Below are 57,671 nucleotides of genomic sequence, written 5' to 3' on the forward strand. Positions count from 1 at the left end.
CCCTCGCGACCGAGTGGGCCTACCGGCAACCCTTCACCAGCAACCAACACCGCGCCGACGCGCTTGACCCCTTCATCGAGCACTACAACACTGAACGGATCCACTCGAGCCACGGGCTCACGCCCGCGGCCCGAGTGTCACCAACGTCATGACCCAGTACAGCTAGGCGGCCGGGCCGGGCGCACCCGTCGCGCCCGGCCCGCCCTCTCTCCCACCGCACCGCACCGCCCGACGCCCACCGAAGGAGCCCGCGTTGACCACCACGGACATCGTGACGATCGCCACGAGGCCGCGCCTCGAGGACAGGCCGATCCGCAAGATCCTCGCCCGGCCGGAGATCGGCGCCCTCGTGGCCGCCCTCGCCGTGCTGGTGTTCTTCTCCCTCTACACGCCGCAGTTCCTCACCCTCGCCGGCGCGGGCGTGTGGCTCGAGTCGGCATCGACCTTCGGGATCATGGCGGTCGCCGTCGCGATGCTCATGATCGGCGGCGAGTTCGACCTCTCCGCCGGCGTCATGACGGGCTTCTCCGCCCTCGTGGTCGGCATCCTCACGTCGCACTACGGGCTCAGCATCTGGGTCGCGGTGCTCGTCTCGCTCGCGGCGGCCCTCGCGATCGGCGCGCTCAACGGCTTCCTGGTGATGAAGACGGGCCTGCCGAGCTTCATCGTGACGCTCGGCACGTTCTTCGCGCTCGCGGGCGTCGACCTCGCGGTCACGAAGCTCATCACGGGCCAGGTCGCCATCCAGGGCATGACGAAGGTGCCGTCGTACGACGCGATCCAACCGATCTTCGGCTCGTCGCTCGGGATCGGCGGCGGGAACTTCTACGTCTCGGTGCTCTGGTGGTTCCTCGTCGCGGCGGTCGCCACCTGGATCCTGCTGCGCACCCGCGCCGGCAACTGGATCTTCGCGGTCGGCGGCGCCAAGGAGTCCGCCCGCCAGGTGGGCGTGCCGGTGCTCAAGACCAAGATCGGGCTCTTCATGGGCACCGCGGGCGCCGCGTGGCTCGTCGGCATGATCTCGCTGTTCCGCACCTCCACCGTGCAGGCGAACACGGGCGTCGGGCAGGAGTTCATCTACATCATCTGCGCGGTCGTCGGCGGGTGCCTGCTCACGGGCGGCTTCGGCTCGGCCATCGGCGCGGCGCTCGGCGCGCTCATCTACGGCATGGTCTTCCAGGGCATCACCTTCGCCCAGTGGGACACGAACTGGCTGCGCACGATCCTCGGCGTCATGCTGCTGGCCGCCGTGCTGCTGAACAACCTGGTGCGGACGCGGGCGGGAGGCGGACGATGACCGCCGAGACCAGCCCCAGCGCGAGCGCCGCGTCCGAGCCCCTCGCCGGCGCGATCCCCGGAGCGGCCGAGGAGGCCGGCGGGCGCCCCACTCCCCCGCTGCCGCCCGTCGGGACGACCATCCTCGAGGTCCGCGACATCGGGAAGAGCTACGGGGCCGTCAACGCGCTCACGGGCGTCTCGACCGTGGTCGCGGCCGGCCAGGTCACGTGCGTGCTGGGCGACAACGGCGCAGGCAAGTCGACCTTCATCAAGATGCTCGCGGGCGTGCACGCCCCGAGCGAGGGCACGATGCTCCTCGACGGCGAGCCGGTGACGCTCGGATCCCCGCGCGCCGCGCTGCAGGCGGGCATCGCGACCGTCTACCAGGACCTCGCGGTCGTGCCGCTCATGCCGGTGTGGCGGAACTTCTTCCTCGGCTCCGAGATCACGAAGGGCAAGGGCCCGTTCCGCCGGCTCGACGTGAAGGCCATGAAGGCCGTCACGCACGAGCAGCTCGCGCAGATGGGCATCGACCTCCGCGACGTCGACCAGCCCATCGGCACCCTGTCCGGCGGCGAGCGCCAGTGCGTCGCGATCGCCCGCGCGGTGCACTTCGGCGCCCGCGTGCTGATCCTCGACGAGCCGACCGCGGCCCTCGGCGTCAAGCAGTCCGGCGTCGTGCTGCGGTACATCGCGCGCTCGCGCGACCGCGGCCTCGGCGTGGTCTTCATCACGCACAACCCGCACCACGCGTTCCCGGTGGGCGACCGGTTCCTGCTGCTCAACCGCGGATCCAGCCTCGGCACCTTCGAGAAGGACGAGATCACGCTCGGCGAGCTGACGAGCCTCATGGCCGGCGGCGCCGAGCTCGACTCGCTGGCGCACGAGCTCGCGCGCGACCCGGGCCCGGACGGGGGCCGGGCGGCGGCGGACCGCTGAACCGCCGCATGCCAGGATGAGGCGTTGACCTGACCTACGAGGGAGCGATCGACGTGACGCAACCGGAGCAGATCCTGCCCCCCGACCTGTTCCTCGCGCTCGACCGCTCGGGCCCGGTGCCCCTCTACTACCAGGTGGCCAACCTGCTGGAGACGGCGATCCACGACGGCACGCTGCCAGCGGGCGCGCGGCTCGAGAACGAGATCGCGCTCGGCAACCGGCTCGGCCTCTCGCGCCCGACCATCCGCCGGGCCATCCAGGACCTCGTCGACAAGGGTCTGCTCGTGCGCCGCCGCGGCATCGGCACGCAGGTCGTGCACGGCCGGGTCACGCGCAACGTCGAGCTCACGAGCCTCTACGAGGACCTCGAGCGGCAGGGCCAGGCACCCGCCACCACGATGCTGTCGTCGTCGCGCGGCGAGGCCGACGAGAAGGTCGCGGAGGCGCTCGGCGTCGCGGTCGGCAGCCCCGTGCTCCACCTCACCCGGCTCCGCACGGCCGACGGCGTGCCGCTCGCGATCCTCGACAACGTGCTGCCCGAGCCGTTCGTCGACCTGGATCCGGACGAGCTCGCCACCCACGGGCTCTACCAGCTGCTGCGCGGACGCGGCGTGATCATGCGGGTCGCCAAGCAGCGCATCGGCGCCCGCGCGGCCACCGCATCCGAGGCGCGACTGCTCGACCTGCCGCGCGGAGGCGCCGTGCTCACCATGTCGCGCACGGCGTTCGACAGCTCGGGCCGCGCCGTGGAGTACGGCCAGCACTGCTACCGCCCGGACCTCTACTCGTTCGAGATCACGCTCGTCGACCGGTAGCACCTAGCCGTTCGGGCACGGAGAGGTCAAGGGGTCGGGCCGGATCCGGCACGATGGCGTGATCCTCAATACCGTCATCACGAGGATCGTGTACCCGCACATACCCGAAGCGATCCGTCGCCACCCCATCCCCCGTGGGTCGTGGCGACGGTGACGCACCCGAAGCGGGCCCGAAAGCCGCCGCGGGAGGAGCCCGGGACGACGCGCGACCCCCGCGTCGGCCCGGGCTCCGTCGTGTCCGGGCGACCTCTGACCATGGTGGGAGGATCCAATATCCTATAGGATCTCCTCACGTGCTCGATGAGGAGGACACCACGGATGACCCGGCTCTGGAACGACCCCGCGGACTTCGCCGACGACATGACGGCGGGCTTCGTCCGCGCCAACGGCCGGTGGGTCCGGCGCGTGCACGGCGGGGTCTCCCGCTCCACCCGCTCGGCTGAGCCCGAGGTCGCGGTCGTCATCGGCGGCGGCTCCGGCCACTACCCCGCATTCGGCGGGCTCGTCGGCCCCGGGCTCGCGCACGGCGCGGCGATGGGCAACCTCTTCGCGTCGCCGTCGGCGCACCAGGTCGAGTCGGTGATCCGCTCGAGCGAGCAGGGCCGGGGCGCCCTCCTCCTCTACGGCAACTACGCCGGCGACGTGCTGCACTTCGACGACGCGCAGGAGCGTGTGCGCGGCGACGGGATCGACTGCCGCACGGTCGTCGTGACGGACGACATCTTCAGCGCGTCGCCCGACGAGCAGGCGAAGCGCCGCGGCATCGCGGGCGATCTCACCGTGTTCAAGGCAGCCGGCGCCGCATCCGCCGCGGGCTACGACCTCGACGACACCGAGCGCGTGGCCCGCCTCGCGAACGCGCGCACCCGCTCGATGGGCGTCGCCTTCACGGGCTGCACGCTGCCGGGCGCGGACGAGCCGCTGTTCTCGGTGCCGGAGGGGCGCATGGCGATCGGGCTCGGGATCCACGGCGAGCCCGGCATCGACGAGACCGACATCCCGACCGCCGACGGCCTGGCCGAGCTGTTCGTGACGCAGCTGCTCGCCGACGCCGAGGTGCCCGACGGGGTCGAGGTGCGCGGCGCGCGCGTCGTGCCCGTGCTCAACGGCCTCGGATCCGTGAAGGCCGAGGAGCTCTTCGTCGTGTTCACGCGCGTCGCGGACCTGCTCGAGGAGGCGGGCGTCACCCTCGTGGATCCGCAGGTCGGCGAGTTCTGCACCAGCTTCGACATGGCGGGCGCATCCCTCACGCTGTTCTGGCTCGACGAGGAGCTGGAGCGGCTGTGGACGGCGCCCGCCGACACCCCGGCCTTCCGCAGCGGCGCGTTCGACGGATCCGCGCTCCAGCCGGTCGACGCGCGCGAGGACGACGAGGTCGACGCCGCCATCCCCGACGCGACCGACGCGTCCCGGCAGGCCGCCGCGCGCATCGCCGCGGCGCTGGACGCCGTGCACGCGGTCGTCGCGGAGCACGCTGACGAGCTGGGCCGCCTCGACGCGGTCGCGGGCGACGGGGACCACGGCATCGGGATGCTGCGCGGATCCCGCGCCGCCTCGGAGCGCGCGACCGCGGCCGTCGCGCAGGGCGCCGGCGCCCGCACCGTCCTCCGGCTCGCGGGCGACGCCTGGTCCGACAAGGGCGGCGGCACGTCGGGCGCGCTGTGGGGGCTCATCCTGCAGGCGGTCGGCGACGCGCTCGACGACGCAGACGCGGATCCCGTCACCGCCGACGCGGTCGCCCGGGGCGTCGGCGACGCCCGTGATGCCGTCATCGGCCACGGCAAAGCCGCGCTCGCCGACAAGACGATGGTGGACGCGCTCGTGCCGTTCGCCGAGGCGCTCGCCGAGCGGGTCGGATCCGGCAGCCCGCTCGACGACGCCTGGGCCTCCGCCAGCGACGCCGCGCAGGAGGCCGCCGACGCGACCGCCGCCATGAAGCCCGGCATCGGGCGCGCCCGGTCGCATGGCGAGCGCTCGGTCGGCACGGCGGACCCGGGAGCCGTGTCGCTCGCGCTCATCGCCGCGGCCGTCGGCCGCACCATCGCCGACCGGTGAGATCCACCGGCACCCATCAGCACGACCACCAGCACCCACAGGAGGACCGGATGACCAGGACATGGCGCATCGTCGTCGGCGCGGACGACGCGGGCTACGACCACAAGGAGGCGATCAAGGCCGACCTCGAGGCGAGCGGCCTGGTCGCCTCGGTGGTGGACGTGGGCGTCGACGCCGACGGCCACACCGCCTACCCCACCGTCGCGACCACGGCGGCCGAGATGGTCGCGCGCGGCGAGGCTGACCGGGCCGTGCTGATCTGCGGCACGGGCCTCGGCATGGCGATCGCGGCGAACAAGGTCGCCGGCGTCCGCGCCGTCACCGCGCACGACGGCTTCTCGGTGGAGCGGAGCGTGCTCTCCAACGACGCGCAGGTGCTCTGCATGGGGCAGCGCGTCGTCGGGCTCGAGCTCGCGCGGCGGAACGTGCGCGAGTGGCTGACGTACGAGTTCGACACGTCGAGCCCGTCGAACGACAAGGTCGACGAGATCCGCGCGTACGAGGCGAAGTAGGGCCGTGCCCGCGCAGCCGGCCGTGATCGGCGTCAGCCTGAAGATGTACCTCGGGCACGCCGAGACGCTCGCGTGGTGCGAGGCCGTCGCGGCCATCGCGCGCACGCACCCGGCGACGACGCGCGGCGAGGCCGAGCTCGTGGTGCTGCCGTCGTACCTGTCGGTGCCGGCCGCTGTCGGCATCCTCGACGGGGTCGCCGCCGTGGGCGCGCAGGATCTCGCGGCCGACGACGCCGGCGCATCCACGGGCGAGGTGTCCGGCGGGCAGATCCGGGAGCTCGGCGCGACGTTCGTCGAGGTCGGCCACGCCGAGCGGCGACGGCTCTTCGGCGAGACGGACGAGGTCGTGCGGCGGAAGGCCGACCGGGCCCTGGCGTCCGGTCTGGTGCCCCTCCTCTGCGTCGGCGAGGAGGACCGGCGGGCTCCCGCCGACGCGGCCCGGGAGTGCATCCGCCAGCTCGACGACGCGCTCGCCCTGGCCGCTGGTCGCGGGCACGGCGGCCGGATCGTGGTCGCCTACGAGCCGCAGTGGGCGATCGGCGCCGCCGAGCCCGCCTCCGACGCGCACATCCGCGCGGTCGGCCGGGAGCTGCGCGCGCACGTACGGTCCCACTCCGCGCACCCAGGATCCGCGGTCGTCTACGGCGGCAGCGCCGGCCCCGGCCTCCTCACCCGCATCGGCGACGACGTGGACGGCCTCTTCCTCGGCCGCTTCGCGCACGACCCCCGCGCGGTCGCGGCGATCCTCGACGAGGTGCACGCGCGCGCGGCGGCCGGTCCGGCGGCCGGCGCCTCCCGCTGACGGCAGACTGTCCTGGTGACCACCGGCCTCCCGCTCGACGCGACCTCGATGCCCGCGCGGCAGGGCCTGCGCGACCGCGTCTACGACCTCGTGCTCGACATGCTCATGGGATCCCAGATGGAGCCGGGCTCCCGCCTCGCCATCGACCAGATCGCGCGCGACCTGCACGTGTCCCCCACTCCCGTCCGCGAGGCGCTGGTGCAGCTGGAGCGCACGGGGCTCGTCGCGCGCGAGGCACACAAGGGCTACCGGGTCGCGCCGCCCATCGCGGGCGAGCAGCTCGAGGCGCTGTTCGACGCGCGCATCGTGCTGGAGGGCGGGGCGACGGCGCTGGCCGCCGCGGATCCGACGCGCCTGGTGCCCGCGCTCGAGGACGCCCTCGCGGCGCACGAGGAGACGACCCGACGGGTGCGCGCGGCGACGGGCGACGGCGAGATGCCCGTCGGCCTCATCCGCGAGTACTTCGTCGTCGACTGGGACTTCCACCACCGGATCTTCGAGGCCACGGGCAATCCCTTCCTCCTCGACATGTCGGAGGCGATCTCCACCCGCGTGCACCGCATGCGCCAGACGATGCGCACGGGCGTCCACGACGCGGACGACGCCGTGCACGAGCACCGGGCGGTCATCGACGCGGTCGCCGAGGGCCCCGAGGCCGCGGCGGCGGCGATGCGGGAGCACATCGAGCGCGTGCGGGAGCGGTCGCGGCGCGACGCGGACGACGCCGCCGTCCGCGAGTAGGGTCGCACCTCCGTCGGCCATCCGGGCCGACGCGCCATCGATCGGAGCACCATGAGCGGCACGCCCTCCCCCACGCCCGAGCACGACGAGACGACGGATCCCGCGGAGGTGGACCCGGAGACCGGGACCGACGCGGAGGACAAGCCGGTCGAGAACCCCTCCGGCTGACGCCCCGCTCCGGCGGACGGCCGCCGGGCATGACGAAGGCCCCCCGCGATGGCGGATTCTCGTGGTCCCCGCAACACCCTGAGTTCAGGGGGTTGCGGGGATCGTGGTTTCGGGTGAGTTGCGGCGGGAGTTCTTCGAGGTACTGGACCGGGTCGATGGCAGCATCACGGCTGCTGCGGCTGTGGTCGGGGTGAGTCGGAACACCGCGTACGGGTGGGCGCGCACGGCTGGTGTGCGTGGGCGCGGGAAGTCCGGTACAGCGGGGCATCCAGGGCGTGGCGAGTACGAGCGGCTCCGCGTGGAGGGGATGTCCCGGCGGGTAGCCGCGTCGCGGGTCGGTGTGCATGAGCGCACTGCGCAGGACTGGGACCGCGGCTGGATGAAGCGGGGCAGTGTTCGGATTCATGCTGATGGTCGGCGGATCGAGTACAACACCGGGATGGCTACCATCACGGGACCGCGTCTGCCCGCTGTCGACGCTGTTCTGCATCCGCGGTTCCTGACCGTGATCGAGCGGGAGACGATCGCGGATCTGCGCCGTCAGGACCTGTCGCTGCGCGCGATCGGGCGGGTTCTGGGTCGGCCGGCATCGACGATCAAACGCGAGCTCGATGCCCGCACGGTCGCGGGGACCTACCAGCCCCACGCGGCGCACCGGGCCTGGGCAGCGAGCCGCTCTCGTCCGAAGCGGGCGAAGCTCGCTCAGGACGGGCCGCTGCGGGACTACGTCGCACGCAAGCTGATGCTGCGCTGGTCACCGGAGCAGATCTCCCGCCTGCTGGTTCGGGAGTTCCCGGGCGAGGAGAGTATGCGGGTGAGCACGGAGACGATCTACCAAGCGATCTACGTCCAGGCCCGCGGCGGACTGCGCCGCGAAGTCGCCGACGCGTTACGCACCGGCCGCACCCGCCGCAGACCCCGCACCCGCCCAGAGCATCGCACTCAACGGTTCGTGGACCCGATGGTCATGATCGCTGACCGGCCCGCGGAGATCGAGGACCGGGCAGTCCCTGGGCATTGGGAGGGTGATCTGATCGTCGGCACGAGCTCACAGTCCGCGATCGTGACTCTGGTCGAACGCACCACCCGCTACGTCATGCTCGGCCATCTCCCCGGCGGGCATACCGCCGAGGAAGTCCGTGACGTGCTCGTGCCCTTGATCAGCACCCTGCCTGCACACCTACGTGGATCGTTGACCTGGGACCAGGGCGCTGAGATGGCGAGCCACCGCCAGATCAGCATCCAGGCCGGAATCCCGGTCTATTTCTGCGATCCGCACTCACCCTGGCAACGCGGCAGCAACGAGAACACCAACGGACTCCTGCGCCAGTACTTCCCTAAGGGCACCGATCTCGCCGCCCATACCTCCGCCGACCTCGAACATGTCGCTCAGCAGCTCAACGGCCGACCACGCAAAACGCTCGACTGGGACACCCCAGCCGAGCGAATGCGTGCTCTACTGACAACCATCTAAATCATCAGGTGTTGCGACGACCACGAGAATCCGCCTGCTGGTCGCGGGGGCGTCGTGCGTGCTCGGTTTCGGCTTACTGCTACCTTCCTCGGCCGAGGAGACGAGGGATCTTCAGGAGCACTAGGTAGCTGAATGCGAAGAGGGGCACACCGAACACGCCCGCTGGAAACGTGCGAGTCATCGCATTCTCGCCCGCGGCTAGGGGAGCCACTACGAGCGTGGCGAAGAGGTAAAAAGCGGTGATGACAGCGGTGAGCACGACAGCGCGCGTCCTGCGATTACGAATCGTCGGTTCAGTCATTTCGGCACTGCCCTTCCAAGCTGAGGATGTAGATGCGGTAGTTCTGATTGTTGGGGCAGACCCCATGGGCCGCGACGATGGCCACGATCGTAACGCCGAGGCCCCCAGCGGCGATGCATCCGACACCACCAGTCTCGGGTCCGAGTGCAGCACAGATCGTGGCGGCGAGACCCCCGGCCGCGGCGGTGGCACCGGTGGCTTAGGCAGCGGAGGGAGCGGAGGCGAAGGCGGGTGCAGCAGCGGCGAGCGGCACCAGCGTGAGCGCTACCAGGAGCGAGAGTCGTTTGAGCGATAGCGATCTCATCGCTTCCTTCTGTACGGGATTGAAGGAACGGTCCTCTTTCAGTGCCTCCTGAGCGCGAGTTCTCCACAGTGTTCGAATGCCGGGACGGAAGTGTGCTCGCTCGCTCTGTCGCGCGTCGGGCTGACGCTGCGGGCGTCGTCGCAAGGTGTTCGCCGAACTCGTCACCTCCCGGGGTCCCGCTTGCAGTCCTGCCGGCGCCGCAGCTGCTCGGGGTGCATGACGCCATGATTGGCGATCCGCGGGCGCGCGGGCCGACGCTCCCCAGGGCGGATCAGCCGCGTTCAGTCCTCCGACGCTGGCGCTCCGCCTTGCGGGCCGCGCGGCGTTCGCGGGCGACGGCGTCCTGCGCGTCCTGCGTCGGGTTCGAGCGTCTGGTGCCGATGACGGCGAAGGCGATGAGGATCGCCACGATGGCCATGACGGGGTAGAGGACGAAGTTCAGGATCACGTCTGCTCCTCGCGGTCGGGACTCCGAGCGTATCGAGCGGATCCGCGCACTCAGTCCTCGAGCGTCGCGCCGCGGAGATCCGGCAGCGTGAGCGCGGCGGCCGCGGCCAGCGCGAAGACGCCCGCGAAGACGCCGAACGGCAGCGCGACGCCGCCGAGCGCCAGCAGCGGCGGCACGCACAGCGGTGCGGCGATGGAGGCGAGCCGGCCGAAGCCCGCCGCGCTGCCGGCGCCCGTCGCGCGCACGCGGGTCGGGTACAGCTCGGGCGTCACGGCGTAGAGCGCGCCCCACGCGCCGAGGTTCGAGAACGACATGAGGGCGCCGAACACGAGGATCGCGGTCACGGAGTCCGCGGTGCCGAAGAGGCCGGCCGAGACCGCGGATCCCGCGAGGAAGACCGCGAGAGTCACACGGCGCCCCCACTTCTCGACGATCCAGGCGGAGACCGCGTAGCCCGGCAGCTGCGCGAGCGTGATGAGCAGCGTGTACTCGAACGACCGCACGAGCGAGAAGCCCTGCGCGACGAGCAGCGTCGGCAGCCAGATGAAGGCGCCGTAGTAGGCGAAGTTGACGCAGAACCACACGATCCAGAGGGAGAGCGTGCGGCGGCGCAGGCGCACGCCGAACAGGCGCTCGCGGGGCGTGGCGTCTGCCGGCGCGGCATCCGTGCCGGTGGCCGCGTCCGCCGCCCGGGCCTCGGCCGTCGACGCCGCGGCGGCATCCGTCGCGGGATCCGCCCCCGCCGCGACCTCGAGGTCGCGCACGACCCGCTCGGCCTCCCGGTGCCGCCCCTTGGCCTCGAGGAACCGCACCGACTCCGGTAGGCGCAGCCGCACGACGATCGCCCACACCGCGGGCACGGCGCCGAGCGCGAGCGCCCACCGCCAGCCGTCGTCGCTCGCGGTGATCACGAGGTAGCCGATGAGCGCCGCGGCCGTCCAGCCGACAGCCCAGGACGACTCGAGGATCACGATGACGCGTCCCCGGATCCGGGCGGGCGAGAACTCGCTCACGAGCGTCGAGGCGACGGGCAGCTCCGCGCCGAGACCGAGCCCCACGACGAAGCGGAGCGCGATGAGCGCGCCCACCGACATGGCGAGCGCCGAGACGCCCGTCGCCACCCCGTAGACGAGCAGCGTGAGCGCGAACACCTGGCGGCGGCCGATGCGGTCCGCGACGAGGCCCCCGACGCTCGCGCCGATCGCCATGCCGAGGAAGCCCGCGGACGCGACGAGGCCGAGCTGCCCGGCGTCCGCCTCCCACACCACCGCGAGCTGGGCGATGACGAACGAGATGAGGCCGACGTCCATCGCGTCGAGCGCCCAGCCGACGCCGCTCCCGCCGAGGATGCGCGAGTGCGCGCGGGTCCAGGGGAGGGCGTCGAGGCGCTGGCCGCGGGTGCGCGGCGAGGTGGTGGTGGTCATGGTCCTGGCTTCCGGGAGGCGCTCGGCTCGGGTCGCGTGCCTCACCAGCAGAGGAGGAGGCGCTCGGGTGGATCGAGTGTAGCGCCGGGGCGGGCCGCGGACCGCCCCGTCACGTCAGAGCTGCCGCACGCGCTCCGCGAGGCGCTCGAACGAGGCCGCGTGCGTGACCCGCAGCGTGTCCCACGACGCCGTCATGTCGACGCGCTCGGGATCCGCGACCACCTCCGCGAAGCCGTGCTGCGCGCGCGGCACCGCGTCGCCGGGCAGCACGAGCGACTGGATGAAGGCGCCCGTGTCGTCGGAGAACGTGAGCGTGTGGCTGGCGACGTTGCGGTGCCAGTCGTCCGACGGCCACGACAGGAACGCGACGTGCCGCGGCGCGACGCCCGTCTCCGACGCCGACACGTAGCTGCCGTAGTGCTCCTCGCCGGGGGAGAGGATCTTGTACGAGCCGTTGTCGAGGTACACGAGCAGCGCCTCGTCGAACGGCTTCTCGCCGTACATCGCCGTGTAGCGCAGCGCGTGCACGAGCACGGGCGCTCCGAGCGGGACGGGGAGCGCGGCGGCCGGGGTGGCGGTCGGCGTCGCCACGGATGCGGGGGCGGCCGGCCGGAGGAACTCCTCGTCCGTCACGTGCGGGCCCCAGGTGGTCGCGTCGACCGGGTCGTCGCCGTCCTCGAGCACCGCGATGTGCTCCATCGGCGCGTGGGCCGTTGCGCCGTGCCAGTGCTCCTCGCCCGCCTCGATGTAGACGGATCCGCCGGGCCCGACCTCGACCACCTCGCCGCCGCGCGTGCCCACGCGGGCGATGCCCGAGGTCACGTGCAGCGTCTGGCCGAGGACGTGGGAGTGCCACACGGTGCGGGCGCCCGGCGGGAAGGTGACGGCCGCGACGACCGCGCGCTGCTCGGGGGTCTGCGGGGTGGAGAGCCAGCGCAGGCGGACCTCGCCCGTGAACTGGTGGTCGGGCATCGTGATCGCGGGGGTCTCGGCCTGGACGCGCATGCGGTGTCCTCTCCGTCGGGCACGCGGGTGCCCGGGTCGTGGAACGGGGAGCCCCGGCGCGGTGTCGCGTCGGGGCACGAGGATCCTCCCGCGGGGACGGCTGGAAGCGGGCCGGGGCATCCCCAGGGTGCACGCCGGCGGCGGAGGGCGCATCCCGGGGAGCGCGCCCCGTGTCAGCCGAGCGCCTCCGGGGCGTGGAAGAAGTCGCGCTCGTACGCGGACGACAGGAGCGACGCCTCGAGCATCGCCGCGCGCCGGGTCGGACCCGCGAGCACCGCCGCCTCGTCGACCAGCTCGGACGCGCGCCGGGTCGCCTCCGCGAACGCCGGATCCGCGTAGGTCGCCAGCCACGCCGCGTATGGGTGCGCGACGCCCGCGGCCGCCGCCTCGGATCCCGCCGCCCGGAGCCGGGTCCCCACGTCGGCGTAGATGGTGAAGCAGGGCAGCAGCGCCGCGACGAGCACCGCGTAGTCGCTCGTGGCCGCGTGCGCGAGCAGGTGGTCGACGTAGGCGCGCGTCACCGGGCCGGCGACCGCGGGCGCGGGATGCCGGGACAGCCACTCCTCGTGCAGCGCCGACTCCGCGGCGATCGCGTCCGCCGCCGAGCGCGCCCAGACCACCTGCGCGTCGGGCGCGGGCGCGAGCTGGCTCGCCCGCGCGAGCACCCGCGAGTACGCGCGGAGGTAGATGGCGTCCTGCGCGAGGTAGTGCGAGAACCACGCCTCGGGGAGGGTGCCGTCGCCCAGGCGGCGGACGAAGGGGAGGTCGTCGATCTCGCGGCGGAGGCCGGCGGATCCCGCCCACATCTCCGCCGAGATCGGCCCGGCATGCGTGCCCGCGGCGTCCCACAGCGCGCGCAGGTGGTCGAGCGGGCCGGCGCCGGATCCGACCCCGAGGTCCTCCGCGTGCGCGAGCGATCCGGTGAGCCAGGCCTTCGCCTCCGTGAGCGCCGCCCGCCAGTCGTCGCGACGCGGCTGCAGGGTCGCGAGCGCGCTCGAAAGGGAGCAGCCGGTGCCGTGGGTGCTGGTGGTCGCGATGCGCGGCCCGTCGACGACGTGCGCCGTCGGACCCGCGCCGCCCGCGCCCGGCGTGACGAGCGCGTCCGGGCAGTCGTCGACGCGCAGGTGCCCGCCCTTGACGACCACGCGGACGCCGTGCCGGGTCGCGAGGGTCCGCCCCTGCGCGAGGGCCGCCTCCCAGCCGTCGGCCTCGCGCTCGCCGAGGAGCGCGGCGAGCTCGGGCAGGTTCGGGGTGACGACGTCGGCGAGCGGCAGCAGGCGGCGGAGCGCCTCGGTCGCGTCGGCGTCGAGGAGCGCGTCGCCGGATTGCGCGACCATCACCGGATCCAGCACCACGACCGGCGGGCGCACCGCACCGAGCCAGGCGGCGACCTCGTCGACCACGGCGGCGGATCCGAGCATGCCGATCTTCACGGCGTCGATCGCGACGTCGTCGGAGACCGCGTCGAGCTGCGCGCGCAGGAACGCGACGGGCGGCACGTGGATCTCGCGGACGCCCGTCGTGTTCTGCGCGACGAGCGCCGTGACGACGGCCATGCCGTAGCCGCCGTTCGCCGCGATGGACTTAAGGTCGGCCTGGATGCCCGCTCCGCCGGTCGGATCCGTGCCGGCGATGCTGAGGACGCGGGGGACCGGGCGGAGCGGGGGCGCGTGGTCCTCGGACGATGCGACGACCTCGGCCGGGTCGTCCGTCGCATCGCCCGTCGTCGCGGGACGCGCCCGCGCCCGCGCCCGCGCCTCCGCGAGCTCGCGCGCCGCCGCCTCGGGATCCTCCGCCGCGCAGATGGCGGAGACGACGGCCGTCCCCGCGCCGCCCGCCGCCGCGATCGCGTCCACGTCGCGCACATCCACCCCGCCGATCGCGACGCACGGCACGGGGGAGAGCCCGGCGATGATCCCGAACCCGTCGTGCCCGAGCGGCGCCGGGTGGTCCGGCTTGGTGCTCGTGGGCCGGATCACGCCGACGCCGAGGTAGTCGACCGTGCCCGCGGGGAGCGCGCGCAACGCCTCCACGTGCGCGGGCGTGTTCGCCGTGAGGCCGACGACGAGGCGGCGGTCGGGGCTCGCGGCGTCGAGCATCCGCCGCACGAGGTCGGCCGGCACGTCCGACTGGCCGACGTGCACGCCGTCCACGCGGGCACCGCGGGCGAGGGCCGCGAGCACGACGTCGACGCGGTCGTCCACGAGGAGCAGCGGCCGCGGGGCCGTCGGATGCGCGGAGGCATGCGCGTCGATGGCATCCGCCGCCGCGACGACCGTCGCCAGCAGCTCCGCCGCGCTCGCGTGCTTGTCGCGGATCTGCACCGCCGTCGCCCCGCCCGCCACCGCCGCGGCGACGACCGCGGGCACGCCGCGCGCGCCGCAGAGCGCGGGGTCGGTGACGAGGTAGACGGAGAGGTCGAGCCCGATCACGACAGGCGCTCACTTTGGGCGACGAGCTCGGGCGTGACGGCGTCGAGCGCGTCGAGCAGCCCGACCGCGAAGGATCCCGGCCCGCGCGCCCCCTCGGCGGCGATGTCGGCCGCGATCGTGTAGCCGCTGGTCGCGGCGACGGCGGCCCGCAGCGGATCCGGATCCGTCGACGCGAACGCCGTCATCACGGCCCCAAGCGCGCAGCCGCCGCCCGTCACCTTCGTGAGCCACGCGTCACCCGTGTGCACGCGCACGAGCCGGTGGCCGTCCGTGATGTGGTCGACCGCGCCGGAGACCGCGACGACCGTGCCGTAGGTGCGCGCCAGCAGGCTCGCGGCGTCGAGCGCGGCCTCGACCTCGTCGGTGGCGTCGACCCCGCGGCCGCCCGCGCCGCCCGTCGCGAGCGCGATGATCTCCGACGCGTTGCCGCGCACGATGGTCGGCGACAGCGCCACGAGCTCGTGCGCGAGCCGCGTGCGCACCGGCAGGGCGCCGACCGCGACGGGATCCAGCACCCACGGCGTCCCCGCGTCGCGCGCCGCGTGCGCGGCCTCGACCGCGGCCTCCCGCTGCTCGGCGTGCGGCGTGCCGAGGTTGATGAGCACGCCTGACGCGATGCGCGCGAACGGCCCGGACTCGGTCGGCACGTCCGTCATCGCGGGCGCGGCACCCAGCGCGAGCAGGACGTTCGCGGTGAAGCCGGTGACGACCGCGTTGGTGATGCACTGCACGAGCGGCTGGCGCTCCCGCAGCTGGAGGAGGAGATCCGCCGAGGTCGGCGTCCCCCGCGTGATCGTTCCCGTGGATGGGCGCAGAGCGCTCATGATGACATCCCTCCGCCGGTGCGAACCGGATCAGGTGCGACGGGTCTCATCTCAGCCCTCGTGGGCACCCCGTGTCAGGGACCCACCCTAGGGCGAGGGCTGCTCTGTTTTGGCAGAGCTAGTCGCCAAGGTGGCGTACGGTGCCACACGACCTGTCCCAAACGTCACCAGCGCGTATTTCTCTGAAGCTTTTCTTCCATAGCACTTAGTGTCACGGCCAGAGAAGGAGCCTGGCTGGAAGTGTAAGCAGTCATCATGCTGGGATTAAGGGCGTCTACTAGAAGGCGTCTGGTGACTGTCCTCGTACCATCGCTGTCATAACTGCCTTCGCTTAAATATTCCCCTGACTGAGGATTACGACTACCAGAAAGCCATTGCAGTACAGCGATGCGATACTCGAGATCATCAAACAAGTTTGGCAAGCTAATGTCGTCGAGCAATTTCGACAAAGGCGCATCGATGAGTTCTCGGGCAAGATGGCTTTGCGGGTAAAGCCAGTTCCCTCCGCGACCGTTATTCCATCGTGGTAACGATTGAACTAGGTCAAAGTTGAGTAAACTGTTTAGCCCCAATGTTTTGCAGGCTTTTTTCGCTGGCGACGCATTGTACGGCTCTTGCCAAGTGGGTTCGAAGGCAAGTCGGGTTAGTAAAGCGTCTCGATGTTCGTTTACTAAAACCGCGCCCATGGTGAAGAATGCCAATTGTGCAGGGAGATGCTGCAGGGCTAAAGCGTACGCACTGTATGAGCCGGAAGGAGGCGTGCGTAGGTTTAAAAGAGTTTGAAGAGTGCGCACCCAGAGGGCCTCATGGGTGCCGTCGTCGTGGAAAACGCCCGCGGAAAGCATTTGCAGGAGGTCGCTGCAATGCTCGAAGGACTCCGCAACAACCTTGTCGTAGCCCGTGGAACCGAGCTGTGTTCTAGTGGCGACTGTCTCCGTATGGGTTCGAATGGACTTTATTTCGGAATTGATCAAATCATAAAGTTCGATTCGACGAGACGGCGCCGGCAAGCATCTCTTCAATTTAGCGATCTTCAAATCCACGCTCAATGATTCTTGCTGCATGTCAGTCAATGCTTCTATGTTCGCGAGCAGGCCCGCGAACATGCCGTCGGCACTGGAACATGGAACTATTGACGCTTGCAGAATGTTGGCGAATTTTTGTGCTGCGGGGCCCGTCCCGGAGTGCGAGTCCCAGAAAATAGGATAGCGCCGGCTTGAGGCAGCTTCTAGTTCGCGCACGAGGGCAACGTCCCACTCGGCGGACCAGCCAGATATCACAAGACCATATTGTTCAAAAATTTGGCCGAGTACCGATTTCCATGGTTCGGCATATTCCGACAGCTCCTCGCTTGTGTTCAACGATTCAATATCACGATAGTCGCCGTGGATCTTGATTATCGTCGCGGGAGCATGGGCAAGCGGCTGTAAGCCCGCGACGGCCTCTGGTCTTGCGGCTACTTGCGCGCCAATCCCAACTTCTGACAATGCGACTTCTAGTAGGCGATCAAAGTTGGTGGTAATTATGACTTTGATGTATCCACGCTTGACTAATTGCGCGATTGCCCTATGTGCTCTGGTCGGTTGTTTATCGATATCCGTGTCATCGGTTGACGGGGGTTCGAAATAGGGGGCAAGGAGTCCTTGTCGAGCTGCCGGCGTAGTGGCTAGGGTCGCGAGAAGAGTCGAGTATCCCAGCTTCTCCCCATGGTGCTCAAGCCACCATGCCTCGGGGTCTTGAGTCGCCCCGGCGACCGCGTCCCGATCCGCTCCATGCTCAAGCGTCGCGACTTTTCGGATCAGGTCCTGTATGACGCCCCATCCGGTGGGAATTCCGGAGGCCTGTGACACGCCTGAGCCGAGGAGTAACGCGTAAACGCCAGGCTGAGCGTGCACAGACGTCGCGAGTGTGATTGTCGGACTTAGAGGTGTGGCCATGGCACAAGTGTGCCTTGGGAGGGCTCATTTGTCAGCAGGTCGAGTTCGCGTCAAAGCAGAAGCAGGCTTTAGCTCGTCGAAAACCGCCTGAGCCCCGCTTGCGCAGAACGCGACCTGTGTCTGTTGACCCCTAGGCCAGCCCCGCCACGTCGAGCACCCACGCGTAGTCGGAGGCGCGCTCGCGCCACGCGTCGTAGCGGCCCGACTTGCCGCCGTGGCCGGCCTGCATCTCGGTGCGCAGCAGCACGGGCGCGCCGACCTCGCGGAGGCGGGTCGTCCACTTGGCGGGCTCGACGTAGAGCACGCGCGTGTCGTTGAGGCTCGTGACCGCGAGGATCCGCGGGTACTCCACGCCCTCCCGCACGTTCTCGTACGGCGTGTACGACTTCATGTACGCGTACACCTCGGGGTCGTGCAGCGGGTCGCCCCACTCGTCCCACTCGATCACGGTGAGCGGCAGCGACGGGTCGAGGATGCTCGTCAGCGCGTCCACGAACGGCACGCCCGCGAGGATCCCGGCGAACCGGTCGGGCGCGATATTCGCGACCGCGCCCATCAGGAGCCCGCCGGCGCTGCGGCCCTCGGCGACGAGCTTCTCCGGGCTGGTCCACCCGCGCGCGATGAGGTGGTCGGCCGCCGCCACGAAGTCGGTGAAGGTGTTCTTCTTGGTGAGCGTCTTGCCCTCGTCGTACCAGCGCCGGCCCATCTCGCCGCCGCCGCGCACGTGCGCGATGACGAACGCCATGCCCCGGTCGAGCAGCGACAGCCGCGCGATGGAGAACGATGGGTCGATGCTCGCCTCGTAGGAGCCGTAGCCGTAGAGCAGGAGCGGCGCCGGCGTGCCCGGGTGCACGAGGCCGCGCTTGTAGATCACCGAGAGCGGGATCTCCGTGCCGTCCTCCGCGGTCGCCCACTCGCGGGTCTGCACGTAGTCGTCCGGGTCGTAGCCGCCGCGCACGGGCTGCTGCTTGAGGAGGCGCAGCTCGCGCGTCGCGAGCACGTAGTCATAGGTGGTGGCCGGCGTCGCGAGGCTCGTGTAGCCGAGGCGGACGGTGGGCTGCGCGAACTCGGGGTTGCCCGCTGTTCCGACCGTGTAGATCGGCTCGTCGAACGCGATCTCGTGCAGCTGCTCGCCGTCGAGGACGCGGTCGAAGGGGATCACCCCGACGCGCGTGAGGCCCTCGCGGCGGTAGGAGATCACGAGGTGGTCGGCGAACGCGCTGGCGTCCTCGAGGCGGACCTCGTCGTCGTGGGGGATGACGACCTGCCGGTCGGTCGTGGACGTCGGGTCGTCGGCCGGCACGTCGATCAGCTCGAAGTTGGTGGCGCCGTCGTTGTGCAGGATGAGGAGCCGGTCGGATCCGTCGATGACCGCGTGGTCGACGTCGTACTCGACCCCGTGCCGGCGCGGCCACACCGAGCGGAACGCGCCCGTGGGATCCCCGGCGTCGAGCAGGAGCACCTCGGTCGTGATCTTCGAGCCGACCTCGATGACGAGGTACTGGCGGCTGCGCGTCATGCCGAAGCCGACGAAGTAGCTCTCGTCGGGCTCGGTGAACACCTTCACGTCCTGCGACGCGGGGCTGCCGACGCGGTGGCGCCACACGGTGTCGGGGCGCCACGCGTCATCCACCGTGACGTAGAAGAGGTGGTCGCCGTGGGCCGAGAAGGTGGCGCCGTGGCTGGTGCCGGGGATCTCGTCGGCGAGGTCCTCGCCCGTCGTGAGGTCCCGGATCTTGAGCAGGAAGCGCTCGTCGCCCTCGACGTCGACGGAGTAGGCGAGGAGCGATCCGTCGGGGCTGACCTCGAACGCGCCGAGCGAGAAGAACTCGTGGCCGTCGGCCTCGGCGTTGGAGTCGAGCAGCACCTGCTCGCCGGGGGTGGCCGTGCCGTCGGCGGCGGGCTCGATGACGGGCGGGGTCCAGTCGTCCGGGCCGGCGACGGGGCGGCGGCAGCGGATCGCGTACTGCGACCCCTCGACCGTGCGCGCGTAGTACCACCAGTCGCCCTCGCGGACGGGGACGGAGAGGTCGGTCTCCTGCGTGCGGTCCTTGATCTCCGTGAACAGCTGCTCGCGCAACGGCTCCAGATGCGCGGTGGCCTGATCCGTGTACGCGTTCTCGGCCTCGAGGTGCGCGATGACGTCGGCGTCGTCCTTGTCGCGCAGCCACTCGTAGCGGTCCACGAACGTGTCGCCGTGGAAGGTGCGCTCGATGGGGCGCTGCTCCGCGACGGGAGGGGTGGCGGAGGAGTCGGATGCGGGGGAGGAGACGGCCGGGACGGCGGGGTCGGTCATCCGGCCAGCCTACCGACGGGCGCCCGAGGCGGATCCGCGTCGGCGACGGCCGCGGACCACCGCAGCGATGGCCCCGACCACGATGAGCGCCCCTCCCACCACGCCCCACCAGGCGGATGGCGCATCGCCCGTCGCGTCGGGCAATGACAGTGCGAGGATCCCGAGGCCCACCAGGGCGAGCAACACCTGACCGAGCATGGGGGCCTCCGGGGACCGGCACCCCGAGCGGGTGCGCATCCGCCGACCCTAGGGGCGCAGGCACCCCACTCGTCGGGCGCTCGCACAACGCACACTCGAGGACGGCCTCGGGTCAGGAGGTGAGCGGCCCCGCCTCGCGCGGCCCGGTCGCGCCGGGCGTCGTGACGGCGCCGAGCGTGCTCGAGCGGGTCGCGAGGCGCGCGACGGCCTGCAGCGGGATGGAGAGCCAGCCGGGCCGGTTACGGACCTCGTAGATCGCCTCGTACACGGCCTTGTCGATCTCGAACGCGTCGAGCAGGGCCCGGTTCGCGCGGAGGTCGGTGCCGGAGCGGGCGATGTAGCCGTCGACGAACGCGCGGCGCGAGGCGCTTGCCCACGCGGCCGCGGACTTGCCGGGGTGCGCGAGCGCGTACGAGCCGGCCACGTAGTCGAACGACCGGAGCATGCCGGCGACGTCGCGGAGCGTGACGTCGGCGAGCGACCGCTCGTGCATGGGCCGCATCGGCTCGCCCTCGAAGTCGAGGAGGACCCAGCCGCGGTTCGGCACCGAGAGCACCTGGCCGAGGTGGTAGTCGCCGTGGATGCGCTGCAGCTTCGGCCACTCGCCCTTCTCGGCGGCGTCGTACACGCTCGAGATGGCGTCGTGGAAGGCGGCGATCTCGGGCACCTCGCGCTCGGCCGTCGCGTGGCGGCGGCGGAAGCTGACCATGATCCCCTCGATGACGTCGGGCGTGGCCTCGACGGTGGGGAGCGCGGCCGCGAGCGTGGCGTGCACGTCTGCGGTGGCCTCGCCGAGCGCGCGGGCCTCGGCCTGGAAGTCAGCGTCGGCCTCGGCGGCGCGGAGTGCGACCCGCCACGCGTCGGTCACGCCGGGCAGGAACTCCTGCGCGAAGGCGACGTGCCCGATGGCGCGCCCCTCCTCGCGGCCGGAGTCGCTCCACTCGGCGAGCACGCTGCCCATGGTCTGCGGCACGAGCCGGGATCCGGCGCCCGCGATGGCGGACTGGAGCACGACGTCGGGATTCTCGCCGTGGTGCAGCGCGCGGAAGACCTTGACGATCATCGGGTTCACGGCGTGGCCGTCGGCCGAGACCATGTCGTAGATGATCGACGTGTTCGACTGCTCGCCCGAGAGCACGTGGGATCCGACGACGGTCGCGATCTCCACGCCCGGCTGGCGCTGGCCGCGCGCGGTCGCGCCGAGCGAGGTCTCGTCGACGTCGGCGTCGCGGTCGTCGAGGATCGTGCGGATGAGCGCCCACGCGTACGCGGGGTCGTGCGGGCCGTCGTAGACGTGCAGCTCGACGCCGTCGTCCTCGACCGTGGTGCCGATGTGGAAGGGCTTCAGCTCCTCCAGCGGCGCCTGCCGGTAGGTGAGCGGCACCTGGTACAGCACGGGCTTGGCGCTGCCGTGGTCGATGATCAGGTGCGTCTCGATGCGGGCGAACCAGCCCTCGTCGCTGAAGCTCCAGCCGCCGATGCGCTCGAGGCGGGGCTCGGTGCCCTTCGAGGCGAACCAGCGCTGCTCGCGCATCCACGCGGCGAGGAAGTCGGGGATCACGCTGAGGTCGTGGTGCTGCATGGCTCAGGCCACCTTCGCGGTCACGTCGGCGAGCGACGGGTTGGTGGCGGACGATCCGTCGGGGAAGAGGACGGTCGGGACGGTCTGGTTGCCGCCGTTGATGGCCTCCACGAGCTCCGCGGTGCCGGGCACCTGCTCGATGTCCACCTCGTCGTAGCCGATGCCGGCTCGATCGAGCTGGGCCTTCAGCCGGCGGCAGTAGCCGCACCAGGTGGTGGAGAACATCGTGATCCGCCCGGGGGCAGGTACGTAGGAGGAGGTCTCGGGCGCCATGGTGCTCACCCTACGCGCCGTTCTCGCCGCCGACCCGGGATCCGCGGCGCGCGAGGAGGTGCTCGGCGCGTCGCGCATCCCGGGTGCGGTCCCGGTCAGGGGCGGATGCGGATCAGCCGAGCAGCGAGCGCTCGTACCACGCGTTGCGGAACTTGTGCGTCGGATCCAGGCGCTCGGCGAGGGCGAGGAAGTCGCCGGATCGCGGGTACAGCGGCACGATGTCGGCCGCCTCAGCGGTGAAGACCTTGCCCCAGTGCGGGCGCGCGCCGAACGGCCGGATGGCCGCCTCCAGCTCGACGAGGAGCGCCTCGACGGCCTCCTGGTCGCGCTTCCAGGTGAAGTGCAGGCCGATGGTCGTCTGCCCGTACTGGGGGCTCAGCCACAGCCGGTCCTCGGCCACGGCGCGCAGCTCGCAGACGAGGAGGATCGGCCGGATCCGGTCGCCCATGGCCCGCAGCGCCTGCACGGCCTCGACCGCCCGGTCGAGCGGCACGTGGAACTCCGACTGGATCTCCTCGCCGTCGCTCGGCGTGAATCCCATCTTGAAGTGCGACAGGCGGTCGGACCAGAGGCCGACGACGCCGAGCTGCGAGGTGCTGTGGACGGGGTCGATCCCGAGGATGGGGTGGCGCTCCTCGGTGGCGGCGGGCGCCCCGAAGTAGTCGGCCACGACGACCTCGTCCTCGGGCTGGCCGTCGACGCCGAGCTGCACGCGGCTCTTCAGCCACACCTGGTCGGTGGTCTCGCCGAAGCGCGTGAAGACGCTGACGCTGTACGCGCCGCCGAAGACGTCCTCGAGGTTCTCGTCGAACGCGTCCCACGACAGGCCCTCGAACACGCGCTGGCGCACGAGGTAGGACGGCTCGACGTCGAGGGTCACGCGGGTGACGACGCCGAGCGCGCCGAGGCCCACCACGACGCCGTCGAAGTCGTCGTCCCCGCGGCGGTACGTGACGGTCTCGCCGTCGGCGGTGATCATCTCGAGGGCCGCGACCGCGGTGCCGAGGTTGCCGTTGCCGATGCCGGATCCGTGGGTCGCCGTCGCGATGGCGCCGCCGACCGAGATGTGGGGCAGCGACGCGAGGTTGTGGATCGCGAGGCCCTCCGCGCCGAGGAGCTCCGCGAGCTTGCCGTAGGGGAGGCCCGCGGAGAAGGTGGCGGTGCTGGCGTCGCGGTCGATCACGAGGTCGGCCGGCAGCTCGGCGAGCGAGACCAGCACCTCCGAGTCGGCGATGTCGTTGAACGAGTGGCGGGATCCCAGCACGCGGATCGTCGGCGCGTCACGGACGATGGCCCGCAGCTCCTCGACGCTCGTCGGCGTGCGGACTTCGCGGGCCGTGTACGCGTAGTTGCCGGCCCAGTTGGTGCCCGCGGTGCCCTGCTCGATGGTGTCGGTCATGCGTCCTCCTCGCGCCCGCCATCGGACGCCGTCGTCTCCAGCTTGCTCGCCCTCCGGCCGGAGGGCGAGCGTGTCGTGCGGTCGTGCCGTGCGCGATGCGGCGGCGGGCCCGGCGCGGGCCCGCCGCCGGTCCGTCAGCGGCTGCGGATCGTCAGCTCCAGCGTGCGCGCCGACGGCCAGAGCTGGTGCTCGGGCAGCACGTCGAGGCCGCACGCGCGCGAGCCGAGCCCGTGCTGCGCGGCGTCGATGTACAGGTGCACCGCCTCGCTCGCGGGCAGCTCGTGCGGGTGCGCGGCCCGGTCGAGCTCCTGCGGCGTGTGCCGGGAGGCCGTGAAGCCGGGGCGGCGACCCGCGGTGTCGGGCCGGGCCTGGATCACGATGCCGTGCTCGCCGTCGAACGTGCCGAGCTCGAGCTCGCGCAGGTCGCTGCGGTGGCCGGTCTCCTGCGGTATCGAGTACACGGCGCCCAGGTCGTCGACGAGCGACGAGAACCGGCCGACGAGCGCGGCCCGGCGCGAGTCGGGGTACGACTCGAACGGCCCGGTGCCGAACCACTCCGCGTTGGTGACGCTCGCGGGCAGGTCGAACAGGATCCCGACGCGCGGCCAGCTGATGGCCCAGCCGGCGCTCGGCACGATGTCAACGCGGAGGCCCAGGTCGCCGTCGGCGCCCTCGGTCCAGCAGTACGTCGTGTCGACCGAGTCGAAGGACTGCGCCGCGCTCGTGCGCACGACGACCGTCAGCGAACCGGAGCCGACCTTCACCGAGCGGACCCTGTGCGTGAGCCGGTCGAGGCCCGCCTGGCGCCAGCGCGCCTCGCTCGACGGCCCGGGCACGCCCTTGCCGAATGTGAGGCGCGGATCCGCCAGCTCGTAGGACCCGCTGCTGTCGCTGCGGTCGTTGTCGGTCGGGGCGCGCCACAGCTCCAGACGCGGCCCGTCGACCTCGAGCGCGCCGAGGCGCACGAGGCGGCCGGTGGCGAGGTCGAACTCGCCGTCGCCGAGGGTGAGGCGCGTGGCCCCCGCGTCGGGGATGACGTCCTCGTCGGCGTCGACCCAGCGGGCGAGCACGGCGGGACGGGGTGCGGGCGTGAGGTCGAACTGCTGCACGGCGACCACGTGGCCGGCCTCGGCCCACGGCTCGTCGTCGCGGAGGATCGCCTGCACCGTCAGCCACACCTCGGCGCCGTCGGCGCGCAGGTCGCCCGCGTCGAGGGCGTCGGCGGGCAGCGGGATGCGGACGGTCTCCCCGGCGGCGACGGGCTCGGCGTCGAGGACGCCGGTCGCGATGTCGTCGCCGTCGACCGCGAGCACCCAGACGAGGCTCGCGAGCGCGGTGGAGACGGAGTGGTACCGGTTCTCGACGACGAGGGACGCGGATCCGCCCTCCCGCTCGAGCCCGAACGCGATGGGCTGCACGACGGCCTTGTACTCGGCTAGGCCGGGCGTGGGGGTGTCGTCGGGCAGGACCATGCCGTCCATCACGAAGTTGCCGTCGTGGACGACCTCGCCGAAGTCGCCGCCGTAGGCGTAGAACGCCTCGCCGTCCGCGGTCTCGGTGAGGATGCCGTGGTCGCGCCACTCCCACACGAAGCCGCCGTGGAGGCGCGGGTAGCGGAGCACGAGGTCCTCGTACTCGGCGATCTGGCCGGGGCCGTTGCCCATGGCGTGGACGTACTCGCACAGGATGAAGGGCTTGGTGCGCTGGCGCATGCCCTCGCCGGGCGTGCAACCGAGCAGGTCGCCCGGGATGACGTCGCTGCCGATGGACTCGGTCTCCTGCAGGTTCGAGTACATGCGCGAGTAGACGTCCGTGTACTCGCCCGTGTAGTCGCCCTCGTAGTGCACGGGCCGGCCCGGGTCGCGGCGGTGGACCCACGCCGACATGGCGGCGAGGTTGCGGCCGGTGCCCGCCTCGTTGCCGAGCGACCACATCACGATGGAGGGGTGGTTCTTGTCGCGCTCGACGGTGCGCTCGATCCGGTCGAGGTACGCCTCCGCGAAGCGCGGGTCGTCGCTCGGGTTGCCGACCCAGCCGCCGAACTCGAAGCCGTGGGTCTCGAGGTCGCACTCGTCGATCACCCAGAAGCCGAGCTCGTCGGCGAGGTCGAGGACACGCGGGTGCGGCGGGTAGTGGCTCGTGCGGATCGCGTTGACGTTGTGCTGCTTCATCAGCAGCATGTCGGCGCGCGCGTGCTCCTCGTCGAAGACGCGGCCGCGCTCGGGATGCGCCTCGTGCCGGTTGACGCCGTGGAAGACCACGCGGCGGCCGTTGACCAGGAACCGGTCGCCCTCGATGCGCACGGTGCGGAAGCCGAGGCGGATGGAGAGCGCCTCGACGTTGGTGCGGAGGAAGCCCTGGTACTGCGTGGGGCTCTCGGCGCTCCACGGCTCGACGCGGTCCACGTGCACGGGCGCGACGTCGGCCGGGGTGTCCCAGGTGACGTGGATCCCGAGGTCCTCCACCTCGAACGTGACGGGGAACGCGGACGGCTCCGCGTCGACCTCGACGTGCACGGTGCCCGCGCCCGTCTCGTGGTCGTACTCGGCGCGGGTCCACGCGTCGTCGATGCCGCCGATCGGGCGGCCGAGGAGGGTGACGTCGCGGAAGATGCCGGGCATCCACCACTGGTCCTGGTCCTCGAGGTAGCTGGCGATCGACCACTGGTGCACGCGCACGGCGAGCACGTTGGATCCGGGCCGCAGCGACGCGGTGACGTCGAACTCGTGCGAGAGGCGGGATCCCATCGCGGTGCCGACCTCGTCGCCGTTCAGCCACACCTTGAAGGCCGACTCGACGCCCTCGAAGCGGAGCACGACGCGCTCGAGCGACTGCCAGTCCGTGGGCACCTCGATCTCGACGCGGTAGTCGCCCGTGGGGTTCTCGTCCGGCACGAAGGGCGGCTCGACGGGGAACGGGTACTGCACGTTCGTGTAGGCGGGGAGGCCGTAGCGGCCGTCCTGTCCGAGCACCCAGTGGCTCGGCACGGGGATCTCGTCCCAGCCGGAGTCGTCGAACGCGGGGTCGGCCATCTCGTCGGAGAGGCCGCGCGGGGTGGGGGAGAGGCGGAACCGCCAGTCGCCGTTCAGCACGATGCGCGGGGCATCCGAGTGCAGGCAGGACCGGGGACGTCGGGCCGCGCCCGACGTGGGGGCGAAGTCCTCGTAGTAGGGGAGGGCGTGCGTCATGGGCTTCCTTGCGCGTGGGCGGGGGCGGCGACGTGCCGCGCATCCATCATCGTGGGTCGGGGGGCGACGCGCCGAACGCGCGGACGGCCGGGCAGGTCGCCCCGCCCGGCCGTCCGCGGATCCGTGCGCGAGTGCGTCAGCCCTTCACGGCGCCGTCGGTGAGACCGCCCCGCCAGAACCTCTGCAGCACGATCATCGCCGCGATGAGCGGGATGATCGAGACGAGCACGCCGCCCGTCGTCAGCTGGTAGAACTCCGGCAGCCGGTCGACCTGGCTCCGCCAGTTGTTGAGGCCGAGCGTGATCGGGTACAGCTTCGAGTCGGCCAGCATGATCAGCGGCAGGAAGTAGTTGTTCCAGATGCCGACGAGCTGGAACAGGAACACCGTCACGAGCGCGGGCGTCATGGAGCGGAGCGCGAGCGTGTGGAAGATCCGCAGCTCGCTCGCCCCGTCGATCCGGCCCGACTCGATCACCGCGTCCTCCACCGACGCCTGCGCGTAGATCCGGCAGAGGAACAGGCCGAACGGCGAGACGAGCGACGGGATGAGCACCGACCAGTACGTGTTCGCGATCCCCATCGAGCTGAACAGCAGGAACAGCGGCAGCGCGGTGGCCGTGCCCGGCACGAGCACCCCACCGAGGATGGTGCCGAACACGATGTTCGATCCCGTGAACCTGTACTTCGCGAGCGCGTACCCGCCGGCGGCGGCGAAGTACGTCGCGATGAGCGCGCCCACCCCGGCGTAGAGCACCGAGTTCAGGAACCAGCGCACGAAGATGCCGCCGTCGTACGTGAACACCATCGTGAGGTTCTGCCACAGGTTCATGTTCGCGAACAGGAACCCGTTGGTGCTGAACAGGTCGGCCGTCGTCTTCGTGGCCGCGACCACGATGTAGTAGACGGGGACGAGGAAGTACAGGGCGACGAGCGTGAGGATCGCCGTGACGATGATCCGCGTCGCGGGCTTCGTGCCCGCGCCCGGGGCGCTGCCGGTCTTCGACGGCCGGCTCACCTTCGCCTCGGCGGCCTGGGCGGCGCGCTTTTGCTCCGCCTTCTGCGCGGCTGTCTCGCTCGTGGTCGGTCGTGCCTCCGTGGCGGTCATGCGCGCGCCCCCTTCTTCCTCGCTGCGGCGGCTTCCCGCTCCTCCTTGGGCTTCCTGTTGGTGAACGCCAGGAACACGAACGACAGCACGAACGCGGCGAGGGCGATGATGACCGCCTGCGCCGCGGCGACGCCGTAGTCGTTGTACGCGAACGCCGTGGTGTACGCCGACAGGTTCGGCGTGTACTGCGAGTCGATCGCGGGGGCGGAGGTGGCGAGCACCTGCGGCTCCGCGAACAGCTGCAGCGTCCCGATGATCGAGAACACGGTCGCGAGCACGAGCGCCGGCCGGATCAGCGGCAGCTGGATCGACATCGCCGTCCGCCAGGCGCCCGCCCCGTCGATGCGCGCGGCCTCGTAGACGTCCCCGGGGATCGACTTCAGCTGGGCGATGATGATGAGCATGTTGTAGCCCGTGTAGGTCCAGGTCACGATGTTCGCGATGGACCACAGCACCGTGTCGGCGCCGAGGAAGTCCAGCTGGATCCCGAACATCTGCCCGATGTCGATGATGGGCGAGAGCCCCGGGATGTAGAGGAAGCCCCAGAGGATCGTCGCGATGACGCCCGGCACCCCGTACGGCATGAAGTACGCCGCCCGGAAGAACTGGGGCCACTTCGCCGACGCCGACTCGAGCAGGAGCGCGAGGATCGTGCAGAGGATGATCATCACCGGCACCTGCACGATGCCGAACAGCAGCACCCGGCCGATGGACGCGGTGAACGCGTCGTTGGCGAGCGCCAGGGAGTAGTTCTCGAACCCGGCGAAGACGGTGGTGACGCCCTGCTCGCCGAACAGGCCCTCCCGCCGAACGGTCGTGAACGACTGGAACACCGCGTAGATGATCGGCAGCACGAAGGTCAGCACGAAGACCGCGAGGAACGGCGCGAGCATGACCCACGGCGCGATCGTCTGCGACTTCTTCAGCTGGCCGCGGCTGACGCCCGAGCGCTGCGCGCGGACGGGGCGGGCAGCGGCGCGCTCGCCGCTGGCGGGACGCGTGTCGACGCTCATGCGGACGCCGCCTCGACCGTGAGGCCCTTGTTGCGGAAGGCCTCGATCACGGCCTCCTGCGCGAGCGGCAGCGACTCGACGAGGGTCTGGCCGCTCGTGAGCTTGCGGCGGAACTCGTCCTGCAGGGTGTTGAGGGTGAACTGCGTGAGCGGGCACCAGGACCAGTCGAGGTTCTGCTCCTTCGCCGCGGGCGCGAACACCTCCTCGTTGTAGCTCTGGCCGCTGAACCACTCGCTCGGCTCCTGCCGGGAGGCGCCGATGTAGTCGGGCGACGGCGACCAGCCGATGCCGGAGTTCTTGATCATCGCGTCGATGCCCTCGGGGGAGGTCGTCATCCACGTCATGAACTTGAGCGCCTCCGCGGGGTGCTTGCTGTTGGCGAGCACGGCCGCGGTGGATCCCCCGAGGTAGCTGGATCCGTATGCCCCGTCGAAGCCCCAGGTCTGCATGGGCGCGACCTTCCACTTGCCCTCGCCGCCCGAGACCGACTGGATGAGGGCGTCGCCCCAGCTGGCGCTCGTGACGCCGAAGACCTTGCCGTCCGCGGCGGCTGCGGTCCACGGCGGGGAGAAGGCCGAGTACGAGGTGTTGACCACGTCGTCGTCGATGGCCTTGTCGAAGAACGCGGCGACCTCCATGGTGCGCTCGTCGAGCATGCCGACGACCCAGCGCTCGCCGTCGATCCGGAACCAGTTCGCGCCGGCCTGCGTCGCGTAGGAGGTGAAGACGCTGGCGTCGGCGACGGGGAAGCAGTCGAGGTAGTTGCCGGCGCCGGTCTTGCGGACCTCGGCGCCGAGCGTCGCCCAGTCGTCTCAGGTCGCGGGCGGCTGGCCGCCCACCTGCTCGAGGAGCTCGCGCTGGTAGTAGAAGGCCATGGGGCCGGAGTCCTGCGGGATCCCGAAGACGCCGTCCTGGAAGCTGACCTGCTTCCACAGCGCCTCGTCGTACTTGTCCCTGTACTCCTCGACGCCGTAGCGGGTGAGGTCGACGAGGCCGTTGGCGAGGAGGAACTCGGGCAGCTGCCGGAGCTCGACCTGGCCGATGTCGGGGCCGCCGCCCGCGGTGATCGCGGAGTACATCTTCTGGTACCCGCCCGCGTTGCCGCCGGGGATCCAGACCGCCTCGACCTGGATGTCGGGGTTCTGCGCGTTCCAGACGTCGGCGACCTTCTGCAGGTCCTTCAGCCACGCCCAGTACGTGAGCGTGACCTTCTCGCCGGCCGCCGCAGCGGGGATGACCGGATCGGAGTTGACCAGCCTCCCGCCCGGCGCCGAGCACGACGCGAGGGCCAGCGTGCCCACGGCGGCGGCTCCCACCCCCAGTGCCTGTCTCCTGCTGATCGAATGCGTCATCGCATCCCTCCCGTCGTCGTTGATGGCAGATGGGCTGGAGCCCGCGGCCACTCTAAGCGCGCGACGAAACTTATTCCTAACCTCTGGTAGGGATTCCTGGGAGAACGGCGCGAGCCGGCTCAGCGGCGCGCGCCCCGGTTCCGCACGGCCCACTCGAGGGCGTGCATCGCCTGGTCCTTCGTGAGCCGCGTCTCGAGCCCGCAGTTCGGGCACTCGACGCGGTAGGTCGAGCGCAGCGGGATCAGCGGCACGAAGAACAGCGTGAAGCGGAGGGTGCGGTGGAGCACGCGCTGGGCGCTCGTCACGCCGCAGCGGAGGCATGCGAAGGTCACGATGACGATGAGGGCGTCGCGCGCGCGCGTGCCGAACAGGAGGATCACCTCCCGAGGCTACGCGCGACGCGCGGAGCATAGGCGGTGGGGCGGCCCCCGGACGAGGAGGCGACGCCCGGCGGATCACCCGCTACGGTCGGAGGACACGCTCCCAGCAGATCGGCCCCGCATGACCACGCACCACGTCGGCGCGCACGTCACCTCTGCGGCGGCCTGCCCGGGAGCCGCGGCGTGATCGTCTTCGTGGTCGTAGGGGCCGTGGGACTCCTGCTCCTCCTCTCCAGCGTCGCGCTCGGCGCGGCCCTCGCCATCTACGGCGTCGGCGGCCTGCTCGCCGACCAGGCGGGCATCGGATCCGGCGGGGCCATCGCGATCGCCGTCGCCCTCGCGCTCGTCGCCCTCGTGGTGGTGCAGCTCACCGTCCGCTTCGTCGCGAAGCAGGAGAGCGGCGGCTCGTACTCGCCCGTCGGGATGGTCGGCGTCGTCACCTCGCCCACCTCGCCCACGGGCGGCGAGGTGCGGCTCAAGCACATCCGCGAGCTGGAGCGCCGGCTCGCCATGAGCCCCGAGCCGCTGGCCGTCGGCACCCGCATCCGCGTCGTCTCGGAGGACGGGTTCCGCGTGCGCGTGGAGCCCGACGCCGACGCCGCCCCCACCACCTAGCAGCACCCGTCCCAACGAGAGGAACCATCCCGTGGACTTGATCTCCGGCGGCACCACCGCGATCGCCGTCATCGTCATCATCGTCATACTCGTGGCGCTGGTGGCGTTCATCGCCTCCCGCGTCCGCCGCGTGCCGCCGAACCAGGCGCTCGTCATCGTCGGCCGCAACGCCGAGAAGAGCGAGGGCGGCGCCGGCTTCTCCAGCCCGCAGAAGGTCATCATCGGCGGCCGGACCTTCATCTGGCCGATCTTCCAGGAGGGCTTCACGCTCTCCCTGGAGCAGTACCAGACGAGCGTCACGGCCGAGGCGCGTGACGCGAACTTCATCAACACCGCCGTCGTCGCGACCGTCAACTTCAAGGTGACGGGCACCGAGGACGGCGTGCGCCGCGCCGTGCAGCGCTACCTCCTCCAGCAGGACGCCCTGCCGGAGATCGTGCGCCAGTCGCTCGAGGGCGCGATCCGCGGCCTCATCGGCGACCGGCCCGTGGACGAGCTCGTGAAGAGCTTCTCCGTCGTGGCGCAGGAGGCCGTGAACCAGACGAAGAACGACCTCGCGGAGCTCGGCCTCCAGATCGAGACGCTCAACGTCCGCGAGATCACGACGCCCGGCAGCACCTACCTCGACGACCGGGCCCGCTCGAACGCCGCGCGCGCCCGCCAGATCGCCGAGGTCGCCGAGGCCGAGAACAAGCGGATCTCCGCGCTCGCCGCGATCGAGAACGACCAGCAGACCGCCGAGCGCCAGCTCGAGCTCGACCTGCGTCGCGCCGCCATCAAGGCGGACACCGACCGCGCCAACGCCACCGCGTACGCGGCCGGCGAGCTGGCGAAGGCCGAGCAGGACCGCCTGGTCGCCGACCAGGAGCGCACCGCCGTCGCCGCGCAGGCCGAGGTGTCGAAGGAGCGCCTGCGCATCGACGTCGAGCTCCCCGCCGAGGCCCGCAAGTACGCGACCGTCCAGGACGCGCAGGCGGCACGCGACGCCGAGAAGGCGAAGGTCGACGTGGAGGTCTACCAGCGCACGCAGAACGCCGAGGCGGCGAAGACCGCTGCCGTGAACGAGGCCGCGTCCATCACCGCGCTCGGGAAGGCGAACGCCGACGCGATCCAGGCCCGCGGACAGGCCGAGGCCGAGGCGGCCGCCGCGCTCGCCGAGGCGCAGAACAAGCTGTCGCGCGAGGCGCTGCAGGCCCGCATCATCGCGTCGATGCCGGAGATCGCACGCGAGATGGCGGCGCCGCTCGCCAACGTCGACAACATGACGATCATCTCGGCGGACGGCGCGAACACGCTGAACCGCTCGGTGGCGGAGAACATGGCGACCCTGCCCAAGCTGCTGAAGGACACCACGGGCATCGACGTCGCGACGGCGCTGAGCTCGTTCCTCGGCTCGACCGCCGCGGGCACGTCCGCCGGCGCCGGCTCCACCTCGACGGATGTCGGCCCCGGGACGGCCGCGTCCGAGGGCGCCGGGATCTGATCCCGGTGCCGGTGCTCCCCGAGGCGCACGCCGCCTCGAGGAGCACGGCGTGAGATCCACGAGCCCGTTCCGGGCGTTGTGGGGCGCGAACGCGCTCTCCAACCTCGCGGACGGGCTCGTCTTCGTCACCATGCCGCTCGTCGCGGCGGGCCTCACCGACGACCCGCGCGGCGTCGCCGGGCTCGCGACCACGTACGCGCTCGTGCGGCTCCTGGTCGCGCTGCCCGTGGGCGTGTACGTCGACCGGCTCGACCGGCGCACGCTGATCGTCGTCGCCGACGCGCTCCGCGGCGTCGCCGTGCTGGGGCTCGCGGTGTCGATCCAGTCCGGCGTCGCGTCGCTCTCGGTGCTCTACGCCGTGATGGCCGTGGTCGGCGTGCTCGAGAGCGCGGCCGACGGGGCCGCGGTCGCGGTGCTGCCGTCGATCGTGCCGGCTGGCCGCCTCGACCGGGCGAACGCGCGCATCACGGGCACGCAGCTCGTGGCCGACGAGTTCGTGGGGCCGCCGCTCGGCGGGATCCTCTTCGCGCTCGCCGCCGCCGTGCCCGTGTACGCGACCGGCGGGCTGTGGGTGGCGGCGGGCGCTGTGGCGCTCGCGCTGCCGCGGCGCACGCGCGACGTCCCTCCCTCCTCCGAGGCGCCGGGCGCGCCGCCGTCCGTGTTCCGCGAGGCCGCGGAGGGCGTGCGCTGGCTCGCCGGGCACCGCGTCGTCGGATCACTGGCCCTCATCGGCGGCCTCGCCAGCGTCGGCTACATGCTCCCGTTCTCGGTGCTCGTGCTGTTCGTGGATCAGCGGCTCGGGCTGGATGCGGCCGGCTACGGCGTGCTGCTCGCGGTGTCCGCGCTCGGCGGCCTCGCCGGATCCGCCATCGCCGCGCCGCTCCGCGCCCGCCTCGGCTCCTGCTGGACCATCATGGCTGCCCTCGTGCTCGGGGCCCGGAGCCTCGCGGCCCTGGCGGTCACACGCGATCCGATCGTCGCGGGGATCCTGCTCGCGCTCTACATCCTGCACGCCGTGGTCTGGAGCATCTGCGCCACCTCGCTCCGCCAGCGGCTCGTGCCGGGGGACCTCCTCGGACGCGTGGGCTCCGCGGGCCGCGTGGTGAGCCTCGTCGGCCTCGCCGCCGGATCCGCGCTGGGCGGCGTGCTCGCGACGGTGGGGATCGCGCTGCCGACCATCGCGGGTGCCGTCGTGTTCACGGGATGCGCGGTGCTCGCGGTCGTCGCGCTGCGCGGGGCGGGGGAGGCGACGTCCTGATGCCGGACCCCAGCTGTGGAGGACGCGCGCGCCGCGGACGCTGCATCACGACCAGTCAAAGACGTCCTTCGCTGCACGGTCCCGCCAGAGGCGCGTCGCCGGCGCCGCCGAGCCGCGAGCGCTCGCCCATCCCCTGCGGCTCGCGATCCTCGAGGAGCTGACGCTCGGGGGCCCGCTCACCGCGTCGCAGCTCGCGCCTTGAGTGGGGGGGGGGGGGCGTCGCCCAGCGACGGCTGGCGCGGTACGCCACGTGGCGCGAGACGGAGACCGTACTCCGAGGAGTGGCGCACGGCCGCCGTGGACGGCCAGTACGGGTGCTGGCTCACACCGGCGGAGCTCGGGCAGCTGCGGCAGCGCACCGAAGACCTGCTCCTCTCGCGTCACCGCGAGCGCCGGACGGATGCCGGGTCGCGCCCTCCGAGCGCGCTGCCTGTGGAGCTGCTCGTGCGAGGTCGCCCGATACGGACCGCTCCGTGACGCACGTCGCGACCCGCCCGCCGTGCGCCTCGTCCGGGATCGCCGGTCGCGCGCATACCTCAGCGGTCAGATCGTGTCGGTCCTCGGCGACACCGCCCCGGAAGGCATCAGTCGCCGTGATGCGGTGGTGGCTGCCGCTGGTCGGATGCGAGACGTCGATCACGATGCGGTCCTGGTGGAAGGATGCCCGTGCCCGGGAGGCGGAGGGTGGCCTCCCGGACGGGTACCGTCGTACCACTTGTCGCGCTAGCGCCGAGGGAGGGCGTACGGCTTGCCGAAGGGCGATACCTCCCACACGTTGGACTGCTTCATGTCGACCTACCCCTTGGTCTCCCGAGCCACACTCCTCCAGCCACAGATGCTGGTGTCGATGTAGTTCTGGACGAAATACCTCCCCGTCGCGGACACGGTGATCTTTCCCTCCCCGACATTGGGGAAGTAGTTGTTGGGCGGGTCCACCGCGACGCACGCGCCCGCCTGGGGCAGCCCGTCCCCGAACACGCGGACGGAGCGGACGAGGTGCGACAGCGTCTTCTCGTAGGTCGAGTTCAAGTACAGCGTCGTCGTGCCGCTGGCGGCCTGCGGCACGATGGTCTGGGCAGAGGCCGGGACGGCACCGAGACCGAAGAGGAGGGTGCCCGTGGCGAGGGCGAGGCCGGCGACCTGGAGCAACGAGGTGCGAGGTCGTCGGCCTGTGGGGGCGTGATGCTGCATGGGACGGTGTTCCTGTCTCTCAGGCTTTCCGCTGAGCCGACGCCGTGTGGGTCGGCCTTCTCATTCACGGATGCGATCCCGAGGTCAGGGCCTGGGGGTGGCACCTGCGCCGGACTGTGCACATGGGGAGCGCGGCTCGGCGCTGTCGTCCGCGGTCGTGCGGGGCTGCCCTCGCAGGCCGACCCGCGTGGCGCACCCGTCCGGGTGAGGACACGCGTCGGGTCGGTTCGCTGCGGTCTCGGATGCGCCGCGGAGTCGCGATCCGCGGGAGGTGCTGCCGCGCTGCGCCGCGCCGGGGCTGGCGACAGGCGATCATCGCGGCCCTGTCCGCGGCGTCCGCCGCCAGGTCCCCGCGGTCCGGGCTCATCCGCGCCGAGGTAGCGCTGCTCCACCGCCGGGGTCAGGCTGATGGAGAGGCCGCCAGCGGACCGTGACCGGGGAGGAACCGGACCGGCCGCGGCCAGGCCGCGAGCCGCTCGAAGGTCGAGCGGCTCGCGACGGTGTCGGCATGGAACATGTCGTGCAACGGTTGGGGGCCCGTGATCCGCGAGGTCGCGTGCCCGGTGACGAGCGCGTCGCCCGTGATGAGGGCCCCGACGTGCTCGAGCACGAAGCTCGAGTGCCCGGTCGTGTGGCCGGGGGTGGCGATCGGCACCGGACGCCCGGGAACGTCCAGGGGAGCGTCGAGGGCGAAGTCCTCGACATCGGCGTACCCCACCTCCTCGAGCCCGCCGTGCCGGACCGCCGCAACGAGCCACGCGAGAACCCGCGGATCGTACGCGTGGCGCAACGCCGTCTGCAGGGTCACCTGCTGGACGACTTCGCGTCGGACGTGGGCCCGCTCCTCGGCGGAACAGAGGACGCGGGGCTCATTCGGCACGGCCGCGAGGATCCGTTCCAGGCCGCCGATGTGATCCGTGTGCGCGTGCGTGATGAGGACGGCCTCGAGGTCTCCCGCGCCGGTGCGTGCCGTGATCTCCGCGAGGCTGGCGAGGACGGCGTCCGCGTCGCGCGGGTATCCCGCATCCACCAGGGTCATCGCCGAACCCTCCGTGAGGATCGTCCAGTTGACATGAGCTCCGCGGACGAGGAACACGCCGGCTTCGGCATCGATGATCGTGTACGCATCCTCCCTGCGGGTTCCGAGCATGAGCGTGTCTCCATCCGATCCGGTGCGCGGGGCGGGCCGTGCGAGGTGGCGAGCCGCAGCACGAGCGCACCGCGGCGGGACATCACACGGTAACGCGTGCGCGCAACCCCCCGCGGCACGATCGAACAGGCTCGTATCCGGAGCACGGGGCTTCTCCTGCGCCGCGTCGTCGTGCGCAGGCTCGGATATCCCGACCCCGCGGGTGCTGCCTATCCGGCGTCGGGCAGCCGCACCTCCACGAGCCCGGCGGTGACGCGCGTCTCGAAGCGCGGCTGCGGCGCGGTGGCGGGGCCGTGGATCACCTCACCGCTCTTCAGGCTGAAGACGCTGTCGTGCCACGGGCAGGTGACGCACGCCTCGCCCGTCTTCGGATCGGTGCCCAGCTCGCCCTCGTCGAGCGGCGCTGAGAGGTGGCTGCAGGTGTTGCTCAGCGCATCCACCGTCATGCCGTTGCGGCGGACGAGGAGCGGGAGGCCGGCGACGTCGCGCTTCGCGAGGCGGCCGTCGGGCAGCTCGGCGAGGTGGCCTAGCTCCTGCCAACCCGCGGGGAACCGGTGTGGCACGTCCTCGGCGTGGTTGGCGCCCGCCGCCTGGCGGTAGGCGAGGTGGCCGCCGAGGAAGCCGCCCGCCGAGACGAGGCCGAGACCCGCGAGCCCGAGGACCTTGCCGCTGGTGTGCTTGCCGCGGGTGCGCTGGATCCAGGAGAGGCCGTAGAGGCCCGTCGCGAGCGCGTTGGCCGCGGAGTGCACGATGCCGACGCGCATCTGCTGCTCGTGCAGCTGCGACCAGTCGGCATAGCCGGAGACGATGGAGGGCGCTGCGCTCAGCACGCCGACGCCGACCAGCGCCCTGCTGGCCTTGTCGTTGCCGGGCAGGAAGTCCAGTACCGCCGAGGAGACCCACGCACCGGTGGGGATCAGGACGGCGACCGGGTGCAGCGGGTGGCCGAACGGCACGCCGTGCAGCAGGTCGGCCAGCGCCCGCGGCTTGAGCAGCGCGGTGACGACGCCCTTCACGCGATCCACGATCGGATCCAGCGCCTTCGCGTCCTCGATCCTCGCGATGGCCGCGACGAGCTTCAGCTCCCTCATGGGATCTCCTGCCGGTTCCGGCGCCGCATTCGACGCTCTCCTCCCAGGCAACGCCTGCGCGACGCCCGCGACAAGGGCGCGGGCGTCCCGGTGGAGGCGCGCGTCAGGCGTCGGGGTCGTGCGCGACGTGCCGGGAGGCGACCGGCCGGCCGTGCCGCGCGATCCGGTAGCCGGGGGAGCGGAGCCGACGCGTCCAGGGGTACGTGGTGTCGCCGGGCGGTGCGGCGAGCACGGGATCCGCGCGCGTCGCCGTGTCGAGCGGCCCGGCGGAGTCGTGCGCCAGCTCGATCCGCGCGGCGACGTGCCAGAGCCCGCGCGGCGTCGCGTGCACGAGGCGCATGCGCACCGGCCGCGTCGCGAGCGCGCGCCCGAGGTCGTCGGCACCGGCCGGCAGCGGCGGATCCGCGTCCACCAGCACGCCGAGCAGCACCGGCCCCGCGGATCCGCGGTACGGCATGAGCGTCGACAGGCACGCGCCCGAGACGGACCGATGCGGCGCGAGCAGGAAGCGCCCGGCAGGCGAGAGACCGGTGGATGCGAGCAGCACGTCGACCGTGGTCCCGCCGCTGTCCGGGATCCGCAGCGCCAGCCCGAGCACGTCCGGCAGCGCCGCGGGGAGGCCGCCACCGCGCGAGAAGCGGGCGTCGACTTCGAGTGGCGCGTCGAGCCCGTCGAGCCCCGCGAGCCCGGAGGCGGCGCGGCCGGCGACGGGCGTCAGCGTCCCGGCGAGGGCGACGCCGTGCGGATGCAGGGGTCGCGGGCGTCGAGCGAGGCGGACGGCGGAGACGAGCCCCGCGAGGACGTTCCCGCCGATGCGGGCCGGGGTGCCGGACATCTCCCGACCCTATTCCGCCTCCGCACGACCTGCCGCTGCCTCCACCTGTGGGCGACACCGGTCGAGCCTGCTCGCCGACCCTATCCTCGGTCGGATGGCGACGAGGGGACCGGGGTCGAGCGCGTCCGTGGACGATTCGGAGGCGGACGATCCGAACCGGACCTCCCCGCGCCCCGCCGCCTCGGGCGGGTGGTCGCGGCTCAGCGCGTCCCGCGGCTTCCTCCTGCTCTGGGGCGCGCAGTCGGTCTCCACGCTCGGTGCGAGTTCGGCGTCCTTCGTCCTCACCCTCGAGGTGTTCCGCGACACCGGCAGCGCCGTCGCCCTCGCGGTGCTCACTGTCATGTCCTCGGCGGGCAACATCTACCTCGCCCCGCTCGCGGGCGCGTTCGCCGACCGCATCGGGCACCGCCGGGCCGCGATCCTCGCCAACGTGGTGCTCGCGACCGCCTCGGCCGTCATGGCGACGGTGTCGCTGATCGGCCCCGGGCGCCTCCTCGGGCTCGTGTACCCGCTCGTGCTGGTCTCCGCCATCGCGGCGAGCATGCTCACGCTGACCCTCACGGCCAGCATCCGGCGCATGAGGCAGGACGCGGATCTGACCCGCATCAACGGCGTCACGACGCTCCTGCAGCGCGCGCCCGTCATCGTCGCCCCCGTCGTGGGCGCCGCGTTGTACGCCACCGTCGCCCCGGCGTACGTGTACGTGGTGGACGGGCTCACGTCGCTCGGCTGCGTCGCGGCGCTCCTCGTCGTCCGGTGGGATGCGCCGCCCCTCGCCGGGCCCCGGCGTGCCAACCCGTTCCCCGGGGCGCGCGACGGCCTCGCCTGGATCCTCCGCCACCGGGGCATCCGCGAGATGCAGATCGGCTTCGCGGGGCTCAACCTCTTCAACGGGCTGGGTGTCACGGCCACGACCGCGTACGTGATCCTGCTCGCCGACCGCCGGTGGGGATCCGCGTCGGGGCTCGCCGCCTACAACGTGAGCGCCGCGGTCGGGCTCGTCGCGGGGGCCGCCCTGGCCGGGTGACGCGGCGACAGGATCCCGCGCCTCGTCGCGATCACGGGCATGCCGCTCGTGCTGGGGCTCGTCGGCCGCGCGTCGCTCGGCGTCACGGACGTCCTCGCACTCGTCGTGGCAGCCGGGTTCGTGCGGAACGCGTCGATCCAGCTGCAGGGCGCGCCGCTCGCCGCCGTCTGGCAGGAGTCCGCGCCGCCGGCGCAGCAGGGCTCCATCCTCGGCGGCGCGCGCCTGCTCGGCCAAGGGCCCTACCCGTTGGCGGTCCTGGGGGGGGGGGCGGCGGCCTCATCACGCTGCTGGCGCCGCTCGGACAGGAGGAGGCGATGCGGGTCATCCTCGTGGTCGCGGGGACGGGCGAGGCCCTGTGCGGGCTCGCCATGCTGTCGTCCCGGCACGTGCGCGCGCTCTTCTCCTGATCCGCGCCGACGGCGTCGGACCGTCGAGGCGGTCGCCCGCGACGACGGAGGGCCGGAGGGGTGATCCCCTCCGGCCTTCGTGCGCTCGCGTCCGGCGGCCGCCGGACGCCGCTCCGCTACGGCGTCGGCATGCCGCCGTTGACGTTCAGCGTCTCGCCTATGACGTAGCTCGACTCGTTGGAGGCGAGGAACACGTAGGCGGGCGCGAGCTCCGCGGGCTGGCCGGCGCGGCCGAGGGGGGTGTCCTCGCCGAACTCGGGCAGTGCGTCCTCGGGCTGGCCGCCCGCGGTCTGCAGCGGCGTCCAGATCGGGCCGGGCGCGACGACGTTCACGCGGATCCCCTTGGGCGCCAGCTGGCCGGCGAGGCCCTTCGAGAACGCGTTGATGGAGGCCTTGGTCGTGGCGTAGTGCACGAGGTTCGGCGACGGCGCGTAGGCCTGGATCGACGACGTGTTGATGATCGACGAGCCGGGCTTGAGGTGCGGCAGGGCGGCCTTCGTGATCCAGAACATCGCGTAGACGTTGGTCTTGAAGGTCAGGTCGAACTCCTCGTCCGAGATGTCCTCGAGCGCGTCGACGTTCTGCTGCTTGCCCGCGTTGTTGACGAGGATGTCGAGTCCGCCGAGGCCCTCGACCGCCTTCGCGACGAGCTCGCGGCTGAACTCCGCGGTCGAGATGTCGCCGGGGATCGCGACGGCCTTCCGGCCGGCCTCCTCGATGAGGGCGACGACCTTCTTCGCGTCCTCCTCCTCCTCGGGCAGGTAGGAGAGCGCGACGTCCGCGCCCTCGCGGGCGTAGGCGATGGCGACGGCCGCGCCGATGCCGGAGTCGGCGCCGGTGATGAGGGCCTTGCGTCCCTCGAGGCGGTTGGATCCGCGGTAGGTCTTCTCGCTGCGGTCCGCGGTCTCGTCCAGGTCGGCGTCGAGGCCGGGACCGTCCTGCTGCTGCGCGGTCGGGTCGATGCCCGCGTACATCTTGGTCGGGTCCTGGAACGTGTACTGGTCGGTGCTCATGTGTCTCCTGGTGCTGTGGTCGGCGTGCGGGAAATGGGGGAGTGGATCAGGCGGGCGGGGTGTCGTCCAGGTCGATGTCCTGGCCGGCGAGCTCGTTGTCGGCGAGCACGGGCTCGGCCTCGCCGTCGACGCCGAGGGCGTCGGCGGTGGGCTCGGCGTCGGCGCCCATGACGGCGTCGTCGTCCGGCTCCTCGACGGGCTCGTCGGTGTCGGGCAGCACGGTCTCGCCGGCGACCGCGTCGTTGGTCACGGTCTCGTTCGCGAGGGCCTCGGTGTCGAGGGCGGTGTCATCCCCCGTGGAGTCGTCCGACGGGGTGATGGTGGCGTCGGTCACGGTCACTCACCGGCCTCGGGCTTGGGGTGGCCGGGGATCGAGTCGCCGCTGAGGTTGAGCTCGGCGGGATCCACGTCGATCTCGCCCACGTCGTCGGGGCCTCCCGATCCGGGGAGCACCTGCACGTCGTCCGCGGCGGCGGGGACGTCGTCGGAGACGCCCTCGCTCTCGGTGATCTGCTGCTCCTGCTTGACGCGCGTGTCGTCCTCGCTGGGAGAGATGAAGTCCTTGTCCTGGTTGGTGTCTGAGGTGTCCGCGGGCTGGAGGCGCGGGTCGTCGGTGTCCATGCGTCCGACGCTACGCTCGGCCTCCAGCAGCGTGTGGCGGCGTTCAGGCAACGCGCATGTGCAGTGCCCGGAGCCCGTCGTGACGGCGCCTCCCGGGGTGGATCACTGGTCGTCGGGACCCTCGCCGAACGGGTCGGGGGTGTCCTCGCGCGCATCCTCCTCGGCGGCCTCCGCCTCCTCCGCGACCGAGTCGGCGTCGATGGGCGCGGGCTCGGCGAGCGGGTGACGCGGGGCGTCGGGGATGTGGGGATCCGTCACGTCAGCGGCCCTCGGGGTCGACGTGCCCGGATGCGTCGTCGGCGGGCGCGCTCATGTGGGAGTCGGACGCGGTGACCGCGCGGTTGTCGGGGACCGCCGGGTAGGCGGCGCTCGCGGGATCCGCGTCCTCGACCTCGGGGGTGTCCTCCTCCGCGTGCCCGTAGCCGGTGCCGTCGGGTGCGCGGACCGCGTCGCCGACGCCGGCGGGGGAGCCGTCGTCGCCGACCACGTCGTCCACGCTCACCAGCCCGTCAGGATCCCCGGGGCCGCGCCCGGTGCGGATGCCGTCTGCCTGCTCGTCGCGGTCGCTCATGCTCCCCACCCTACGAGCGTCGGGACTGCGGGAGACGTGTGCTCGACGCCCCCGAATCGGGGTCGCGAGAATGCCTCGCGGAGGGTCCCCGCGAGTCGTCGTCGGCCGGGTTGCGTTCCCGGCCGAGCACCTTCATATTAGGTGAGCCTTACCTAACCGCGCACGGTGCTCGTGACCCGGACACGGCTCCCCATCGAACCGACGAAGGACCCATGACCCTCTCCCCGCACGCCGCCCACCCGTCCGATCCGACGCTCGACGACCCCCGCGAAGACCCGCTCACGGCCGAGGCGGATCCCGCCGCCGAGCTCTTCTCCAACCGCTCCCTCGCCGGCTGGGACGCCGCCCTCCGGTCGGCCGCGGCTTACGTCCGCGCCGCCGCCCGCCGCGCCGACGGGCCGTTCACCGGCATCACGCCCGACCGGCTCCGCGGATCCTTCGCCGGGCTCGACCTCGACCGCCCGCTCGGCGGCCTCGACGACGCCCTCGACGAGCTCGACGACCTGTACCTCCGCGACGCGGTGTGGTTCCACGACCCGTCGTACGTCGCGCACCTCAACTGCCCGATCCTCATCCCGGCCATCGCGGGCGAACTCATCCTCTCGAGCGTCAACACGTCGATGGACACCTGGGACCAGAGCGCGGGCGCGACCCTCATCGAGCGTGCCCTCATCGACTGGACCGCGGGCCGCGCCGGCCTCGGCGACGAAGCGGACGGCGTGTTCACGAGCGGCGGCAGCCAGTCGAACCTCCAGGCGCTGCTGCTCGCCCGCGACGAGGCGGCGGCCGTGCACGGACTCGCACCCGGCGACCGGCAGCGGATGCGCATCCTCGTCAGCGACGTCGGGCACTTCAGCGTCGAGAAGAGCTCGCGGATCCTCGGCCTCGCCCCCGACGCGGTCGTCCGCGTGCCGAGCGACGACGCCAAGCGGATGCGGGTCGACGCCCTCGAGCGGGAGCTCGCGCGCTGCTACGCGGCGGGCCTCCTGCCCGTCGCCGTCGTGGCGACCGCCGGCACCACCGACTTCGGCAGCGTCGACCCGCTCCCCGCGATCGGGAACGTCTGCCGGCGCGAGGGGATCTGGCTCCACGTCGACGCCGCGTACGGCGGCGGCCTGCTCACCTCGCTCCGGCACCGGCACCTGCTCGACGGCATCGAGCGCGCCGACTCGGTGACCGTCGACTACCACAAGACCTTCTTCCAGCCCGTGAGCTCCAGCGCGCTGCTCGTGCGCGACGGCCGCACGCTCCGGCACGCGACGCTGCACGCCGACTACCTGAACCCGGCGGACCGCGCGCACGAGGAGATCCCGAACCAGGTCGACAAGTCGCTGCAGACCACGCGGCGCTTCGACGCGCTGAAGCTCTGGCTCACGTTGCGCACGGTGGGCGCCGACGGGGTGGGGCGGATGCTCGACGACGTCATCGCGCTCGCCGACCGCACGTGGTCGGCGCTGCGGCGGGACCCGGCGCTCGAGGTGGTGGTGCGGCCCGAGATCAGCGCGCTCGTGTTCCGGTACGTGCCGGCGGGGGAGCGGGACGGATCCGCGGGGCCGGACGCGGGGGCGCGCTCCGACGCCGTCAACCGCGGCATCCGGCAGGCGATCCAGGACTCGGGCCGCGCGATGGTCGCCGCGACCCGCGTGGGCGGGCGCGCGCACCTCAAGCTGACGCTGCTCAACCCCGCGACCACCGACGCGCACATCGCGGAGATCCTGCGGATGGTGGTGGCGGCGGGCGACGCGCTCGACGCCGGGCTGGGCTCGGATGCCCCTGCCGCCGCGGAGGCCGGCCGATGAGCGCCGCCGCTTCCGCCCCCGACCGCATCCACGACGTCGTCGTGATCGGCCTCGGCCCCGCGAACCTCGGGCTCGCCTGCCTCGCCGACCCGCTCGACGACCTCGACCTCGTCGTGCTCGAGCGGAAGCCCCGATTCGACTGGCACCCCGGCATGATGCTGCCGACCGCGCACCTGCAGACGCCGTTCCTGGCCGACCTCGTGACGCTCGCGGATCCGACCTCGCGCTTCTCGTTCCTCGCCTACCTCAAGGACACCGGGCGGCTGTACTCCTTCTACATCCGCGGGGACTTCTTCGTGCTGCGCAGCGAGTACGTCGCGTACTGCCGGTGGGCGGCGGAGCGGGCGCGCGGCATCGAGCTCGACCGCGACGTGCGGGCGATCCGCTACGACGAGACCAGCGGCGCGTACGTCGTCGAGTCGGTCGACGCCGCGGGCACCGCGCACGTGCACCGCGGACGGAACCTCGTGGTCGGCGTGGGCACGCCGCCCTGGCTGCCCGAGGCCGTGCGCGACCTGCCGGGTGTCGTGCACAGCTCCGGCTACCTCGGCGCGAAGGCCGCGCTGCAGGAGCGGGACGCGATCACGGTGGTCGGAAGCGGGCAGAGCGCGGCGGAGATCTACCGCGACCTCCTCGAGGACGTGGACTCCCGCGGCTACCGGCTCGACTGGATCACGCGCTCGCCGCGGTTCTTCCCACTCGAGTACACGCGCCTGACGCTGGAGATGACGAGCCCCGAGTACAGCGACCACTTCTTCGGCCTGCCCGCCGACGCCCGCGACATGCTGCTGCGCGAGCAGCGGAACCTCTACAAGGGGATCGACTCGGAGCTCATCGACGAGATCTTCCACACGCTCTACCGGAAGCGGCTCGCCTTCGACGCGCTGCGGGCGGAGGGGCGGCTCGCGCCGGGCGGCGACGCGGGATCCGGCGTGCCGACCCGGCTGCTGACGAACGCGGAGGTCGTGTCGGCGCGGCCGACGCCTGACGGCGGCGCGGTCCTCGGGCTGCGGCATGCGGAGACGGGCGCCGAGCGCGACTGGCCGACGGGCGCGGTGATCATGGCGAGCGGGTACGACGCATCGGCGCCGCGGATCCTCGACGGGCTCGGCGACCGCGTGCACCGCGACGCGCGCGGCCGCCTCGACGTGGCGCGCGAGCACACGGTCGACGACGCCGGGACGCTCTTCGTGCAGAACGCGGAGGTGCACACGCACGGCTTCGTCGCGCCCGACCTCGGCATGACCGCGCACCGCAACTCGCGGATCCTGCGTGCCATCACGGGGCGTGAGGACTACGCGGTGGAGGAGCGGATCGCGTTCCAGGAGTTCGGGCTGCCCGACGACGTGCCTGCGGCCGGATCGGGGGTGCTCGCATGAGCGCGCCCGCCCTCGAGGCGTCCGCCACCACGCCGCCCGCCGAGTCCATCGCCTACGTGCTCGACCTGCGCCCGCTCGAGCCGGACGCCGACGCCGCGCTCATCCACTCCTGGGTCACGGCCCCGCGCGCCCGCTTCTGGCAGATGGAGCACGCGACGCTCGACGACGTGCGGGCCGAGTACGCGTCCATCGCGGCGGATCCGCGGCGCGAGGCCTGGATCGGCCTCCACGACGGCGCGCCCGCGTTCCTCGTCGAGGCCTACGACCCGGCCGAGGACCCCATCGGCGCGCACCTCGATCCGCTGCCGGGCGACCGCGGCATGCACCTGCTCGTCGCCCCGCCCGCGGGCGATCCGCTGCCCGGCTTCACGACCGCCGTGATGCGGCACGTCGTCGCGCGCCTGCTCCGGGATCCGGCCGTGCGGCGCCTCGTCGTCGAGCCCGACGTCCGCAACACCCGGATCCAGCGCCTCAACGAGCTCGTCGGCTTCCGGCCGCTCCGCGTCGTCGACCTCGGCACGAAGCACGCGCTCCTCAGCGTCGCCACGCGCGACGACGCCCTTCTGCACGCCACCCCCACGGACGGACCCGCCATGACCCTGACCCCCGACCGCACGCGCGACGCGCACCCCGAGACCCGGCCCGCCGCCGCGTCGAGGGCCTCCGAGCCAAATCCGCGCGTCCACCCCGCCGCGCACCTCCGCCCCGACGTCTGGGCCGCCGCCACCCGCCACCTCGTGCGCAAGGCGCTCGCCGAGTTCGCGCACGAGCTGCTCATCGCGCCGGAGCGCGTGGACCCGGAGCTGGCGCCCGGCGAGCCCCGCCGCCCGCACGACCCGAGGCGCTGGGCCGAGTACCGCGTCGCGAGCGCCGACGGCCGGAGCCGCTACGAGTACCGCGCCCGGATCCTCGAGCTCGACCACTGGGACGTCGACGAGGCGAGCGTCCGCCGGACGGTCGACGGCCTGCCCGCCGAGCTCGACGCGACCGACCTCGTGCTCGACCTGCGCGACCGGCTCGGGATCACCGACGACGTCCTGCCCGTCTACCTCGACGAGATCCAGAGCACGCTGTCGGCCGCCGCGTTCTCGCGCCTCCGCGACGTGCCCGACGCGCGGGGCCTTCTCACGGCGTCCTACGCTGAGGTCGAGTCGACGATGGACGAGGGCCACCCCTGCTTCGTCGCGACCAACGGCCGCATCGGCTTCGACCTCGACGACCACGACCGGTACGCGCCCGAGGCGGGCGCCGACGTGCGGATCCTCTGGCTCGCCGTGAACGCGCGGCTCGCCCGCTTCACCGCCATCGACGGCCTCGACCGGGAGGCGTTCCTCGACGCGGAGCTCGGCGGATCCGCCCGTGCCCGCTTCCGCGCGCGCATGGAGGCGCTCGGCGTCGACCCCGCCGAGCGCGTGCTCGTGCCGGTGCACCCGTGGCAGTGGGAGAACGTGGTCACGGTGACCTTCGCGGGTCTCGTCGCGCGGAGGGACATCGTGCTCCTCGGCACGGGCGACGACGAGTACGGCGCGCAGCAGTCGATCCGCACGTGGGCCAACCGCACGAGCCCCGAGCGCTGCTACGTCAAGACCTCGCTGTCGATCCTCAACATGGGCTTCACGCGCGGCCTCTCGCCGGCGTACATGGCGGTGACCCCCGCGATCAACGACTGGGTGCACGCGCTCGTCACGGGCGATGCGGAGTTCGCGCGGCTCGGCTTCGGGATCCTCCGCGAGGTCGCCGCGGTCGGCGTGCGCGACGAGCGGGTCGACGCCGCGCTGCCGCCCGGCCACTCCCACGGCAAGATGCTGTCCGCGCTCTGGCGTGAGTCGCCCGTGCCCGGCCTCGCCGAGGGCGAGCGGCTGATGAGCATGACGAGCCTCCTGCACGTCGACGCGCACGGGGACACGGTGCTCGGCGCGCTGATCGATGCATCCGGCATCGGCGCGGCCGCGTGGCTGCGCCGCTGGCTCGACGCGTACCTCGTCCCGCTCGCGCACGCGCTCATCGCGCACGACCTGGCGTTCATGCCGCACGGCGAGAACGTGATCCTCGTGCTGCGCGACCATGTCGTCGTCCGCGTGCTGATGAAGGACATCGCCGAGGAGGTCGCCCTCTTCGACACCGAGCGCGAGCTGCCGGACGACGTGCGGCGGATCCGCATGGAGATCCCCGAGGACGAGCGCACCCTCACGGTCTTCACCGACGTGATGGACGGCTTCCTCCGCTTCGCCGCCGCGCTCCTCGAGGACCGGGACGACCTCGGCCCCGATGGCCTGTGGCGCGTGGCCGCGGAGGCGCTCGCCGACCACGAGCGCGCGCACCCGGAGCTCGCGGAGCGCTTCTCGCGCCTCGACCTCTTCGCGCCGTCGTTCGACCGCTCGTGCCTCAACCGCCTGCAGCTGCGCGACAACCGGCGGATGGTCGATCTGCAGGCGCCGGTGATGCAGATCCACGGCTCGCTGCGGAACCCGCTCGCCATCCACGCGGGCCTCCGGCCGCGCATCGACTGACCACCCGGCCCGCGCATGCGAGGAGCCGCCGCCCGCTGCTGCGGACGACGGCTCCTCGTCGTGTGGGCGCCTCGCGGCCCGGTCGGATCAGCTCGCGGCGTGCGCGCCCTGCTCGACGCGCAGCGTCTGACCGTCCTGGCCCTGGCCCTGCTGCTCGTCGGACGTGACCGCGATCTTGCGCGGCTTCGCCCGCTCGCTCACCGGGATGGTGACGCTCAGCACGCCGTTGGCGTAGTGCGCCGAGATGCGCTCGGTGTCGATGCCCTGGCCGAGCGTCAGCTGGCGGAGGAACGTGCCGGCGACGCGCTCGCGCGTGAGCCACCGCACGTTCTGGTCGCCGGCGAGCGTGCGCTCCGCGCGGATGGTCAGCAGCTGGCCGTCCACGTCGATGTCGACCGAGCCCGGGTCGATGCCCGGGAGGTCGGCGGCCAACACGTAGGTGTCGCCCTCGCGGTGCAGGTCGATGGGCATGGGCCGGTTCGCCTGGCGGGTCTCGGCGAGGGCGCCCATGGCGCGGTCCAGCTCGCGGAACGGATCGAAGGTCATGTTCATGCTCGACTCCTCACGATGATCTGCGGTGATGATCTGCGGGTTGAGCCCCCTCGGCTCAACTACGGCGAGATTAGCACTCGACGCAGGGGAGTGCCAAGCCGTTCGCCGAGGGCGAATGCGGCTCTCGCCACCGCTTCAGGAGCGTCGGCGCAGGTCGCGCTCCATGCGGCCGATGAGGGTCCACACCGCGCGCGAGAGGTCCGGGTGCTCCATGGCGATCCCGCGCAGCAGCCGGTACTCGAACCGCGCGACCACGCCGGGCTCGGTCGACGGATCGCGCACGCGGGCCAGCTCCTCGGCCATCCCGTCGGCCTCGAGCACGTCCTGCCGGAGCGTCGCGACCACGTGCTCGTCCACGGTCGGCAGCTGCGGGATCACCTCCCACGGGTCGTCGCCGTTCCGGCAACGGTGCTCGATCACGGCGTCCAGCTCGTCGCGGGCCTCCTGGCGCAGCACCTCGAGGCTGGCGGAGAAGCGGGCGTGCACGGGCGGATCCTCTCGGGCGGCGGGCCGCTCGGAGGCGGGTCCCTTCACGCTACGTCATGCCCCGGAGCACCCCCGACGGGATGGCCGGATGCCGTCGGTAGCCTGGAGGACCGCGACCCAGGAGGATCCATGACCGACACCGCCCGCCCTGTCGCCCTCGTCACGGGAGCCACCCGCGGCATCGGCCGCGCCGTCGCCGAAGACCTCGCCCGCACGCATCGCGTGATCGTGCACGGCCGCGACCGCGATGCCGTCGACGCGCTCGCCGCCTCCCTCACCGACGCCGTCGGCTGGGCGGCCGACCTCGCCGCGGGCGGCCTCACCGACCTCGTGCCGGGGCTCGACCGCCTCGACGTGCTCGTGCACTCGGCCGGCGTGATCGGCGGCGACGCGGTCGACGCGACGCCGGTGGAGGAGTGGCGCCGCGTGTTCGAGGTCAACGTGTTCGCGGTGGCCGAGGTGACACGCGTGCTCCTGCCCGCGCTCCGGGCGGCGAAGGGGCAGGTCGTGCTCGTGAACTCCGGATCCGGCTTCACGGCGAACCCCACCGGCGGCGTCTACGCGGGATCCAAGTTCGCCCTCCGCGCGCTCGGCGACGCCCTCCGCGAGGAGGAGCGCCCGAACGGCGTGCGCGTGTCGAGCGTGCACCCGGGCCGCGTCGCCACCGACATGCAGCGGGAGCTGCGCGCCAAGGAGGGCGGCGCGTACGACGAGACGCGCTACCTCGAGCCCGCATCCGTCGCGCGCGCCGTGCGCCTCGTGGTCGATCAGACCCGCGACGGCACGCTCGAGTCGGTGTCGCTGCGCCCGTTCGGGGGCTGATCCGGCGGACGACCGGACGCATCGGCCCCGTCGTCCGCGCGTGCGCCGAGCGCGATTCCTTACGTCTTGGAGATCGTCGTTGCGAGAGACGGTCTTCTGACGATACGTTCTCACCATGACCTCCCGCAGCGACGCCGACACCCGCGCCGACGCCCACGTGGACGCGTCCGGCGTCGACGCCCACGTGGACGCGTCCGGCGTCGACGCCCACGTGGACGCGTCCGGCGTCGACGCCTCCGGCATCGACTGGGGCTCCGGCGGCATCGAGACGCAGTTCGGCTGGTCCATCCAGGCCGTGTACCAGGGGTTCGTACGCACCGCGCAGGCCGCCGTGGCGCACGTCCCGGGCGGGCCGCGCGGCTACCAGGTGCTCGTCGCGATCACCACGGAGGAGCCGTCGTCGCAGCTCGCGCTCGCGCAGCGGCTCGGCATCGACAAGACGCAGATGACCTACGTGATCGACGCGCTCGCCGAGGGCGGGCACGTCGAGCGGCAGCTGCATCCGCGCGACCGCCGGATCCGCCAGGTCGTGCCGACCGACGCCGGGCGCTCCCTGCTCGCGACGGCGCGCGTCGCCCTCGGCGAGGTGGAGGACGGCCTGATGCGGGACCTCGACCCCGACGAGCGCGTCGCCCTCCGTCGCCTCCTCGCCCGCGTCGCGGTCGGCATCGGCGAGGCCGCCGGCCCCGCCGCGGAGCAGTCGGCCATCGTGGGCCTCGAGCAGCCCGTCGCCGCCCCCCATCGTTCGCGCCGACCGGCGCGCCGCACTCCCCGAGACGGAGAACCATCGTGACCACCTCTTCCCCCGCACCCGCATCCGGCCCCGTCGTCGTCGCCGGCGCGACCGGCGACATCGGCCGCCGCATCGTCCGCGAGCTCCTCGCGCAGGATGCCCGCGTCCGCGTCCTCACCCGCCCCGGCAGCACCGGCGCCGCCGAGACGTGGGGCGACGACCCGCGCGTCGAGGTCGTCGAGGCGGCCTACACCGACCGGGCCGCGCTGATCCGCGGGGTCGCCGGCGCGCGCGTCGTCGTCTCCGCCGTCAGCGGCGCCCGTGCGGTGATCGTGGGAGCGCAGCGCGCGCTCCTGTCGGCGGCGGTCGCGGCCGGCGTGCCGCGCTTCATCCCCTCGGACTACTCCTCCGACTACCGCCGCGTCACGCCCGGCACGAACCGCAACTTCGAGCTGCGGCGCGAGTTCGCGGCCGACCTCGACGCCGCGCCCATCCGGGCCACCTCGGTGCTCAACGGTGCGTTCGCCGACATGCTCACCGGGCAGGCGCCCATCGTGCTGTTCGACCGGCACCGCGTCCTCTACTGGTCGTCCGCCGACCAGGTGCTCGACTTCACCACCAAGGACGACACGGCCCGCGTGACGGCGCTCGTCGCGCTCGACGACGACGCGCCCCGCGTGGTCGAGGTGGCGGGGGACCGGGTGACGGCCCGCGACATCGCGCGCACCATGACGGAGATCACGGGCACGACGTTCCAGCTCCAGTGGGCCGGCACCACGGGCGTCCTCTCGACCGCGGCCAGGACGATGCGACGCGTCGGCCGCGACGAGCAGGAGACGTTCCCGGCCTGGCAGGGGATGCAGTACCTCGTGAGCATGTACAGCGGCGAGGCCGAGCTGCTGCACGTGGACCGCGAGCGGTTCGGCACGCACACCTGGACGAGCGTGCGCGACGTGCTCGCCGCGCACGTGGCGGAGCGGGGTGCGACCGCCGCCGCGTAGGCGACGCGCCCGGCCGCCGCGTCACGAGGCCACGGCTCGCTGGGTGCCGCGTCCAGCGGGCGGTGGAAGGGTGGGGCCGCGCCACGAGCGCCGCGGGCCGGCCGACCGACCGCCCGCACCCCAGAGCGAAGGAGACCCATGTCCGCACGCAGCATCCAGTGGCAGCTGGCGAAGCGCCCCACCGGCGAGCCCACCCCCGACGACGTCCGCCGCGTCGAGGTCGACCTCCCCGACCTGCAGGACGGCGAGGTCCGCGTCGAGAACGAGTTCATCTCCGTCGACCCCTACATGCGCGGCCGCATGAACGACGTGCCGTCCTACGTGCCGCCGTTCCAGCTCGACGAGGCCATGACCGGATCTGCCGTGGGCCGCGTCGTCGAGTCCCGCTCCGACGACCTCGCGGTCGGCACGCTCGTCAGCCACATGCTGGGCTGGCGCGACGTCGCCCAGGGCCAGGCCGGCGGCTTCCGCCCCGTCCCCGAGGTGCCCGGCGTGGCGTCCTCCGCCCACCTCGGCGTGCTCGGCCTGACGGGCCTCACCGCCTACGTCGGCCTCACCCGCATCGCGTCCATCAAGGAGGGCGACGTCGTCTTCGTGTCCGGCGCGGCCGGCGCTGTCGGCTCCATGGTGGGCCAGATCGCCCGCCTGCTCGGCGCCTCGCGCGTCGTCGGCAGCGCGGGATCGGCGGAGAAGGTCGAGCGCCTCACGTCGCACCTCGGCTTCGACGCCGCGTTCGACTACCACGGCGGCGACCTCGAGGCGAAGCTCGCGGAGGCGGCGCCCGACGGCATCGACCTCTACTTCGACAACGTCGGCGGCGACCACCTGTCCGCCGCGCTCGGCGCCCTGAAGGACTTCGGCCGCGTCGCCAACTGCGGCTCGATCTCGACCTACAACTCCACCGGCGAGGAGATCGCGATCCGCAACACGGGCCGCATCGTCACGCGCGGCCTCACTCTCCGCGGCTTCACCCTCGGCAACCACCAGGACCTCGCGCCCGAGTTCGCGTCGAAGATGGGCCCGTGGCTGTCCGAGGGCCGCATCACGGCCGACGAGACCGTGATCGACGGCATCGACCGCGCCTTCGAGGCGTTCACCGGCCTCATGCGCGGCGAGAACGTCGGGAAGATGGTCGTGCGGACCAGCGCCTCCTGACCCGCACCTCCCTCGTGTCGTCCTCGGGGAGCGTCGGCGGGGCATCCGCCCGGCGCTCCTCCGAGGCCGACGCGTCCGGTCCCGAACGCGCCTCGCGCAGGCGCCGCCCCTCGTCCTCGAGCAGGGCGCGGCGCCGCGCGAGCCGGTCCGCGCGGGTCGTGTCGCGCACGGGCAGCCGCAGCGCGTGCTCGGCGGGGATCCCCGCCTGCAGCTGCCTGGCGCGGATGATCTCCACGTCGAGCTCGCCGCCCAGCACGAGCGACAGGTTCCCGATGTACAGCCACAGCAGCAGCACGATCACCGCGCCGAGCACGCCGTAGGTCGACTCGTAGGTCGCGACGTGCGTCACGTAGGCGACGAACCCCGCCGTGCCGAGGCCCCATGCGACGATCGCGACCAGGCTGCCCCAGGTGAGCAGGTCCACACGACGGCGGCGGAGGTTCGGGGTCGCGGCGTACAGCACGCCGATGATCCCCGTCAGCAGCGCCACGAGCAGCGGCCACTTGACGACGGCCCACACCACGAGCGTCGTGTCGCCCAGGCCGAGCTGCTGCCCGAGCGCGCGGGCCCCTTCGTCGGTGAGCAGCAGCATGCCGACCATCACCACGCTCACGACGAGCAGCGCGATCGTCACCCCGAGCATCAGCGCCCGGTACTTCACGAGCGGCCGGCCCTCCTCGGTCTCCTGCACGCGGTTCATCGCGCGCCCGAACGCGGTGACGTACGCGGCCGAGGTCCAGAGCGCGCCGAGGAAGCTCACCGTGAAGGCGACGCCCGAGCGCGGTCCGTCGGCGAGCTGCTCGACCGGGTCGCGGATCACGTCGACGGCGGAGTCGCCCAGCACCGAGGTGAGCACGGCGAGCACGCCCTCGACGCCCGCGCGCGTGTCGCCGACCACGCCGATGAGGCTGAGCACCGCGACCGCCGCGGGGACGAGCGACAGCGTGGAGTAGAAGGTGAGGCTCGCGGTCATATCGATGCCGCGGTGCTTCATGAAGCCGTAGACCGCGCGGCGGCACGCGTACCAGCCGAGCTCGCGGCCGATGCGCTGCCGCCGGTGGAGGGCGGCCTCCTCGAGGTCGGCCCGCGGCGTGGCGTCGTCGGGCGCGACGTGACGGCGGCGGATGGGCATGTCGGCAAGTCTGACCCACGGCCGGGACTGCGGCGCTCCGGGCGACCGTCGGCGGCTGGCCGCGTCCGGCCGCGTGCGCTACACAGGGAGGATGGTGCACACATCCTCCGTCGAGATCGAGCGCAAGTACGACGTCCCCGACGGGGTGCCCGTCCCGGCCTTCGCCGGCATCGAGGGGATCGCCGAGGCGCGGTCCGCGGAGCCCGTGACGCTCGTGGCGGTCTACCTCGACACCGCCGACCACGCGCTCGCCGACCGCCGCATGATCCTCCGCCGCCGCGAGGGCGGGCACGACGCGGGCTGGCACGTCAAGCTCCCCGCCGACGGCGGCGAGGGCCGCACCGAGCTCGGCTGGCCGCTGCAGGACGGCGACGGCGACGACGGTGCGATCCCCGGCCCGGTGCTCGACCAGGTCGCCGTCCACGTGCGCGGCCGCGAGCTCACGCCGCTCGCGCGCCTCGAGACCGTCCGCACCACCGTCACGCTGCACGACGCCGACGGCCGCGCGGTCGCCGAGTTCGCCGACGACCGGGTCACCGGATCCGACGTCCGCGGCGGCACCGTGCGCGCCTGGCACGAGTGGGAGGTCGAGCTGCTGCCCGACGCGCCCGCGAAGCGCAAGCAGCGCACCGCGCTCCTCGACCGGATCGAGCGGCACGTGCTCGAGGTCGGCGCCCGCCCGTCCGACAGCGCGTCGAAGCTGGCCCGCGCGCTCGGCGCCGACGCGCTCGGCCGCCAGGCGCCCGCGGGTCCCGCGCTGCGGGATCCCGCGACCCTCACGCGGGAGAGCCCCGCGTCCGACGTCGCCCGCGCGATCCTCGCCCGCGGCGTGCGCGACCTCGTCGCCGCCGATCCGCGCGTGCGCGCCGACGAGCACGACGCCGTGCACCGGATGCGCGTCGCCGTCCGCCGCCTCCGCAGCGCCCTCCGCACCCACCAGGACGTGATCGACCCGGCCGCCACGGCGCCCGTCCGCGCCGAGCTCACGGCGCTCGGGGCCGTCCTCGGCGGCGCCCGCGACATGGAGGTGCTGCGCGACCGCGTCGTCTGGTCAGTGGTCGAGCACGACACGGGGACGGTCCCCGACCACGTCGGCGACGCCCTGCACGACGTCCTCGACGAGCGCTACCGCCGCGCCCGCGAGCGCGTGGTCCGGGCGCTCTCGTCCGCCCGCTACCTCGCGCTGCTCGACGACCTCGACGCCCTGGTCGCGGATCCGCCGCTCGCCCACGACGCCAGCTCCCCCGCGGGCCCCGCGCTCCACGCGGCCCTGCGCCGCGACGCCGAGCGGGTCGGCCGCCGGGCCGCGGTCGCGCAGGAGGCGGTCGGCGAGGCCGCGCGCACCGAGGCGCTGCACGAGGTCCGGAAGGCCGCCAAGCGCCTCCGCTACGCCGCGGAGGAGGTGAGCGGCCGCACCGTCACGGTGCTCGGCCGGAAGACGATGCGGCTCGCGACCGCGGCCGAGGAGGTGCACGACGAGCTCGGCGAGCACCGCGACGGCATCGCCATGCAGCGCATCCTCCGCGACGAGGCGAGGCGCCTCGCGGCGCGCGGCGAGGACGCGTTCGCGCTCGGCGTGCTGCACGAGGCCGAGCGGCTGCGCACCGAGTCGGCGCTCTGGCGGGCCGAGCGCGCGATCGAGCGCCTGCTCGCGACGGCCGTCCCGGGAGCGTGAGGGCGGACCGTAAACTCGATCGGGTGACCTCCGACGCCGACGTGCCCACCCCGGCGTACGACCCGTCGGAGCTCGACGTCGAGGTCACGGGCGGCACCGTCCGCGGCGTGCGCGAGCGGGGCATCGAGGCCTGGCGCGGCATCCCCTTCGCGGCCCCGCCCCGCGGCGACCTGCGATTCCGGGCCCCGCAGCCCGTCCTCGGCTGGGAGGGCGCGCGGTTCGCGCAGCACTTCGGCAAGGTCGCCCCGCAGGTCAGCGCGGGCGCCTTCATGGGCGCGCCGCAGGGCACGCCGATGGGGGAGGACTGCCTCACCGTCAACGTCATCGCTCCGTCCGGGCTCAGCCCCGACGCCGCGCGCGTCAACCGCGAGTCGCAGCTGCGGCCGGTCATGGTCTTCATCCACGGCGGCGCGTACGTCGTCGGATCCTCGCGCGAGAACCCGGTGCAGGGCGAGGGCCTCGTGCGCCAGGGCGGCATCGTCTACGTGAGCTTCAACTACCGGCTCGGCGCGCTCGGCTACCTCGACTTCAGCCGGTACTCCAGGCCTGATCGCCCCATCGAGTCGAACCTGGGCCTCCGCGACCAGGTGCAGGCGCTCCAGTGGGTGCGCGACAACATCCGCGCGTTCGGCGGGGATCCCGACAACGTCACGGTCTTCGGCGAGTCCGCGGGCGGCAACGCCGTCACGACGCTCATGGCCGTGCCCGCCGCGCACGGCCTGTTCGCCCGCGCAATCGCGCAGAGCTCGCCGACGAACGCCGTCTACCCGGCCGAGCAGACCGCGCGGTGGGCGGCCGAGTTCGTGGGCCTCCTCGCGGGTCGGGCGGGGCGCGCGCCCGACGACGCCGAAGCCGTCCGGCTGCTCACCGCCGCGAGCGCGTCCACGCTCGCCGCGGCGGCGAACGAGCTGATGGTTCGGACGCCCGACGAGGAGCCGGGCACCATCACGTTCAGCCCCGTCATCGACGGCGACGTGCTGCCGGAGCGCCCGCTCGACGCGTTCAAGCACGGCCGGGCCGCTCGCGTGCCGCTCATCATCGGCACCAACGAGCGCGAGGGATCCCTGTTCACCGGCCGCCTCGACATCCTCGCGACCACGCCGCCGCGCATCGAGGCCGTGTTCGCGAAGACCGACGAATCGCACCGCGCAGAGCTGGCGGCCCTCTACCCCGGCCTGCCGAAGCGCCGGGCCGCGCTCGACTTCGGCGGCGACTACGCCTTCTGGTTCCCGTCGATCAAGGTCGCCGAGCGGCACGCCCGCTACGCGCCCGTGCACTTCTACCGCTTCGACATCGCCCCGCGCCTCGTCCACCTCATGGGCCTCGACGCCACGCACGGCCTCGAGCTGTTCGCGCTGTTCGACCGCATGGACTCGATGCTCGGCCGCGGCATGACCCTGCTCGGCGGCCGGCGCGCGTTCGTCGCGGCGGGGGAGCGGATGCGCATCGCCTGGCTCCGCTTCGCGCAGGACGGCACCGTCGACGAGTCGTGGCCGCCGTACGTGGGCGGCGACGATGACGCGCCGGGCACCGGGGCGGCGGACGCGGACGCGGGGGCGTCGGGCGAGCGCGCGACCCTCGTGTTCGACGTGGTCGACCGCGTCGAGCACGACCCGCACGCCGAGCGTCGCGTCGCCTGGCGCGACTTCGTGCCGCACATCTGACCCTTCGGATCCGGCGCGAGATGTTCATCCGACCGTCATCCGCCGGACGCCCGTTCGAGCCCGGCGTATGCAGGCCGTTAGGATCGACGACTGTGACATCCGCTCGAGGGATCCGGTAGTGGATCTCACCCTCATCGTCGTCCTGGTCATCGCCCTGGCGCTGTTCTTCGACTTCACCAACGGCTTCCACGACACGGCGAACGCGATGGCGACCCCCATCGCGACGGGTGCCCTGAAGCCGCGGGTGGCCGTCGCGATCGCCGCGGTCCTCAACCTCGTGGGCGCGTTCCTCAGCACCGAGGTCGCGAAGACCGTCTCCGGAGGCATCATCCGCGAGGGCGACGGCGGCGTGCAGATCACGCCGACCATGATCTTCGCGGGGCTCATGGGTGCCATCGTCTGGAACCTCGTCACCTGGCTCCGCGGACTGCCGTCGAGCTCGAGCCACGCGCTGTTCGGCGGGCTCATCGGCGCGGCGGTCGTCGGCGCGGGGCTCGGCTCGGTCGACTTCGGCGTGGTGCTGTCGAAGGTGATCCTCCCGGCGCTGCTCGCCCCCGTGATCGCCGGCCTCATCGCGTACACGACCACCAAGCTCGCCTACTCGATCACGCGCCGCTCGAGCGGCCCGAACGAGCGCGGCGGCTTCCGCTACGGCCAGATCTTCACCTCGTCGCTCGTGGCCCTCGCGCACGGCACCAACGACGCGCAGAAGACCATGGGCATCATCACCCTCACGCTCATCGCGGGCGGGGTGCAGGCCGCGGGCTCCGGCCCGGAGTTCTGGGTCATCGCGGTCTGCGCCGTCGCCATCGCCCTCGGCACCTACATGGGCGGCTGGCGCATCATCCGCACGATGGGATCCGGCCTCACCGAGGTCAAGCCCGCGCAGGGGTTCAGCGCCGAGGCTTCGACCGCGGCCACCATCCTCGCGTCGAGCCACCTCGGCTTCGCGCTCTCGACCACGCAGGTCGCGTCGGGATCCGTCATCGGCTCGGGCCTCGGCCGCCGCGGCGCGTCCGTGCGCTGGAACACGGTGGGGAAGATCGCGCTCGGCTGGCTGCTCACGCTGCCGTCGGCCGCCGTCGTGGGCGCCCTCGCGGCCTTCATCGCGAGCACCGGCACGGTCGGCTTCGTCATCGACGCGGTCGTCGGCGTCGCCGTCATCGTCTGGATCTTCTGGCGCTCGCGCCGGAACGCGGTCGACGCCCGCAACGCCATCGTCGAGGTCGACGCCGCCGGATTCGCGGTGCGCGGAC

At 72.4% G+C, this 57,671-nt stretch carries 50 protein-coding genes, 1 pseudogene and 1 riboswitch (1 of these 52 running past the window's edge); of the genes and pseudogenes, 23 read left to right on the plus strand and 28 right to left on the minus strand.

Features of this window, described 5'->3' with window-relative positions; translation table 11 throughout:
• The 9 genes from HDR73_RS03480 to HDR73_RS03520 form a co-directional block, all read left to right on the plus strand.
• Window positions 1–152, plus strand: a 152-nt coding sequence (locus HDR73_RS03480) for an integrase core domain-containing protein (protein ID WP_287136236.1), incomplete at its 5' end; no start/stop codon positions are given.
• Between the two features lie 101 nt (window positions 153–253).
• A complete protein-coding gene (locus tag HDR73_RS03485) occupies window positions 254–1,297 on the plus strand; it encodes an ABC transporter permease (RefSeq protein WP_012299662.1) in 1,044 nt (347 codons plus the stop codon).
• On the plus strand, window positions 1,294–2,217 hold the full coding sequence (locus tag HDR73_RS03490; RefSeq protein WP_012299661.1) for an ATP-binding cassette domain-containing protein: 924 nt from the start codon (window positions 1,294–1,296) through the stop codon (window positions 2,215–2,217). The genes HDR73_RS03485 and HDR73_RS03490 overlap by 4 nt, the downstream gene beginning before the upstream one ends.
• Before the next feature lie 53 nt (window positions 2,218–2,270).
• Window positions 2,271–3,032, plus strand: coding sequence for a GntR family transcriptional regulator (locus HDR73_RS03495; protein WP_012299660.1), 762 nt, complete (start codon window positions 2,271–2,273; stop codon window positions 3,030–3,032).
• A gap of 318 nt (window positions 3,033–3,350) precedes the next feature.
• Window positions 3,351–5,087: a dihydroxyacetone kinase family protein gene (locus HDR73_RS03500; RefSeq protein WP_041464658.1), complete on the plus strand. Its 1,737-nt coding sequence runs from the start codon at window positions 3,351–3,353 to the stop codon at window positions 5,085–5,087.
• A gap of 50 nt (window positions 5,088–5,137) precedes the next feature.
• Window positions 5,138–5,599 (plus strand): ribose-5-phosphate isomerase, encoded by a 462-nt coding sequence (locus HDR73_RS03505; protein ID WP_012299658.1) that lies wholly within the window; start codon window positions 5,138–5,140, stop codon window positions 5,597–5,599.
• Between the two features lie 4 nt (window positions 5,600–5,603).
• Window positions 5,604–6,401 (plus strand): triose-phosphate isomerase family protein, encoded by a 798-nt coding sequence (locus HDR73_RS03510; protein ID WP_041464657.1) that lies wholly within the window; start codon window positions 5,604–5,606, stop codon window positions 6,399–6,401.
• Between the two features lie 15 nt (window positions 6,402–6,416).
• Window positions 6,417–7,142, plus strand: coding sequence for a GntR family transcriptional regulator (locus HDR73_RS03515; protein WP_223842649.1), 726 nt, complete (start codon window positions 6,417–6,419; stop codon window positions 7,140–7,142).
• Window positions 7,143–7,617: 475 nt separating this feature from the next.
• Window positions 7,618–8,784, plus strand: coding sequence for an IS30-like element ISCmi3 family transposase (locus HDR73_RS03520; RefSeq protein WP_076612010.1), 1,167 nt, complete (start codon window positions 7,618–7,620; stop codon window positions 8,782–8,784).
• Window positions 8,785–9,660: 876 nt separating this feature from the next.
• Here HDR73_RS03520 and HDR73_RS03525 read toward each other — a convergent pair.
• The 16 genes and pseudogenes from HDR73_RS03525 to HDR73_RS03600 form a co-directional block, all read right to left on the minus strand.
• Window positions 9,661–9,837, minus strand: a complete 177-nt coding sequence (locus tag HDR73_RS03525) for a hypothetical protein (protein WP_012298502.1) — start codon at window positions 9,835–9,837, stop codon at window positions 9,661–9,663.
• 50 nt (window positions 9,838–9,887) lie between these two features.
• Window positions 9,888–11,261, minus strand: coding sequence for an MFS transporter (locus HDR73_RS03530; protein ID WP_012298503.1), 1,374 nt, complete (start codon window positions 11,259–11,261; stop codon window positions 9,888–9,890).
• Window positions 11,262–11,375: 114 nt separating this feature from the next.
• A complete protein-coding gene (locus HDR73_RS03535; RefSeq protein ID WP_012298504.1) occupies window positions 11,376–12,266 on the minus strand; it encodes a cupin domain-containing protein in 891 nt (296 codons plus the stop codon).
• A 173-nt stretch (window positions 12,267–12,439) separates the two neighbouring features.
• Window positions 12,440–14,698 (minus strand): bifunctional hydroxymethylpyrimidine kinase/phosphomethylpyrimidine kinase, encoded by a 2,259-nt coding sequence (locus HDR73_RS03540; protein WP_012298505.1) that lies wholly within the window; start codon window positions 14,696–14,698, stop codon window positions 12,440–12,442.
• Entirely contained in the window at window positions 14,695–15,522 is an 828-nt protein-coding gene (thiM, locus tag HDR73_RS03545; protein ID WP_012298506.1) for a hydroxyethylthiazole kinase, read from the minus strand. The genes HDR73_RS03540 and thiM overlap by 4 nt, the downstream gene beginning before the upstream one ends.
• Window positions 15,513–15,604, minus strand: a riboswitch (TPP riboswitch). It overlaps the preceding gene by 10 nt.
• An 82-nt stretch (window positions 15,605–15,686) precedes the next feature.
• The gene (locus HDR73_RS03550; RefSeq protein ID WP_158309438.1) at window positions 15,687–17,372 is read right to left on the minus strand and encodes an SIR2 family protein; all 1,686 of its coding nucleotides are present in this window, start codon (window positions 17,370–17,372) and stop codon (window positions 15,687–15,689) included.
• Between the two features lie 217 nt (window positions 17,373–17,589).
• Entirely contained in the window at window positions 17,590–19,755 is a 2,166-nt protein-coding gene (locus HDR73_RS03555; protein WP_012298510.1) for a S9 family peptidase, read from the minus strand.
• Between the two features lie 9 nt (window positions 19,756–19,764).
• Window positions 19,765–19,953: an LPXTG cell wall anchor domain-containing protein gene (locus tag HDR73_RS03560; protein WP_041464898.1), complete on the minus strand. Its 189-nt coding sequence runs from the start codon at window positions 19,951–19,953 to the stop codon at window positions 19,765–19,767.
• A 112-nt stretch (window positions 19,954–20,065) separates the two neighbouring features.
• Entirely contained in the window at window positions 20,066–21,535 is a 1,470-nt protein-coding gene (locus HDR73_RS03565) for a maltokinase N-terminal cap-like domain-containing protein (RefSeq protein ID WP_041464449.1), read from the minus strand.
• Between the two features lie 3 nt (window positions 21,536–21,538).
• Window positions 21,539–21,808: a mycoredoxin gene (locus HDR73_RS03570; protein WP_012038801.1), complete on the minus strand. Its 270-nt coding sequence runs from the start codon at window positions 21,806–21,808 to the stop codon at window positions 21,539–21,541.
• A gap of 112 nt (window positions 21,809–21,920) precedes the next feature.
• Window positions 21,921–23,207 (minus strand): FAD-binding protein, encoded by a 1,287-nt coding sequence (locus HDR73_RS03575; protein ID WP_012298513.1) that lies wholly within the window; start codon window positions 23,205–23,207, stop codon window positions 21,921–21,923.
• 134 nt (window positions 23,208–23,341) lie between these two features.
• Window positions 23,342–26,395 carry a glycoside hydrolase family 2 TIM barrel-domain containing protein gene (locus HDR73_RS03580; RefSeq protein ID WP_012298514.1) on the minus strand — a complete coding sequence of 1,018 codons (3,054 nt, stop codon included), beginning with the start codon at window positions 26,393–26,395 and terminating at the stop codon, window positions 23,342–23,344.
• A 136-nt stretch (window positions 26,396–26,531) separates the two neighbouring features.
• Window positions 26,532–27,500, minus strand: coding sequence for a carbohydrate ABC transporter permease (locus HDR73_RS03585; RefSeq protein ID WP_012298515.1), 969 nt, complete (start codon window positions 27,498–27,500; stop codon window positions 26,532–26,534).
• Entirely contained in the window at window positions 27,497–28,513 is a 1,017-nt protein-coding gene (locus tag HDR73_RS03590) for a carbohydrate ABC transporter permease (RefSeq protein ID WP_012298516.1), read from the minus strand. The genes HDR73_RS03585 and HDR73_RS03590 overlap by 4 nt, the downstream gene beginning before the upstream one ends.
• Window positions 28,510–29,865: pseudogene (locus HDR73_RS03595) on the minus strand (ABC transporter substrate-binding protein). The gene HDR73_RS03590 and the pseudogene HDR73_RS03595 overlap by 4 nt, the downstream one beginning before the upstream one ends.
• 119 nt (window positions 29,866–29,984) lie before the next feature.
• On the minus strand, window positions 29,985–30,245 hold the full coding sequence (locus HDR73_RS03600; RefSeq protein WP_012298517.1) for a zinc-ribbon domain-containing protein: 261 nt from the start codon (window positions 30,243–30,245) through the stop codon (window positions 29,985–29,987).
• A gap of 183 nt (window positions 30,246–30,428) precedes the next feature.
• On the opposite strand from HDR73_RS03600, the gene HDR73_RS03605 reads away from it, so the two are divergent.
• Genes HDR73_RS03605 through HDR73_RS03615 form a run of 3 tightly spaced genes read left to right on the plus strand, consistent with a single transcriptional unit; the run spans window position 30,429 to window position 33,601 of the window.
• Window positions 30,429–30,860, plus strand: a complete 432-nt coding sequence (locus HDR73_RS03605) for an NfeD family protein (RefSeq protein WP_012298518.1) — start codon at window positions 30,429–30,431, stop codon at window positions 30,858–30,860.
• Between the two features lie 31 nt (window positions 30,861–30,891).
• Window positions 30,892–32,343 carry an SPFH domain-containing protein gene (locus HDR73_RS03610; protein WP_012298519.1) on the plus strand — a complete coding sequence of 484 codons (1,452 nt, stop codon included), beginning with the start codon at window positions 30,892–30,894 and terminating at the stop codon, window positions 32,341–32,343.
• Window positions 32,344–32,392: 49 nt separating this feature from the next.
• The gene (locus HDR73_RS03615) at window positions 32,393–33,601 is read left to right on the plus strand and encodes an MFS transporter (protein WP_012298520.1); all 1,209 of its coding nucleotides are present in this window, start codon (window positions 32,393–32,395) and stop codon (window positions 33,599–33,601) included.
• 795 nt (window positions 33,602–34,396) lie between these two features.
• Here the strand turns inward: HDR73_RS03615 and HDR73_RS03620 are convergent.
• The 4 genes from HDR73_RS03620 to HDR73_RS03635 form a co-directional block, all read right to left on the minus strand.
• Entirely contained in the window at window positions 34,397–34,792 is a 396-nt protein-coding gene (locus HDR73_RS03620) for a hypothetical protein (RefSeq protein WP_133064119.1), read from the minus strand.
• 400 nt (window positions 34,793–35,192) lie between these two features.
• Window positions 35,193–35,942 (minus strand): MBL fold metallo-hydrolase, encoded by a 750-nt coding sequence (locus HDR73_RS03625; RefSeq protein ID WP_012298522.1) that lies wholly within the window; start codon window positions 35,940–35,942, stop codon window positions 35,193–35,195.
• A gap of 209 nt (window positions 35,943–36,151) precedes the next feature.
• Complete coding sequence (locus HDR73_RS03630) at window positions 36,152–37,033, minus strand: Rieske (2Fe-2S) protein (protein WP_041464451.1); 882 nt, start codon at window positions 37,031–37,033, stop codon at window positions 36,152–36,154.
• Between the two features lie 103 nt (window positions 37,034–37,136).
• Complete coding sequence (locus tag HDR73_RS03635; RefSeq protein ID WP_012298524.1) at window positions 37,137–37,868, minus strand: hypothetical protein; 732 nt, start codon at window positions 37,866–37,868, stop codon at window positions 37,137–37,139.
• Window positions 37,869–37,995: 127 nt separating this feature from the next.
• Here HDR73_RS03635 and HDR73_RS03640 point away from each other — a divergent pair, with 127 nt between their 5' ends.
• Complete coding sequence (locus tag HDR73_RS03640) at window positions 37,996–38,895, plus strand: MFS transporter (protein WP_012298525.1); 900 nt, start codon at window positions 37,996–37,998, stop codon at window positions 38,893–38,895.
• A 523-nt stretch (window positions 38,896–39,418) separates the two neighbouring features.
• Here HDR73_RS03640 and HDR73_RS03645 read toward each other — a convergent pair.
• The 5 genes from HDR73_RS03645 to HDR73_RS03665 form a co-directional block, all read right to left on the minus strand.
• Window positions 39,419–40,315, minus strand: a complete 897-nt coding sequence (locus HDR73_RS03645; RefSeq protein WP_012298527.1) for a glucose 1-dehydrogenase — start codon at window positions 40,313–40,315, stop codon at window positions 39,419–39,421.
• Window positions 40,316–40,361: 46 nt separating this feature from the next.
• Window positions 40,362–40,649 carry a hypothetical protein gene (locus HDR73_RS03650; RefSeq protein ID WP_223842734.1) on the minus strand — a complete coding sequence of 96 codons (288 nt, stop codon included), beginning with the start codon at window positions 40,647–40,649 and terminating at the stop codon, window positions 40,362–40,364.
• 2 nt (window positions 40,650–40,651) lie between these two features.
• Complete coding sequence (locus HDR73_RS03655; RefSeq protein WP_041464452.1) at window positions 40,652–40,936, minus strand: hypothetical protein; 285 nt, start codon at window positions 40,934–40,936, stop codon at window positions 40,652–40,654.
• 102 nt (window positions 40,937–41,038) lie between these two features.
• Entirely contained in the window at window positions 41,039–41,194 is a 156-nt protein-coding gene (locus HDR73_RS03660; RefSeq protein ID WP_012298530.1) for a hypothetical protein, read from the minus strand.
• A 1-nt stretch (window position 41,195) separates the two neighbouring features.
• Window positions 41,196–41,507 (minus strand): hypothetical protein, encoded by a 312-nt coding sequence (locus HDR73_RS03665; RefSeq protein ID WP_041464453.1) that lies wholly within the window; start codon window positions 41,505–41,507, stop codon window positions 41,196–41,198.
• A 212-nt stretch (window positions 41,508–41,719) separates the two neighbouring features.
• Between HDR73_RS03665 and HDR73_RS03670 the strand changes: the two genes are divergently transcribed.
• The 3 genes from HDR73_RS03670 to HDR73_RS03680 are packed head-to-tail and all read left to right on the plus strand — an operon-like array spanning window position 41,720 to window position 47,195.
• The gene (locus tag HDR73_RS03670; protein WP_012298532.1) at window positions 41,720–43,306 is read left to right on the plus strand and encodes a pyridoxal phosphate-dependent decarboxylase family protein; all 1,587 of its coding nucleotides are present in this window, start codon (window positions 41,720–41,722) and stop codon (window positions 43,304–43,306) included.
• Window positions 43,303–44,685 carry a lysine N(6)-hydroxylase/L-ornithine N(5)-oxygenase family protein gene (locus tag HDR73_RS03675; protein WP_012298533.1) on the plus strand — a complete coding sequence of 461 codons (1,383 nt, stop codon included), beginning with the start codon at window positions 43,303–43,305 and terminating at the stop codon, window positions 44,683–44,685. The genes HDR73_RS03670 and HDR73_RS03675 overlap by 4 nt, the downstream gene beginning before the upstream one ends.
• On the plus strand, window positions 44,682–47,195 hold the full coding sequence (locus HDR73_RS03680) for a GNAT family N-acetyltransferase (RefSeq protein WP_012298534.1): 2,514 nt from the start codon (window positions 44,682–44,684) through the stop codon (window positions 47,193–47,195). Before HDR73_RS03675 ends, HDR73_RS03680 begins: the two co-directional genes overlap by 4 nt.
• Before the next feature lie 87 nt (window positions 47,196–47,282).
• On the opposite strand, the gene HDR73_RS03685 is transcribed toward HDR73_RS03680, so the two are convergent.
• Entirely contained in the window at window positions 47,283–47,747 is a 465-nt protein-coding gene (locus HDR73_RS03685) for an Hsp20/alpha crystallin family protein (protein WP_012298535.1), read from the minus strand.
• 135 nt (window positions 47,748–47,882) lie between these two features.
• Window positions 47,883–48,281: a hypothetical protein gene (locus tag HDR73_RS03690; protein ID WP_012298536.1), complete on the minus strand. Its 399-nt coding sequence runs from the start codon at window positions 48,279–48,281 to the stop codon at window positions 47,883–47,885.
• A gap of 81 nt (window positions 48,282–48,362) precedes the next feature.
• Between HDR73_RS03690 and HDR73_RS03695 the strand changes: the two genes are divergently transcribed.
• The 4 genes from HDR73_RS03695 to HDR73_RS03710 all read left to right on the plus strand — a co-directional run bounded on the left by HDR73_RS03695 (window position 48,363) and on the right by HDR73_RS03710 (window position 51,944).
• Window positions 48,363–49,055, plus strand: a complete 693-nt coding sequence (locus HDR73_RS03695) for an SDR family oxidoreductase (protein WP_012298537.1) — start codon at window positions 48,363–48,365, stop codon at window positions 49,053–49,055.
• 115 nt (window positions 49,056–49,170) lie between these two features.
• On the plus strand, window positions 49,171–49,848 hold the full coding sequence (locus tag HDR73_RS03700; RefSeq protein ID WP_287136231.1) for a MarR family winged helix-turn-helix transcriptional regulator: 678 nt from the start codon (window positions 49,171–49,173) through the stop codon (window positions 49,846–49,848).
• On the plus strand, window positions 49,845–50,789 hold the full coding sequence (locus tag HDR73_RS03705; RefSeq protein WP_012298539.1) for an NmrA family NAD(P)-binding protein: 945 nt from the start codon (window positions 49,845–49,847) through the stop codon (window positions 50,787–50,789). Before HDR73_RS03700 ends, HDR73_RS03705 begins: the two co-directional genes overlap by 4 nt.
• Window positions 50,790–50,927: 138 nt before the next feature.
• A complete protein-coding gene (locus HDR73_RS03710) occupies window positions 50,928–51,944 on the plus strand; it encodes an NADP-dependent oxidoreductase (RefSeq protein WP_012298540.1) in 1,017 nt (338 codons plus the stop codon).
• Here HDR73_RS03710 and HDR73_RS03715 read toward each other — a convergent pair.
• Window positions 51,892–53,076, minus strand: coding sequence for a YihY/virulence factor BrkB family protein (locus HDR73_RS03715; protein ID WP_012298541.1), 1,185 nt, complete (start codon window positions 53,074–53,076; stop codon window positions 51,892–51,894). The genes HDR73_RS03710 and HDR73_RS03715 overlap by 53 nt on opposite strands.
• 91 nt (window positions 53,077–53,167) lie before the next feature.
• Between HDR73_RS03715 and HDR73_RS03720 the strand changes: the two genes are divergently transcribed.
• The 3 genes from HDR73_RS03720 to HDR73_RS03730 form a co-directional block, all read left to right on the plus strand.
• The gene (locus HDR73_RS03720; protein WP_041464455.1) at window positions 53,168–54,751 is read left to right on the plus strand and encodes a CYTH and CHAD domain-containing protein; all 1,584 of its coding nucleotides are present in this window, start codon (window positions 53,168–53,170) and stop codon (window positions 54,749–54,751) included.
• Between the two features lie 23 nt (window positions 54,752–54,774).
• Window positions 54,775–56,415, plus strand: coding sequence for a carboxylesterase/lipase family protein (locus HDR73_RS03725; RefSeq protein WP_223842735.1), 1,641 nt, complete (start codon window positions 54,775–54,777; stop codon window positions 56,413–56,415).
• A gap of 118 nt (window positions 56,416–56,533) precedes the next feature.
• Window positions 56,534–57,671 carry the 5' portion of an inorganic phosphate transporter gene (locus tag HDR73_RS03730; RefSeq protein WP_041464456.1) on the plus strand. Its footprint extends 44 nt past the window's final position, so only the first 1,138 of its 1,182 coding nucleotides appear in the window; the start codon lies at window positions 56,534–56,536; the stop codon falls past the right edge of the window.

It is taken from the genome of Clavibacter sp., assembly GCF_014802555.1.
Classification (GTDB): Bacteria; Actinomycetota; Actinomycetes; order Actinomycetales; family Microbacteriaceae; genus Clavibacter; species Clavibacter sepedonicus.

Bases quoted from the DNA above. Each gene is read 5' to 3' on its own strand.
- HDR73_RS03530 (WP_012298503.1), bottom strand. From the start codon at position 11,261: ATGACCACCACCACCTCGCCGCGCACCCGCGGCCAGCGCCTCGACGCC.
- HDR73_RS03635 (WP_012298524.1), bottom strand. From the start codon at position 37,868: ATGTCCGGCACCCCGGCCCGCATCGGCGGGAACGTCCTCGCGGGGCTC.
- HDR73_RS03505 (WP_012299658.1), top strand. From the start codon at position 5,138: ATGACCAGGACATGGCGCATCGTCGTCGGCGCGGACGACGCGGGCTAC.
- HDR73_RS03565 (WP_041464449.1), bottom strand. From the start codon at position 21,535: ATGCAGCACCACGACCTCAGCGTGATCCCCGACTTCCTCGCCGCGTGG.
- HDR73_RS03520 (WP_076612010.1), top strand. From the start codon at position 7,618: ATGTCCCGGCGGGTAGCCGCGTCGCGGGTCGGTGTGCATGAGCGCACT.
- HDR73_RS03715 (WP_012298541.1), bottom strand. From the start codon at position 53,076: ATGCCCATCCGCCGCCGTCACGTCGCGCCCGACGACGCCACGCCGCGG.
- HDR73_RS03500 (WP_041464658.1), top strand. From the start codon at position 3,351: ATGACCCGGCTCTGGAACGACCCCGCGGACTTCGCCGACGACATGACG.
- HDR73_RS03575 (WP_012298513.1), bottom strand. From the start codon at position 23,207: ATGACCGACACCATCGAGCAGGGCACCGCGGGCACCAACTGGGCCGGC.
- HDR73_RS03630 (WP_041464451.1), bottom strand. From the start codon at position 37,033: ATGAGGGAGCTGAAGCTCGTCGCGGCCATCGCGAGGATCGAGGACGCG.
- HDR73_RS03645 (WP_012298527.1), bottom strand. From the start codon at position 40,315: ATGAGCACCGACCAGTACACGTTCCAGGACCCGACCAAGATGTACGCG.
- HDR73_RS03655 (WP_041464452.1), bottom strand. From the start codon at position 40,936: ATGGACACCGACGACCCGCGCCTCCAGCCCGCGGACACCTCAGACACC.
- HDR73_RS03670 (WP_012298532.1), top strand. From the start codon at position 41,720: ATGACCCTCTCCCCGCACGCCGCCCACCCGTCCGATCCGACGCTCGAC.
- HDR73_RS03620 (WP_133064119.1), bottom strand. From the start codon at position 34,792: ATGCAGCATCACGCCCCCACAGGCCGACGACCTCGCACCTCGTTGCTC.
- HDR73_RS03555 (WP_012298510.1), bottom strand. From the start codon at position 19,755: ATGACCGACCCCGCCGTCCCGGCCGTCTCCTCCCCCGCATCCGACTCC.
- HDR73_RS03570 (WP_012038801.1), bottom strand. From the start codon at position 21,808: ATGGCGCCCGAGACCTCCTCCTACGTACCTGCCCCCGGGCGGATCACG.
- HDR73_RS03665 (WP_041464453.1), bottom strand. From the start codon at position 41,507: ATGAGCGACCGCGACGAGCAGGCAGACGGCATCCGCACCGGGCGCGGC.
- HDR73_RS03535 (WP_012298504.1), bottom strand. From the start codon at position 12,266: ATGCGCGTCCAGGCCGAGACCCCCGCGATCACGATGCCCGACCACCAG.
- HDR73_RS03720 (WP_041464455.1), top strand. From the start codon at position 53,168: ATGGTGCACACATCCTCCGTCGAGATCGAGCGCAAGTACGACGTCCCC.
- HDR73_RS03685 (WP_012298535.1), bottom strand. From the start codon at position 47,747: ATGAACATGACCTTCGATCCGTTCCGCGAGCTGGACCGCGCCATGGGC.
- HDR73_RS03695 (WP_012298537.1), top strand. From the start codon at position 48,363: ATGACCGACACCGCCCGCCCTGTCGCCCTCGTCACGGGAGCCACCCGC.
- HDR73_RS03585 (WP_012298515.1), bottom strand. From the start codon at position 27,500: ATGACCGCCACGGAGGCACGACCGACCACGAGCGAGACAGCCGCGCAG.
- HDR73_RS03625 (WP_012298522.1), bottom strand. From the start codon at position 35,942: ATGCTCGGAACCCGCAGGGAGGATGCGTACACGATCATCGATGCCGAA.
- HDR73_RS03700 (WP_287136231.1), top strand. From the start codon at position 49,171: ATGACCTCCCGCAGCGACGCCGACACCCGCGCCGACGCCCACGTGGAC.
- HDR73_RS03560 (WP_041464898.1), bottom strand. From the start codon at position 19,953: ATGCTCGGTCAGGTGTTGCTCGCCCTGGTGGGCCTCGGGATCCTCGCA.
- HDR73_RS03490 (WP_012299661.1), top strand. From the start codon at position 1,294: ATGACCGCCGAGACCAGCCCCAGCGCGAGCGCCGCGTCCGAGCCCCTC.
- HDR73_RS03675 (WP_012298533.1), top strand. From the start codon at position 43,303: ATGAGCGCCGCCGCTTCCGCCCCCGACCGCATCCACGACGTCGTCGTG.
- HDR73_RS03580 (WP_012298514.1), bottom strand. From the start codon at position 26,395: ATGACGCACGCCCTCCCCTACTACGAGGACTTCGCCCCCACGTCGGGC.
- HDR73_RS03680 (WP_012298534.1), top strand. From the start codon at position 44,682: ATGAGCGCGCCCGCCCTCGAGGCGTCCGCCACCACGCCGCCCGCCGAG.
- thiM (WP_012298506.1), bottom strand. From the start codon at position 15,522: ATGAGCGCTCTGCGCCCATCCACGGGAACGATCACGCGGGGGACGCCG.
- HDR73_RS03710 (WP_012298540.1), top strand. From the start codon at position 50,928: ATGTCCGCACGCAGCATCCAGTGGCAGCTGGCGAAGCGCCCCACCGGC.
- HDR73_RS03590 (WP_012298516.1), bottom strand. From the start codon at position 28,513: ATGAGCGTCGACACGCGTCCCGCCAGCGGCGAGCGCGCCGCTGCCCGC.